Raw genomic sequence first — 49,995 nt, forward strand, 5'->3', positions numbered from 1 at the left:
CTCGCTTTTTACATCACGCCACGCTGTTCACAACCTCCATGGGAATTACAACTAGGCCAGGGCACCGGACGCCGCCGGAGGGAATGGCAGGGGCACGATGGTCCACACGATGGGACGCTCCCGCATGGGAGCACACCCCCACCCTCACAGCGTCTCCTGGGTCGTCGGATGTCAGCGAAGCCGGGAGTCTTCGACCATCCGGGCGACGTGAAGGGTCAGGTATGTCACTTCTTCTTCGGTCAGGGGGGTGCCCAGCCGCAGCTCGAGTACTGCCTGCAGCTTGAGGGCGGTCGCGTACGCCTCCGGGTAGGCCTCGCGGATTGCTTGCTGAGAGTGCTGGCCCCGTCGTCCAACTGTTGGCCTGTCTGTGCGCGCACGAAGAAGTAGCGCAGGTGGGTGATGAACCGGGCCGCGTTGACCGTGTCCCGTTCAAAGGGGCGCTCATAGGCCTGTTCGAGCCCCCTGCAAACACAGGGAACCCGCGAAAACATGCGGAATCCGCGTCCTTCGGAGATAGTACGGGCTAATCCGAAGCCAGGAGTGTGGACATTGTCCACACTCCTTTTTGGGGATTTCTTTGCTTGGTTTTCCTTACTTTGTGTAGGCGGCCGGGACCTCGTAGTTCGCGGCCAGCGGGAGGAGCTTCGGGGCAGGGTGCGGGCCGCTGGAAAGCCAATCGTTGCTGATCTCGGTGGCTTTAGCGGCTTGGAGGACGAGCTGTGCAGCGAGGGCCGAACCCGTGATTTTGGCGTAGGCTACGGCGGTCTCACCGACGGCCTCTATGTGTTCGAGGAGCGGGAGCAGGTGTGCTGAAGTGACGTTGCTGAGTTCCCCCACCCGTTTGCCGTCGAGTCGTACCTCGACGAACGGGCGCTGCGTGCCGTTCTTCAACGTGTTGATCTCTTTGTGCAGGCTGACCAGCAAAAGGCCTCGACCGTCAGTTGGGACGTGGTGGGACAGTATGTCGAAGTGGTTCTCTTCCTTCAGGACCTGAATTCCTGATCCCCACGGCAAGAGCGTGCTCAAGCCCGCGGGGGGCCTCGTTGAGCGGAACGATCAGTTCCGGTTCTGGCAGCGCAACGGTGACGCGTGCACGAAGCTGGGCGCCGTCGTCGTAGCCCCAAATACGAGCGGTGGTTGCAGCCAGGAGTCCGCTTGCGATGATTCTCCTGATGGGTTGCGCGTAGCGAAGCGCGTCCTCACGACTGAGATAGCCAAGCACCCGGCCTCTCCACCGAACACTGATGGCATTGGAGTCGTATGGGTTGTCCGGCTCGGCAACCAACTCAACCTGAACGCCTTCAGCTTCGCCTTCGGTCCTGCGAGCGGATAAGGCCCCGCTGGCGCGGAGCGCCGCCTTGATTGCTTTGCCGTAGGCGTGCTCACCAACGACTTCCACGTTCGGCCATTCCGTGCGACCAAGGGAAACAGGATACGAGCTCTTAGGGGAGGAGGCAGGCTGATTGACCGCTGCAATTGGTTCCAGCGGCACCGCGTATGACGAATCCTGGGGCGAAGCGTCAGCAGCCAAATTTTCGATACCGTCACCAGGGACCCTCAGAGATTCTTCGGTTGTGGCTGACCAGGTGGCGTCCTCCCAAGCCTGGCGGTCACGACGGCGCTTTCGCAGCACGAACATCAACCCGACAATGCCCGCTGCCAGCACAAACCCTGCAGGCGAAGAGACTGTGACAATAAGCAGCAGCAAGCCGAGCATCGTCCACTGGGCAACTGTCCCGGCCTTCTCAAGCTGTGGCACACCGCGGCCGCCCGCGTTCAGCCTCGACGGGCTTTCACCGACGAAGGTAAGGACGTTTGCTGCCTGCCCCTGGGTCAGGTGCATGAGGCTGGGGCGCGTTCCGGTTGCCCGGGCGACGACTGCACGCACGAAGTTCCGTTGGAACTTCGATGCTGCCGGCGTTCCATCCGGCGCCAGGAGCTGCCGCCACGTTTCGTCGCTGACGATTCGACGATCGATGCGGCCACGCGAAGGATCGGATCGCCGAACGGCAGCGTTCCGGGTGGAACGGCGGGTGGAGTTACTGGTCGAATAGGAGATGCCAGTCTTGGGGACCCTCACCGTAGTTGTTTTGCGACCCGTTGCCGACTTCGTGACCCGCAAGGGGCCTGTTCCAACGCTTGCGCTCAATCCTCGCTTCGATGCGGTGATGTGCACCGGCCCAAAACTCTTTGACTTGCGGTAACGAAACCCCAAACCTGTACCCCCAATAAATTTGGCATACGCGAAGCCAGTTCTCCTCGTAAGAGAGATTGTATGCATCAGTAATCGGTGCAGAAACAAACGGCCACCAAGTGAAATTTCCACGCCGCCGAAAAGCCGTCTCAGCGCCCCTCATAACCGCAGAAGTCATGCAGTCCCATTCTTCAAAACCCATGGAAAAGCAAAACTCATCGCTGCTTGTCATTCTGATACTCCCCATGACCGCTGGGCGGGTCCTCCGCGCAACCAGGGCGCTACCGCGCCGACCCCGAAACCGAAAACTTTGCGGAACAAGGCACATGCGCTCCGCATGGAAGTTTCCAGTCCCGGGGCCGGTCCCCCAAGTTGCACTTCGGCCCCTCGACCCAGCGGGTGGTCCCCTACCAGAACGACGCCCATAACCAACAACCGCAGAAGAAACAGCAATCGCAGGGTGAAGGAATCACGGGATCATGGAAAAACTTACGATCAAAACACCATCGGATGTCCTCAGCTTCATTGGGCACACCCTCGGCTTCTGGCCCCAGGAAAGCCTGGTGTGCATCACAATGAAAGACAACAGCATCGGAGCCACTCTCCGCATCGACCTCCCCTACCAACCGGGCCAGGAACTCTCCTACGCACAAACCGTCGCTCACTACCTCACCAGCGACGCCACCGCCACGTCCATCCTCTTCGCCGTCTACACCAGCGAAACCAGCCAACCCGGGCAGGCCAGGCCGCAGGCCGGCACCATCGCGGCGCTCACCGGAGTCCTCGCAGAACAAGGCATCACCATCCGAGACGGCCTCATCGTCGGCGACGAAACCTTCTCCCCCTACGACGGCGAACCAGGCACCAACCTCGCCCTGCCCGTCAGCTCCACCGAAACCAGCTGAATATGTCAGTTTGATTCAGGACCGGTGTGACGGTTTGAATCAGGACCACCCCACGACTCGCCGGTTGGTTGTGACGGTCTGAACCAGGACCACCCTCAGTGTTGCTTCATCTGATGAAAGCAACACTTGGAGGTCCGGATGAGAGTGCGCTTGGAGCTGTTTGCCTGTATTCGCAGAGATGCCCGCGTTGAGGGCTTATCGATCCGCGGTCTGGCAAAGCGGTATCAAGTCGGTAGGGACACGGTCCGGCAGGCATTGTCGGATCCCGTCCCTCCAGCACGGAAGACTCCGGTGAGGTCCTCGCCTCGGCTTGATCCCTTTAGACCGGCCATTGACGCCATGCTGGTTGAGGACACGACGGCTCCGCGGAAGCAACGCCATACGGCCCGTAGGATTCTTGCCCGGCTCACCGAGGAGCATGATGCGGAAGAGCTGTCGTATTCGACGGTGCGAGACTACGTCCGGGTCCGCCGGGCGCAGATCGATGTGGAGGCCGGCCGCAGGGTTGAGGTGTTTGTTCCTCAAGAACATGCCCCGGGCGCGGAGGCCGAAGTGGACTTCGGCGAGGTCTGGATCGTGTTGGACGGGGTGAAGACGAAGTGCCACATGTTCATATTCCGTCTCTCCCACTCCGGCAAAGCGATCCACCGGATTTACCCCACCCAGGCCCAAGAAGCATTTCTGGAAGGCCACGTCGAGGCGTTCAACGAGATCGGCGGCGTGCCGGTCAAACACATCCGCTATGACAACCTCACCAGTGCCGTCAGGACTGTGGTGTTCGGGCAGGGCCGGAACCGTGTGGAGAACGATCGGTGGGTGTTGTTCCGCTCGTTCTACGGTTTTGATCCTTTTTATTGCCAGCCAGGTATTGCCGGGGCTCACGAGAAAGGCGGCGTCGAGGGCGAGGTGGGCTGGTTCCGCCGCAACCGCCTTACCCCGATGCCTGTCGCGAAGTCCCTTGAGGAGCTCAACGACCGGATCCGGGACCGGGAGGCGCAGGACGATCAGCGGCGGATCGATGGCAGGATCCGCACCATCGGCCACGACTTCGCCGCCGAGCGCCCGTTCCTGGCCCCGCTGCCGGCCGAAGAGTTCGACCCCGGTCTCGTGCTGAACCCAAGAGTGGACAGATCCTCAATGATCACGGTGCGGATGGTGAAGTACTCCGTACCGGCACGGTTCATCGGCCGAAGGGTCCGGGTGTCCTTGCGGGCGTCAGAGCTTGTGGTATTCGACGGCCGCGCGGTGGCGGCCCGGCATCAGAGAGTCATCGTCAAGGGCGGCCAGTCGGTCCAACTGGACCATTACCTGGAGGTCCTCAAGACCAAACCCGGCGCTTTGCCTGGTTCCACGGCCTTGGCACGGGCTCGGGCATCAGGTTCTTTCACCAGCGCCCATGAGGCCTTCTGGGCCGCCTCGCGCCGGGTCAACGGCGACGCCGAAGGGACTCGTGAACTGATCGATGTCTTGCTGCTCCATCGTTCGATGGATGGAGCAGAAATCGAAGCAGGAATTACTGCCGCGCTGCGAGTTGGTGCGGTCAGCGCCGATGTCGTCGCGGTCGAAGCCCGCAGACACGCAACGACCTCCGCCGCCGAGGGTGGGCCCGGGTCGGACCGTCATCGCGGTGACCACGCTCAGGCGAAAGTGCAACGCGTTGTCAGCCTGACCCAACGTCGACTCATGGACCCGGCTGCCGTCATCGCCGGGCTGCCTTCTGATAGCCGGCCCCTGCCCTCAGTCCGTGCCTATGACGAGCTGCTGGCCAAACGCGCCGAACACCCTGCAGAAACCGCGTCGAAGGAGAACATCTCATGAGCCCCACAGCCCCTGCCACAACCGTCACCCCGGTCCTGCCCCGGCGACGCGGTCTGACCGAACAGGCCGCGGTCGCAGCCGTGGACCAGGCCTGCCGCCGGCTGCGCCTGCCCACCGTCCGTGGCGTCCTGGATGAAGCACTGAGCGTTGCCGGGAAAGAGCAACTGTCCTACCAGGGGTTCCTGGCCGAGCTGCTGCTGGCCGAATGCGACGATAGGGACCGGCGCTCCTCGATCCGCCGCGTTAAGGCCGCGAACTTCCCTAGGGACAAATGGCTCGGAGACTTCGATTTCGATGCGAACCAGAACATTAACCCCGCAACGATCCACACCCTTGCGACCGGTGACTGGATCCGCAAAGGCGCACCCCTGTGCCTCATAGGAGACTCAGGGACCGGCAAATCACACCTGCTCATCGGACTCGGCACCGCCGCCGCCGAGAAGGGCTACCGAGTCAAATACACCCTCGCCACCCGGCTCGTAAACGAACTCGTCGAAGCCGCCGACGATAAAGTGCTGGCCAAAACCATCGCCCGCTACGGCCGTGTCGACCTGCTTTGCATCGACGAACTGGGCTACATGGAACTGGACCGTCGAGGCGCCGAACTCCTCTTCCAAGTCCTAACAGAACGGGAGGAGAAGAATTCCATCGCGATCGCGTCCAACGAGTCATTCTCCGGCTGGACAAAGACGTTCACTGACCCGCGCCTATGCGCCGCCATCGTGGACCGCCTCACCTTCAACAGCACCATCATCGAAACCGGCACAGACTCCTACCGCCTCGCCCACACCATCGCCCAAAAGAACGCTTAGCCCTCCAGCGCAGCGTCCCTCCGGACTTCTGCATGAATCCCTCACTGCGACGCGAATCGAGTCAGACGGGGGTGACGGTCACTGCTTGGCAGCCGATCATAGAAGGTCCTGGAGCCACTTGGTCTGACGCAGCAGCATGCCTCCAAACGGATCGAAACCGGCTCCGTGTTTCAGAAGCCGGTTCCGTTCCGTATTTCGCTAGGGATCAGGTTCTCCGGGAGGAGACGTCACTACCCCAGGTGTGGAAGCCGCCCCATCCGGAATTCCAGCCCGTGTTGTAGTTCACCGATACCCAGGTTGGTGCGTAGACGTAGCCTGCTCTGACCTGGCTGTACTCGTCATGGATAGCGACATCGACAGGTGATTGCCAAACCAGCAGAAGTTGCCCGATTCGTAGGTCTCAGCGTGCGCGAGACTGTTGGATGTTTGCCAAAAACTCGTCCCGCTGAATGTCCCGGGGTTGCAACCGTAGGGTTGAACCGTCCAACTACCCGATCCGTAGGCGCTAGCTGGTGACGTGCCCAGGCCAACAATGAGTGTTGCCGCCGCTGCACCCACGGCTAATGCGGAAAAGCGCTTCTTCATTTTATTACCACCGTAAACGCTGAGTAATGCGCCGGCTGTTTTATGGCGCAATGAAATGGATTAATGCAAAGCAGGATAATTTGCATGGAAGACGATCAATGCAAATGGGAGCCGTCCCCGTGTGGAAATTCGGGAAATTATCTGCTTGAGCGCAGGAGGAAGTTAGGAGCCTGGGCGGTCCAGCCGGCTTCATTCTTGGCGGCATCCAACGACTGTTTGGCTGCCTCCGGGACTACAAGCCAGGCAGACTCCGTTCGGTCTGCCGTTTCCAACCTCAGGCCATAGGATTCAAAGCCCGTTAGGAGCGTGCATCCCGACCATTCGCTTTGCCCCTGAGCGTCTACGGGGAACATACAGATGGTCCCGCTGCTCGTTGGAGCTGCGTAGTATGTGTACGCCTTTCCGTGGCCCAAGAGCCGAAGCTGGGAAGGGTCCACATCCGGGGTTTTGCGGATGAACTCCATGGCCGGGGCGGGGGGCTTGTCTACTTCTCGTTGTGGGCTAGCTAAAGAATCGATGATCCTGGAGGCGTCCAAGGACCTATCTGGTGGCGTGGGTGCGAGGGCGAGGAGGCCTGCCGCAGTTCCTGCAAGTCCATGGGGGGATCGTAAAACATGAAAGATAAAGTAAAACTTGCTATTGCTGGAACAGTGGACGTAAACCTTGTATTTATTTGAAAGAAGGAACAGTCTAGGCCTCGACTGAGGCCAGTCTATTTTTGGGGTGCTGATATTACAAGAGGCAATTTTTGAAATTTGATGCAGTCCATGGATCTATTGAGCGAGAGCGAAGTTCTTCAGCTATTTGTTGTTGCGCACCAAGAAATTTGGGGCTTGTAGGGTCCAGCCGACTTCGTCCTTCACCGACTCGAGGCTGGCTGCTGCGCCTGCTGGTACGACAAGCCAGCCTGCCTCGGACCGGTCCGGCGTCTCGATTTTGAGGCCGTAGGCTTCGAAATTTTTCAAGAGGGTGCATCCTGTGGTTTTGCTGGTTCCGTCGGCCGCTACAGGAATGATGCAAATGGATGTGCCGGAGGGTGCCCCGGGGGTGCTGTTCTGCGCAGTGGCCGGCGCTCCAAAGTAGCGAATGGTGGCACTGTGGCCGAGGAGTCTGGTCTGCGAAGGGTCGATGGCCTCGTTTTTTAGCACGGGATGAGCCGTGGCGGGCAGTCGATCAGTTGCCTGTTGAGGCCGGTTGAGCGAGTCGATAATCCTTGAGGGATCATCGGATCTGTCCTCAGGAGTTATGGCTAGGGCTAGCGCGCTGAGGATAGTTGCGCCAACTAGTGTGGCAGCAGCAGTTCGCATTCCGAGTCGTCTCTGGTTGCCTAGCCACGGGTACTTAGTCTGATCGATAGTGGCTGGTAGCCGTACAAGCTGCTCACGCAGAGCGTCGCTTCTGTCCCTTTGAAATTGCTGGCTCATTGGGTCCTGCCTTCGGAGAGTCTCGGTTCGATGATGCGGGGCTGCCAGTCCGGTCCCTTGTAGTGTCTGCCAAGCCGTGTCTTGGCTCGATGTAGTCGGGATTTCACAGTTCCTTCCGCGACGGCCAAGGCCTCAGCAGCTTGCTTCAGGCTCAGCCCCTGTATGACACATAGCGTGAGCACATCACGGTCCTGAGGCTTGAGTTGAAAGAACGCGGTGCGCAAGGCGCGAGCCTCCGCATCGCGTTCTACCGATTCGACGAAATCTTCCGCTACATCCCTCACCGAGGCCGGCGGCGGGAGTTGGTCCAGGAAGGCTCTGTAGCGGCGGCGTTGTCGGTTGTGGTTGCGAATCGTATTGTTGGCTGTCACGAGCAGCCAGGCGATTATGGAGCCATTGACCATACGGACTTTGTCCCGACGGCGCCACGCCTCAAGGAAAACGATGGCAGTGATGTCCTCCGCCTGGTGAGATGATCCGACAATTCCTATTGCGTGACCATGGACACGATCTCTGTAGCGGTCGAAGAGCGTTCCGAATGCGTCCCCATCACCGTTGACTGCAAGCAGCCATAGGGCCTCGTCTGTACTCTCTGATCCCCCGCTCATACTTCATAGTGTCCGCAGCGTCAGATTGGTTCCATCATTTTTTGAACTTTCTCACGAAACCCTCCACTGTCTCCTGCGGGTGGGTGAGCTGGGGCCCGGATGTCGCCCCCGCCTTAGTTCGGTGCAGCTTGGTGGTCCTGAATCAAGCCGTCTTGGTGGTCCTGAGTCACGTTGACATATTCACGGGCGGAGTACGGGTCAGAATTTGGCGGCTATGCCGACTACTAGGCGGTCGGCCCGTGTCCTGGCGAATGCTCATCAACTAAACGGGGCAGTGATGGAATCCGGATTCGACGCCGGGGACATGACTGCGAAGGAGGCTGCGGCCTAGCTGAGCGGCCCGGTCGGGTTCGAGATCAGCGTGAAATTCCTCTACGGTCTCCGCTCACTCAGCCGCGGCCCGGTTGTTGAAAAGCACCCTTCATCTCCTGTGGCTTCAACTATGGCACGCAGCTGGCCGGCCACCTCCCGCCACATGCCCCTGTGCTAGTTCTTACAGATCACATGGTTGATCTGCACTTGGTCGGGATTGAGTCCTGAGCGGGCTTCAATGTGCACTCGCTTAGGACTGTCTTTCGTCAGATTGCTCACCGTGCCGCTGGCGGTGCCTATGGTCTTTCCTTTCTGGAGCAGATCCACCATGGCTTCAGCCGACTTGCAGCCAGCATAAAGTGGCGTCCATAGCCATACTTCGGTGCACGCTGCCCCTGTAGTGCAGGTGTACTGGTCGTGCGCGACCCACTTTAGGTAAAAGGAGCCGTTCTGAGCCCAGTCTCCTTGCCGTTCCAGCTCCTTGACGACAGCCGGGTCGGCGCCGGGTGCCACTGTCGCTGCAGCGTCGGATGCTGAGGTTAACGACCCGGGCTGTGATACTCCGATGGCGAATATGCCGACACCAATGACCACCAATGCGGCGATGACGGCAATGAGACCGCCGTATCCTTCTTTTTTGCGTGGAGGGTTGTACGCCGTAGCGGGCTGCGTTGGCTGTCTTGTAGGAGACGGCGCCGGCGGCCGTAGTGGCGGGGAAACTGCTGCGGAGATGACGGTGTTGATCCTCTTGTGGGCGCGCACATCAAAGACCTCGCGCTTCTCCATAATCATCCGTGTGTGCTGAAGGGCTGCCTCCCACTGATGGAGGCTCCCCTGCGATTCCTGGACCCAGGAGTTGGCGTCAGCCAGGAGCTTCGCGAAGATTCGTTCCTTGGCCTTTTCAACGGCTGTCCGCACGTGCTCTCGGGCATGCCCCAACGTGGTCAGCGGGTTCTCGTTCCTCGCGGCTGCGATTGTGCAGACGTGCCAGGCGATGGCGTCGGCAGCACCTTCACAGACTTCGTTGAGCCGCTTTTTGGATACTGCGGCAGGTGGTCCCAGATGCAGCTCCCCGCTGAGGTCCACAGGCGTCATGATCAACTCCGGGTCCACCAGTAGATTCCAACCCTGCGGACGCGCCGGCCAAGAGGGGTCCGGTCTCCAGTCCGGGCCGGGCCTCCACCCCTCTGCCGGCCGCGGCCAGCCGGGTGGAGGATTGAAGACTTGGAGACGCTGCTGCGAGCCCGCAGCAGCAGGACGTGCCGTTGCCTGTGTTGACACGCCGTGAGCAGCGGTACTGGATGACCAGGCTGCCGTCTTGAACGCATCGATCTTGGAACGCGTCCGGAAGTACCTGACGGCGTTGATGATGGCGAAGATTGGGCCAAGGACAATCGCACCTTTGAAGGCCACATATGAGCCCCCAGCCGAGGCCGCGTTGTAAGAGGTGAGAGTCACGAGACCACCCACGACGGCAATGCCGACGTGGATCCATGCCCAGACCGCAAACCGCCGCGCGGCTCGCTCCAGCTCGGCAACATTGCCCAAATCCCCCACTTTTTACGTCCTTCTAAGCAGCGCGGCGTGATCCGCTTGCGCTAAGCGTAGTGGGCCACCGCCTTCCCCGTTATAGCGTCCCGAATATGTCGCAGGGATGGACTGGGAAAGGGCCAAGGATCTGTTCATCGGTGGGCCGTGCTTAGCCCTGCTTGAAGATCAGCTGCTCTATCTGTTCGGGTTCGATGCCAAGCTCTTCCGCCCATTCGGCCATACAGCTGGTGTACCGACGGTAGCTGTCGGCGCTGTTCCAGTTGAGCCAGAGCGGGCCGATTTCGTTGCAGTTCTTCCTGAACCAGCGTGCCACAATGCTGTCCAGGATCGGGGTCGTGGCTACTTGCTCGGAGGCCTTGGTGGAAAAGCTGATGTATTTAGTGACCAACGCCGGCCCCCACCAGGCGAGAACTTCCTGTCACTCCGCCGCCGGTCAACGACGTGCTCGAACGCGGCGTTCCCGCCGCTGGTCATAGCGATCTGCGCGAGCGTGAACAGCTCGGCGTTGAAGTGCTTGCTGTTTGCCGGGTCCGTGTGACCCTGATGACCCGCTCAGCCCGGTATGGACCGAAACCCGTCCCTGCATAGCCCCAGACATAGCTGGCGATGTAAGCATCCAGAGCAGAGTTAGGGTCCCGGATGAGCTTGAACGAGTCCAGGACGCCTGCGCGGCCTATACGATTCGGCAGTGATTCGAGAACGCTGTAGTCGCCGAGGTACTTTGCCCAGCTCTTCTTCTTCCATTCAAAGGGACCTTCGACGGCCGGCCCTCTGCATTCCAGTTCTTGAATCTTCTTTGCAGGTCGTCGGGCACAGCCGGCATCGTCATATCTCCCTTAGGTGATCGTCCACTACTCTCGCATATGCCGTCAGGGTTTCTCCTTAGGCCGGGTCCGGGACTGATGCGAAATTGAAGACTTTCCGACCGTGAATAGTATGCAGCATGGGGAACAGTGAAAGCCGAGCCACGTCCTTCAAGAAGTCCTTGGAGGCCGCCGGATACAGCGTGGTGTGGAAGCCAAAGAAGGCCTGGTTCCCTGGGCGACTATCGAGGCGCTTCCCGCCACGGCTGCGGACACACTGTTGGTCATTTTCCGGGAACTGGGCGGCGTGCCGGCCCACCACGCAGCCCTGGCACCCGGCGGATGGGACATGCAGGCTGACCAGGTCCTCATTGAGTTTGACGAGGACCTGCATTTCAACAGGTACCGGGCCTTTTCACTCGCCACACCATGGTCTGCTGAGCTTCCCTGGTCCGCGACGTACCGTGCCTACTCCACGGGGATGGAAGGGATGTGCCTGAATGCCGGCGGACACGGCGGAAAGTGGGCCAATTCCTCCTCAGACCGCTTGTTCGGAGGCTCCGATGAGAAAGAGGTTCTCGGACCTCTGGGCCCTTCCCGGTGGAAGCAGCGCGCCCTTTATGACGCAATCAATGATGCTTACGCGCTGTGCTCCACGCAGGTGTCCCTGGCCAGGGTTTCGATCCATGACCAGATCGGTGGTTTGAACGTAAACCAGGCGACGAAGAAAGACCTTCTTCTGGAGCCGGAGGCACTCAGGCCCTTCCTTTTGGCCAGGACGGTGCCCGTGGAGGGGCTGAGCACCTCGCCATGACCCTGTCGCTGCAAGGAAGCCTTGGCTGGCGCAGCCATTAGCGCAAATGGAGTCATAGGAGTGCAGGTGCCGCCACTGGAACAGGGCCCGGGATGGTCACCGTAGTGCGCGGCGCGGCGTCACAGCCGCAAGGTCCTCACAGCTGACTGCCTGAAGCGACGTACTTGGTCCGTGAAACACCAGGAGGGCTTCACCGGTCATATCTTTCACGGCCTCTGGGGCCTGAGGAGGGACTGAGGTGAGGCCATAGATGTCCTCCGGGCGATCAGAATTACCCAAAACGGTGCTCTCGTCGGGGACGACAATCCGGTAGTTGTTGGTGTTTCCCATATTTGAGAAACGGAAAATCAGGCCTAGGGCGGGGCAATCCGTTGTGAAGGCCTCAACGGTATTAATGGGGCTTTGGTAGACGGTATCGGCGCCATACCTGGCGAGCTTGGCTTCCCACAGTCCGTCTTTTGCCACCCCTGAAAGGCCGGGGTCCCTGCAACCCTTTACGAGGAAGATGTCGGCGTCAGCCTTCCGTTCCTGCAGGACCGGTTTGCCGTCCGCATCAGGATGGTTCTTGCGGCACTCGGCAAGCACGTCGGGCGCGGCCCGCGGGAAGGCCCATTAGCCAGCGGCGACCAAAAGAGCGAGAACGGTACAGAGGCCGGCGATCGTGCCTAACGACCACCATTTGCTGCGGGCCGAGCCGCCGCTCTGAGCGGAACCGCTTCCCGTGTCGCTCATACGGGGAGTATCTGCTCATGCTCCGGGATCGTCAATGGCCAGAGACGGGTTGGGGTAGAAGGAGGGGGCACACGGAGAGTCCCTAAGGAGTGGCCATTTACAGGCCCAAACAAGCGGATAGACCAAAAGACTGGCAACGTCCTAAGCGCCGTCGGCCAGCTCTTGCATCCGCAGACGCCGCTCTTCCCACTGCTCGGGCGTGAGGTCTGGAATGTTCGGCGCGGATGGGCGCAGACCGATGAAACCGTCCAACTGCTCGCGCACGATGTCCAGGTGTCCGGCATGTCGGTGGGACTCGGCGATCATGTGCACCAGAAGGCGTTCCACCGTAGTGTGGCGGTGTCTTGTCCACCATGGCACCACGGCGGGTGCATCAAGCTCCAGTTCGTCGAGCACGGCATCGGCTGCCACCGTTGTCTGCCGGTACATCATGACCGCCTCAGCCAGCGTCATAGTCGGCGGCGCGAGGAAGTCTGCCTGGGGGTCCCCGGATGCGATGACGCCCCGGACAACGGGGTTCTCAATGTCCCGTCCAAGACATGAAATGAAGTACTGGGACTCGGTGACGGCCAGGTGGAGCAGCAAGCCCATGACATGCGTGCCCGTCCGAGTCAGTGGAGTACGTGCCTGGGCATCACTCAAGCCCTCACACTTCCACAGGATTGCTTCGCGGGCATCGCTTAAATATTCACGAAGCTGGGCTGCTCTGGCTTCTGTATCGAATGGCATGAACTGAGTCTAGGAGCGCGGCTCGATCGCCGAGGGGCGCGTGAAGTCACGCCGCGTCAGGAACTCCTGACTCAGGCGCTTTCCCGACCCCAAGGAGAGCGACGGCGAGTAGAACCACCTTGCCACCCTGAATCAAGGGAGCCACCAAACGCAGGTACTCCTGCCGCATTGCCGACTGCATTTCCGGCGTTTGGCTGGTGACGATCATGCCGATTCCGCCGACGCCGCCTGCCGGGCCTGCCCACAGATCTTCAGCATCGATGGTGAAGTCCCAGTCGAGGGTGTCTGTCTGCACTGAATCGAGGCCGGCCCGCACCAACAGTTCATGGAGCCCAGCCTCCGTGCGGTCAAAGTCCTTATCGGCTGGAAGCCTCTGTTGGTCCGGCACCACTGCCCCGCTGGCTTCCACCACGTCGGCCCACAGCTTGTTGATGGCGGAGAGTTCAGATGGCCAGATCGTCACGGAGACAGCTCCGTCCGGCCGGCAGACGCGCATCAGCTCAGTCACCGCTGCGCGGGGATCCCCGACATGGTTCACAACGAAGGTGACACGACTGCGTCAAAAGTATCCGCTGCGAACGGTAGCTCCGGAAGTCGGCCGACCAGGAGTTCAGCCTGCGGCGCCGCCGCAAGGGCCAGCGAGAGCATCCTGGCGTCCGGATCCACGCCCGTCACCTCTGCTCCGCGGCTTAGGGCCAGGGCTGTGACGTTGCCGGTGCCGCATCCAATGTCAGCCACACGGCGCCCGGTGAAGCTGCCGACCACTGCTTCTGCCGCGTCCAACAACGGCTCAACGGCCCCGGCGCACAGGTGGGGGAAACTGCGGGCGTACGGGCCGCCCAAGCCGGCCCAATTATTGAGGGAGTCCTTTGCCATGGGTCGACAGTATCTCCCCGGTCGGGCCGGCAAGCCCCAACAACAGATGTCGCGCAGCCCGGGCTAAGCTCCTGGGATGGCGGGTGATATTCGGAGTCTGTTCCTCAACGGCACAGTCGGGTCCGGAAAGACGACGACGGCCGAAGCCCTGCACCGGATTCTGATCGACGACGGAATCAGCAGCGCCGTCGTGGACCTGGACCAACTCCGGCGCGCATGGCCGGCTCCCCCGAACGACCGGTTCAACCAGGAGCTTGTACTACGAAACCTCCAGGCGGTCGCCGGAAATTACCGCCATGCAGGGGTGGGAAGGATTATTGTGGCCGGCGTCATCGAACACGCAGCCGATGTTGAGCGCTACCGTCAGTCTCTCGGCGGCCGTGAGCTGTCCCTGGTCCGCCTGAAACCAACCATCGGCACCGTTCAGAAGAGGCTGCGGCACCGACACGAGGCTGGGAGTCCTGATTTGTCCTGGCATCAGGACCGCAGCGTGGAGCTGGAGGGGATCCTAGACAAGGTCCGGCTCGATACTCATGTCGTCGAACTGTGGCTCAGGGTGGGTGTCCCATCCCCGGTGCGCGATGGCTGCAGCATTCTCATCATGCTGCTGGTCAGGGCTCTTACCCCTGCCGGAACGGTCCTTTGATACGCGAAGATATTCACGAACCAGGAGATTCTTTGGGTCCATAGACCCACCCCAGTCCAAATAGTTGTCCCCACTCACCGCGGGGAAGTGGGTCTCCCAACAGGACGTCACTTATGCGCTGACGCGCCATGGCCGAGATGCCTACAGCCCGCGACACGAGCCCTCAGCGCGGAAGCAGATCAAAGTAGACGGTGCCGGAATTCCAGCTAATTGGATGCAGTAATGTACCCACGGCGGGGTTCAAGGCGCTCCACATCATGCCGTTGCCCGCGTAGATGCCAACGTGCCCCCAGTTATCCGGTCCTTGGGGATTCTGAACCACCAGGTCCCCCGGCTGCGGGTCGTCGGTCCGAACCCCAACACGCCACTGCTCCACCCGCGGCAGTTCGATTCCAGCCTGCCGATAGATCCATTGCACGTAGCCGGAACAGTCCCAGGCTTTGAATGCAGTGCCACCCCACACATACCGTCCACCTAGACCTTCCTGCGTGAACCGCAGAATGTCCTGGCGGAGCTTACTCAGGTTTTTCCAAGATGCCGCAGGCCCCACTTTGGGCGGCGAAAATGAGCAAGGAGCTGGCGACGTGTCCGGTTCCAACGCAGCAACGACTGCTGTCGCTGCACGCTCCCAACGCGCGTAAAGCTCGGGAAAAGCAGATACCTGGACTGCCTGAGCAGCCAAGTCTTTGTCCATCGCCTGCCACCCCGGTACGTCGAGCAGCCCTCGAGGACTTCCTCGGTTGGGACCCAAAGGGCCGCCGTAGAAGGCGCGGGCGTTGTAGAAAACGTCCATAAGCTGCTCAACGCTCCCCCACCCCGCCGTGGGACGTTGTTGAGCCGAGCCTATCGAGTCATGGTCGCTCCCAACGCCATCATTTGGAAAACCCATGGAAGCCGGAACCCTGGGATTTGCGAGAACGCGCAAACTCGACTCCTGCATCGCCATCATGATGGCAAAGATCTGTCCCGAACGTGGTACACCAAGCTGTTTTCCGACCCCAATGTACGCGCGAGCCACGCTTTCCTGTCGCGAGTTCAGCTCGTATAGCACCTGGCTACCATCGCGGACCTCCAGGCCATCGCCAGTCCCCGTACCTGTGCTGATAGATGCAGCATCAGCCGGAGCACAAGCGACAGTTAGCTCGCCTCTCAGACCGGCAAGTAGAGCCACACCCGCGACGAACGCCATCAGGCCGAGAAGCACGAGGACAGTCACAGCGGCAGCGACACCTTTAAGCAGTGCCCGCCTTCTAACCAGACCGGCCACGGCCATAGGACCGACCATCAGTAGACGATCCGGTCCGCGGTCGCATAGAAGGCAACCATGGCGCAGCGGTCAGCCGGAGCTGTAGCCGCAGGCGGGCAGTTCAGCATCACCGTGATAGGTGCCGAATAAGTGTTTCGGTCCCTGCTCGTCTCATCGAGCACTTGCACGATCACAGTGCACACGTGAAGGCCAGCCCACGGCGGAGGGAATTCTTGAACTTTGGCTAGCTCGAGATCGCAGCGAACAGATTGGGCTTTGGCGCTCCGGCGCGCCGACTGCTGTCCAAGACTCGCAAAGGAAGTGGGAGTCACACCAGTGGCCTCGAACTCTTTGACCAATACCGACAAGGGGTTGGATCCATCGGGAAGCAACTCCCACCACGAACGCACCCGTGCATACACATCCGAGTATGACGACGAGCGACTGTCCCAGGTGTAGATTCCCCTTGCTGCCTCTACAGCGAGCGCACGGAAGTCGCGCGTTGGCGAAAGATCAACAGGCGAGGCCAGTGCGGCCACATTGGTTTCGCTAGGGAGAGCAGAGGGCGCGCCCGATGCCGAGGGCGTCCCGGAAGATGCTGACGCCAGAGGCGTGCTTGGTGTCGGGCCAGTGACCGACGACGTACCCGGCCTATCGCCCCGCCAGAGCATTACAACAAGGCCGCCTATCAGCAACACAACGAAGAGTCCGGCAACGAACGAGCGCTGACGGCCCACCGCAAGGAGTGCACGCGGTCCCCGGCTCCCCGTCCCCCAGCCAACCATGACTTATGCAGTCTGCCTGTTGGCCTCGTGCTGGAGCACGCGCCAAGCTGTCCGGTACAACTGCCGCGCGAAACCGATATTCACGGCGACATACCGCTCAGTGACACCAAGCTCCGTCGCCAGCGCCGCCATCTGCACAGACCTAGGCAGGCCGCGCAACCCTGGACGGACTATGGTCTCCGCGACTCTTCTCAGAACAGCCGTGGGAAGGCAATCCGCAGCGCACCGGCAAAGACCTTCCATGCTGACCCCCGGCTCGGGGTGGCAGTTCAAAGCAGCATTGATAGTCATGGCGGTCTGCCGCACGACGGTAACGGCATGCCAGCGCCTCCTGTCCCTTGGCGAGGGCGGCCCGTAATGCCTTGGCCCGACTAAGCTTGAGACAGCCAATTGCCAGGTATCCTCCCTCACGTTTTTTTGCACCAGGCCAAGCATGGCCTGAGCCCAGGCGTGATCGACATACTTCTCCGTGCTGTCCCAACCCAACCCGGCGCTGACGACAGCAAGCACTTCAGGTGAGGGCTCCGCCGTCGTGAAATCCATGAGCAGCGGCAAAGTCTGATGACTAAGTTCGCGCCGGACGTGTGCCGCGCAGATCTTGTTGCAGACACCTTGGACCCAGGCTTCGAACGGAATGCCGGGCAACTCCCGGTAGCGCCCCTTCGTCACGCCGTCCCATACGGCGACCCGGATATCCTGCATGAGGTCGTCCACATCGCACATGCGCCCAATCCGCGTGAGACGGGAAACCACGTAACCCTGAACACTGTTGACCGCGCTCATGATGCGGTCGATCGGGATATTGCACTCCCCTGCCGCAGGAGGGTTTAGCAATGAGACGTCGACAGTGATGGTCTTAACTGGTTCCCGGATGGGTTTATTTGCTTTGGCGTCGAGTTCCACGACTTCACCGCTTTTGTTCAGATCGAGTAGTAAGCAGAGTCGCGGGTAGAGCAACTCGCGGATGTGGATGCGCAGATCCACCAACGACCAGTAGTAGCTATAGGAGTTATTGTCGAAGATACTTAAAGTATCGTCAAGGGTGCCGTTCTTACTTTTTGGTCAACCTTCGGGAAGAATGTGGCTATGCCGCGGATTACCCAGCCACACGACGCCGCCTGGTCGGCTGACGTTGAGGCTGCCGTCGCCACGTTTGGCAACCGGTCTCGGAACGAGATTCTCCGATTCCTCACGGCGAATGGACCGGCGACGCGAGGCGACATTGTCGCAGCCGTCAGCGCCGGCGAACCGAGCGTAGCTAAGCACCTCACCGCCCTGGAGGACGCGGGCGTGGTGATAGTCGACGTCGAACCTGGGCGCCGGCACGGGCGCTCGCCCCGGTACTCTGCCAACGCAGCCCGAATAAAGGAACTGCTCGACGCGCACCTAGGCTACCTGCTCGAGAAGTAGTGGCAACGTTTGCGACGGCGGTAGCGCCTGTTCGATCTATTCCGCTGCTTCACCCGCGTCTGACGATGAACCCGCCGCTGCTTGCTCACCTTCCGGCCGCCGGCTGATGTCCCTGTTCAAATACTCTGTGATGACACGAAGCGTCTCCGGGGACACATCACCAAGAGTCCTGGCCGCAAACGTCTTCACACGAGCTGCGCGCAGAGACTTCACAAACTCAAGCTGTGAATCAATGCGCTCGGGCAGGTCAGCGGCCTCGCCTCCCTGCAGATACCCAGGGTCGACATTGAAGATTTCACACAGAGCTCCCAGCAACGCCGGGTCACTGACGAGTCTCCCCGTGCCGTCCTTCATGTAGAACCAGCGGGCTCTGGAAAGTTTGATTCCCCTGCTCTGCAGCTTCTGCTGAACCTCACGGAACGTGACCGGCTGACCTCGCTCGGCAACCACAACATCAAGCAGAAGGTTCAGGCGTCGCGCCAACTCTGCCTGTGGAGACGAGCCAGCACTGAATGCCTCTTGGTCAGAAGACAAGACCCGCCTCCCTTCTGGTGCGATGGTTCACGCCGACCCTGGTGCCGTTATTCTTCTGCGGAAGGCCGCCTGCAATAAGGCTTGCGGGTTGCTTCCATCCCCTTACGGATGAGCGTATCGTTCTCCTGTAGACCCGTCTACAGATGGTTCAGCCCTTCCCAAAAAGTCATTCCGCGGTGGTCTCCATGGCAGAAGATATCTTGATGAACCGGACGCGAAGCCGTCTCCTTCGTTTCCTGATCGCACACGGCCCAGCGACTTGTGGGGATACCGCTCTTGCCGTGGGACTGTCGCAGTCGACCGTTCGTCGCCAAATGGCGTTGCTGCGCGGCGCAGGCGCTGTCACGTCGTCGGCAGGAACATTCACCGCGCAGCTGGACCAGATTGAGCAGCCGCTACGGGAGCTGTCGGCCGGGTTCCAATCTTCTGTTACCGACTTTTGATACCCAGCCAATGAAGCCTCAGACATATCGATATAGCGGTTCCACTCAAGCGTGTGGCCTACTCGTGAAGTAACCGGCTGGACCATGTCCGGCCTGCTTTTTGCAAATTGTGTTGTAACTTCAGATGGATCGACGCGTCCGCACGGCGGTGGAATATGAGAATTGGAGTCGCAAGCACCTCCTACCTTGGGGCCCAGCGTGAGCAGCCCCACTGCGTTCAGCAGTTCCGGAACCCGATTCCGCCCCTTCGTACTACCGACAGTAAACGCGACCTTCAGCCCCAGAAATTAGCCGGGGGTATCCCGCACGCTCTATACAATTCCCGCCTCTGGACGAGACGACGGGCATCATGGCCGACGCCGGGAACGTTATGTACTACCGACGGTCTGGGTACCGATACGTCGGGAGATGGATCCTTGCTTGAAGTTCAAGAAACTGATGCCGTTGGTCATTGCATAGGCCTTTCGACCTCAGAACCTTGCCTTAGCAGACGCCGGAAACGCGCTGATTGACGGCGGCGGCACTTCACAAAGGGCCAGATGCTGTCCGTGAAGCTGGGCCGCCGCGCAGCAGCATCCGACACCCTAGGAAACGCGGGCCTAATCTCTCTCGTCTTCACCGAAGCGTAAGGGCTAGTTTCGACCGGTTAGCCGTCGTGGCCGCTTAGGCCACGACGGCTAGAGCGTCATCGACCAGGCGTGACTGCTGGCTTTCTGGGTATGCGACCAATCCGGGAACCTCGGCCCATACCTCTTTCGCAATTTCCAACGCAGGCCTTGCAACTTCGCTTCTTGGCTCTTCATAGACCACTCGCAACTGCACGTTTTCGGGGATAACAAGTGGGGGGCGTCCCTTGGACTCGAGCAGTCCGCCCCGTTGTCTGAGGCGGCTCATGTGCGCGGACCAGGCTTGGATCTCGGTGGAGACTTTCTCCACATCCGAAAGGTTGAACGACCAGGTATTCGTTATCTGCTCAACGCGGGAGTCCGTGATTGCAAAGTTCGCCGTGCGAGGAACAGCGCCGACCTTGATCTGCGGTCGGTTCCTGATTACGGCGTGGCTTTCCCGTGGGAGCGCTAGTCGAAACTGCTGGGAAACATAGTTGGTGACCCTGGCGCCGAACAGTTCACGTGTCTTGACCTGTGGGTCGGCGACAAGGTGGTCGAACAGCATGTCAATGCCGGCCTGTGCCGAATCGGACACGATTGGGTAGGGCGCTGATATCTGAACGGCGTTGTTCAGCCGGGCCGCCAGTCGTGCGACAGTGGCGGCGCTGATGTTTTCGCCAGAGTCGGCTATGGCAGTCAAGATGGCCTCAGGCCCCGAAGCACGACCGCTCACAAGGTTGATTACCATGCGCTGCAGTTCTCGCAGCCAATAGTTGGCAATCATCGGGTCGCCACCGAGGCGTGAGGCTCGGGTAAGGTGCCTGACCTGGCGGAATGCCCAGTCGTGTCCGTCAGCACCAACGAGCAGGGCGATGTTGACGAATTCTCCGCGGATTGGGTCCGGCACGTCGGACCAGCAGGTCGATGTGTTCCTGGATGACTTCAGCCACAGTGGGCGGACGTTTCTCATTCGTCAGGATGGCGTGCTGGGCGATCTCAAAGGACTGGCCGTTGGCGTCCAGCAACCTCTTTAGGGTTACAGCCTCGGTGAGACTAGCGACTGTGAGGCCCTGTTGCTCGCGGCTCTTCGGGTCCCGCCACAGCACCATGTAGGACGCTGAACCGTCCTTTTTGGAGCGTTTTCGAATGCTGGCCACACAAAAAAGGTACGCCGCTATTAACACTTTGGGCGGATTGTCAACACCAAAAAGACAAAAAGGCTTTGACCTGCGAAAACACTGTGCCCGAGGTGGGACTCGAACCCACACACCTTTCGATACCGCATTTTGAGTGCGGCGCGTCTGCCAATTCCGCCACTCGGGCGCGGATTACGCGGAGCGGGGTACGCCCACAGCTGACTGTGAGCAACGCGATCGCTTCACGTACGCGGAATTACTCTACATGCAGATAGGCTGAATTCCAGAATCGCGCCGCCGTCGCCGCAAACGAACCCCTGCAAGCCATGTACAGCCGCGGTGGCACCTAAGATAGTGATGTCCCGCCGTACCTTTTCAAGGAGATCCCGTGACTGAACAGACGGAGTCCAAGCCCACGTCCCAGCCGGCGCGCCGCGTCATTGTGGCAGAGGATGAAACCCTCATCCGCCTCGACATCATCGAGATCCTGCGCGGTGAGGGCTATGACGTCGTGGGTGAGGCGGACAACGGCGAGAAGGCCGTCCAGCTCGCCGAGGAATTGAAGCCCGACCTGGTCCTCATGGACGTGAAGATGCCCGTCATGGACGGCATTTCCGCGGCCGAGAAGATCGTCAAGGCCCGCATTGCCCCCGTGGTGCTGCTGACCGCGTTCAGCCAGAAGGAACTGGTGGAGCGTGCCCGCGACGCCGGCGCCATGGCCTACGTGGTCAAGCCCTTCACGCCTGCCGACCTCATCCCTGCCCTGGAGATCGCGCTCTCCCGCCACGAGGAGATCAAGGCCCTCGAAAGTGAAGTGTCGGACCTCCAGGAGCAGTTCGCCACCCGCAAGCTCGTCGAGCGCGCCAAGAGCCTGCTGACCACCAAGATGGGCCTGACGGAGCCGGAAGCTTTCCGCTGGATCCAGAAGACCTCCATGGACCGCCGCCTCAGCATGCGCGAGGTCGCCGAAACCATCATCAACCAGGTCAACTAACGCGCGGGCCGGCCCCGGAGAAATTACGACGGCGGCCCGGCCACAAGCCGCAAACGGTCACCAAAAAGACCGCCACAACGCAAAGGACCCCTGCCGGCCGGCAGGGGTCCTTTGCGTTGAAGGCTAGGCCTGGGGGGCCTGGTTCTTCTTCTTCTTTTCCGGCCAGGGGCCGAGCTTTTCACGGTTGCTGCCGGGCTCGCCGCCCTGGCTGCCCGCATCGGCGAGGTCGCCCACCTTGTGGACCTTCAGCATGTTCGTGGAACCGGCTTTTCCGGGAGGGGAACCGGCGGCAATGACTACAAGGTCGCCGTCGTCCACCAGGTCCATTTCCAGCAGGCTGCGGTCAACCTGGGAGGTCATCTCATCGGTGTGGCCCACCATGGGGACCAGTACCGGCTGGATGCCCCAGGTCAGTGCGAGCTGGTTCCAGACGTGCTCCACCGGGGTGAAGGCGAATACGGCCTTGATGGGCCGCAGGCGGGACAGGCGCCGGGCGGAGTCGCCGGACTGGGTGAAGGTACAGATGTACTTCGCGTCCAGCTGGTCGGCGATTTCGACGGCGGCACGCGTGATGGCGCCGCCACGGGTCTTGGGCTTGGTCCCCAGCGGGGGAACGCGCTCCAGGCCGTGGACTTCGGTGGACTCGATGATCCGGGCCATGGTCTTGACCGTCTCGATCGGGTACTTGCCTACGCTGGTCTCGCCCGAGAGCATGACGGCGTCCGCACCGTCGAGGACGGCGTTGGCGCAGTCGGAGGCCTCTGCACGGGTGGGGCGCGGGTTGTCGATCATGGACTCGAGGACCTGGGTGGCCACGATGACCGGCTTGGCCCAGCGGCGGGCCAGTTCCACGGCGCGCTTCTGGACGATCGGCACTTCCTCCAGCGGCAGTTCCACGCCGAGGTCGCCACGGGCCACCATGATGGCGTCGAAGGCGTCGATGATCTCGGGCAGCTGCTCGACGGCCTGCGGCTTTTCGATCTTGGCGATGACGGGCACGCGGCGGCCTTCTTCATCCATGATCTCGTGCACGCGGGTGATGTCCGATGCGTCCCGGACGAAGGACAGTGCTACCAGGTCCACGCCGCGGCGCATTGCCCAGCGGAGGTCGTCCTCATCCTTTTCGCTCAACGCGGGAACGTTGACGGCCACGCCGGGAAGGTTGATGCCCTTGTTGTTGGACACCATGCCGCCGACGGTCACCTCGGCAACCACCTTGACGTCGTCGACCTCGATGGCGCGCAGGGCCACCTTGCCATCGTCGATCAGCAGGGCATCGCCCACCTTGACGTCCTCGGTGAGGCTCTTCAGCGTGGTGGAGCAGATCTCCTGCGTTCCGGGGACGTCCTCGGTGGTGATGGTGAAGATGTCACCGACGGCCAGCGCGTGCGGGCCGTCGACGAAGCGGCCCAGGCGGATCTTGGGACCCTGCAGGTCGGCCATGATGGCCACGGCCTTGCCAAGGTCGGACGCTGCCTTGCGCACGTTTTCGTAGGTGTTGTCATGCACGGTGTAGTCACCGTGGCTCATGTTCATGCGGGCGACGTCAACGCCGGCCTCCAGCACCGCGAGGGTGTTTTCGTAGCTGGCAATTGCCGGGCCAAACGTAGCCACAATTTTTGCGCGTCTCATATACCTACCCTATTGGTCTCTTGCATTGGTTAAGTTGTCTGCGAGGTGAATCCTCGATGCATCCCCCGGGTCAGCGGTCAGAGGACTGCGATGGCGCGGTCCGACGGCGCGACAGGCGCGGGGAGGATGGTGCTTCCCATCAGGTACTTGTCCACCGCCGCGGCGGCGGCCCGGCCTTCGGCGATGGCCCACACGATCAGGGACTGTCCGCGGCCGGCGTCACCGGCTACGAACACGCCTTCGGTGTTGGTCATGTAGTACCCGTCGCGGGCCACGTTGCCGCGGCCGTCGAAGTCGGCGTGCACCTGCTCGGTAATGCCGGCAGGTTCGGCGCCGGTGAAGCCGAGGGACAGGAATACCAGATCGGCGGGGATGATCCGCTCGGTCCCGGCCTTGGGCAGGCGCTTGCCGTCCACGAACTCGGTTTCGGCCACCTTCACGCCGGTGAGCTGGCCGTTCTCTCCAACGAACTCCACCGTGGAGGCGAGGTAGGTGCGTTCACCGCCCTCCTCGTGGGCGCTGGCCATCTCAAAGAGGGTGGGGAATGTAGGCCACGGCTGGTGGGTGGCGCGCTCGGCCGGCGGCTGCTTGCCGATGGCCAGTGTGGTGACGGACGCGGCGCCGTGCCGGTGCGCAGTGCCCAGGCAGTCGGCACCGGTATCACCGCCGCCAAGGATCACCACGTGCTTGCCGTGGGCGTTGATCTGGTTCTCGATGGTTTCCCCGGCCACCGCACGGTTGGCGGGCACCAGGTAATCCATGGCGAAGTGCACGCCGTCAAGGTCGCGGCCCGGGATGGGCAGGTCGCGCGGGACGGTGGCCCCGGTGCACACCACGACGGCGTCATAGCGCCTGCGCAGCTGTTCCCAGGTAACGTCGGTACCCACAGACACGCCGGTCCGGAACCGGGTGCCTTCCGCCTTCATCTGCTCGACGCGGCGGTCCACCTGCTCTTTTTCCATCTTGAAGTCGGGGATGCCGTAGCGCAGCAGTCCGCCGATCTTGTCGTCACGCTCGTACACGGCAACGGTGTGGCCCACGCGGGTGAGCTGCTGGGCTACCGCCAGGCCGGCCGGGCCGGAGCCCACCACAGCGACGGTCTTGCCGGTAAGGCGCGCCGGCGGCAGCGGGCTGACCCAGCCGTTGTCCCAGGCCTCGTCGATGATGGAAACTTCCACCTGCTTGATGGTCACGGCGGGCTGGTTGATGCCCAGCACGCAGGACGCCTCGCACGGCGCCGGGCAGAGCCGGCCCGTGAACTCGGGGAAGTTGTTCGTGGCGTGCAGGCGCTCGATGGCTTCATCGGCCTTGTCCCGCCACATGAGGTCGTTCCACTCGGGGATGAGGTTGCCCAGCGGGCAGCCCTGGTGGCAGAACGGCACGCCACAGTCCATGCAGCGTCCGGCCTGCGCCTTCAGCGTCCCCTTTTTCTGCGCCTCGTAGACCTCTTTCCAGTCCATGATGCGGACGGGAACAGGGCGGCGTGGCTGGGTTTCACGCTGGCGTACTTTCAGAAATCCGCGTGGATCAGCCACCGGTAACCTCCAGGATTCGAGACCATACTTCTTCGCCGTCGGGGTCAAGGCCCTCTTCGATGGCGTCGAGACGGGTTTGCAGCACGGCCGCGTAGTCGCGCGGCAGCACCTTGGTGATGCGGGCAGCTGTTTCATCGAAGTTCTCGAGGAGGCGTGCGGCCAGCTGGGAGTCAGTTTCTTCCACGTGCTTGACCAGCAGGCCGTGGACAATGTCCCGGTCCTCGGAGTCCAGCTCGCGCAGCTGCAGTTCGCCGGATTCCAGCGCCTGCTTGTTGACGCGGGTGGTCCGCAGGTCCAGGACGTAGGCGGTGCCGCCGGACATGCCGGCACCGAAGTTGCGGCCGGTGCGTCCGATGATCAGCGTCTGGCCGCCGGTCATGTACTCGCAGCCGTGGTCGCCAATGCCTTCGACGACGGCGGTGGCACCGGAGTTGCGGACCAGGAAGCGTTCGCCCACCTGGCCGCGCAGGAACATCTCGCCGCTGGTGGCGCCATAGCCGATCACGTTGCCGGCGATCACGTTGGTTTCAGCCTTGAAGACGTTGGTCCGGTCCGGGCGGACGATGATCCGGCCGCCGGACAGGCCCTTGCCCACGTAGTCGTTCGAGTCGCCGTACAGCCGCAGGGTGATGCCCGCCGGCAGGAACGCGCCCAGGGACTGGCCCGCGGTGCCATTCAGCGTGACGTCGATGGTGTCCGTGGCCAGGATGTCGGTGCCAAAGGTCTTGGTCACGACGTGGCCCAGCATGGTGCCCACCGACCGGTCCGTGTTGATGACGTCCACGGTGATCTTGACCGGGCTGCGGTCCGTCAGGGCCTCGGTGGCCATGGTGATCAGGCGCTGGTCGAAGTGCTTGTCCAGCTCGTGGTTCTGGCCGGTCATGTTCCGCAGCGGGGCGTCGTCGTCGAACTCCAGCCCGTGCAGGATCGGATCCAGGTCCAGGCCGTCGGCCTTCCAGTGGTTGACGGCCTCGCGGGTGTCCAGCACCTCGGCGTGGCCGATGGCCTCTTCGAGGCTGCGGAAGCCCAGCTCGGCAAGGATCTCGCGGACTTCCTCAGCAAGGAACTCGAAGAAGTTGACCACGAACTCCGGCTTGCCGCTGAAGCGGGCACGCAGTTCGGGGTTCTGCGTGGCAACGCCCACCGGGCAGGTGTCCAGGTGGCAGACGCGCATCATGATGCAGCCCTCCACCACCAGCGGAGCGGTGGCGAAACCGAACTCCTCGCCGCCCAGCAGGGCGGCGATGACCACGTCACGGCCGGTCTTGAGCTGTCCGTCCACCTGCACCACCACGCGGTCGCGCAGGCCGTTGAGCATGAGCGTCTGCTGGGTTTCGGCCAGGCCGAGCTCCCACGGAACACCGGCATGCTTGAGCGAGTTCAGCGGCGAGGCGCCGGTGCCGCCGTCGTGTCCGGAAACAAGGACGACGTCGGCCTTCGCCTTGGTCACGCCGGACGCCACGGTGCCGATCCCCACTTCGGAGACAAGCTTCACGTGCACACGGGCCGAGGGGTTGGCGCGCTTGGCATCGTAGATGAGCTGCGCCAGGTCCTCGATCGAGTAGATGTCGTGGTGCGGGGGCGGTGAGATCAACCCGACGCCGGGGGTCGAGTGCCGCGTACGGGCCACCCACGGGTAGACCTTCTGCGCCATCAGCTGGCCGCCTTCGCCGGGCTTGGCACCCTGCGCCATCTTGATCTGGATGTCGTCGGCGTTGGTCAGGTAGAGGCTGGTCACGCCGAAGCGGCCGGAGGCGATCTGCTTGACCGCGGAGCGGCGCTTCGGATCGAGCAGGCGGTCCACGTCCTCGCCGCCTTCACCGGTGTTGGACTTGCCACCCAGCTGGTTCATGGCGATGGCCAGTGTCTCGTGGGCCTCCTGGGAGATGGAGCCGTAGCTCATCGCACCGGTGGAGAACCGCTTGACGATGCTGGAGACCGGCTCCACTTCTTCAAGGGGAACGGACGGGCGCTCATTCTTGAACTTGAGCAGGCCTCGGAGCGTCATGAGGTTGGTGGACTGGTCATCCACGCCCTTGGTGTACGCCTTGAAGATGTCGTAGCGGCGCTCACGCGTGGCGTGCTGCAGCCGGAAGACGGTCTCCGGGTTGAACAGGTGCGGTTCGCCGTCGCGGCGCCACTGGTACTCGCCGCCGCCCAGCAGCGGGCGGTGCGGCTGTTCGATGCCGCCCTCCGGGTAGGCCATCTGGTGGCGGGCGGAGACCTCGGCGGCGATGACGTCCAGGCCCACGCCGCCCAGCTGGGAGTGCGTGCCGGCGAAGAATTCATCCACCAGTTCCTGGCCCAGGCCCAGTGCCTCGAAGGTCTGCGCACCGGTGTAGGAGGCCACGGTGGAGATGCCCATCTTGGACATGATCTTCAGGACGCCCTTGCCCAGGCCCTTGATGAGGTTGTAGACGCCGTCCTGCGGGGTGACCCCGGTGACGTCGCCGGCGGCGATGAGCTGCTCCACGGATTCCATGGCCAGGTACGGGTTGACGGCGGAGGCGCCGTAGCCGATGAGTACAGCCACGTGGTGCGTCTCGCGGACGTCGCCGGCCTCGACCACCAGGGCGGTCTTGGTGCGGTTGGCGCTGCGCAGCAGGTGGTGGTGCACGGCGCTGACCAGCAGCAGCGACGGGATGGGCGCCCACTGGGCGTTGGAGTCACGGTCCGAGAGGACGATGTACTGCACGCCGCGGTTGATGGCGCCGGAAACCTGTTCGCAGATTTCGGTGAGCCGGGCGCGGAGCGCGTTCTCGCCGCCTTCGGGACGGTACAGGCCGCGGACCTTCATGGCCACGCGGTTGCCTTCGGCGTCCTCAATGTTGGCGATCTTGGCCAGCTGGTCGTTGTTGATCACCGGGAACGGCAGCTGGACCTGCGGCTGGCGGACCTGTTTGGTGTCCAGGAGATTGCCGTTGGGGCCGATGGCGCAGGTCAGGGACGTGACCAGCTCTTCGCGGATGGCGTCCAGAGGCGGGTTGGTAACCTGCGCGAAGGACTGCACGAAGTAGTCGAAGAGCAGGCGCGGGCGCTTGGACAGCACGGCCACCGGGGTGTCCGAACCCATGGCGCCCAGGGGCTCGGCGCCGGTGCGGGCCATCGGGCCCAGCAGGATCTTCAGTTCCTCGGTGGTGTAGCCGAAGGTGCGCTGGCGGATGTTGACCGACGCCGCGGTGTGCACCACGTGCTCACGCTCGGGCAGGTCATTGAGGTCGATCAGGTTGTCCTTGACCCACTCGGCCCACGGGTTGGCCGCGGCCACCTCGGCCTTGACCTCTTCGTCGTCGATGATGCGGCCGGCTTCGGTGTCCACCAGGAACATCTTGCCCGGGGACACGCGGCCCTTCTTGACCACCTTGGAGGGCTCGACGTCGATCACGCCCACCTCGGAGGCGAAAACGATCAGCCCGTCTTCGGTGATCCAGAAGCGGCCCGGACGCAGGCCGTTGCGGTCCAGCGTGGCGCCAACGAGGTTGCCGTCAGTGAAGGAGACGGCGGCGGGGCCGTCCCAGGGTTCCATCAGGAGGGAGTGGTACTCGTAGAACGCACGCCGGGCCGGGTCCATGGTGGCGTGGTTCTCCCAGGCCTCCGGGATCATCATCATGATCGAGTGCGTGATGGGCCGGCCGGAGAGCCACAGCAGTTCCGCTACCTCGTCGAAGGACGCGGAGTCCGAGGCGCCGGGGGTGCAGATGGGGTACAGCTCTTCGGGCGAGTCGCCCAGCAGCGGGTTGGCGAGCTGGGACTGGCGTGCGCGCATCCAGTTGCGGTTGCCCTTGACGGTGTTGATTTCACCGTTGTGGGCGATGGTCCGGAACGGCTGCGCGAGTGGCCACGACGGGAAGGTGTTGGTGGAGAAGCGCGAGTGCACGATCGCGAGCTTGGTCTTGAACCGCTTGTCCGACAGATCCGGGTAGAACGGCTCCAGCTGGGCGGTGGTGAGCATGCCCTTGTAGACGATGGTGCGCGAGGACAGCGACGGGAAATACACGCCGAACTTGTTCTGCGCACGCTTGCGGATCCGCCAGGCGCGGGAATCCAGTTCATTGCGGTCCAGTTCTTCGCCGTTGGCGGATGCCAGGAAGGGCTGGGAGAAGTACGGCATGCAGGCACGGGCCATGGCCCCCACCAGGTCGGCGACAACCGGCACCTCGCGCCAGCCGAGGACCTTCAGGCCTTCATCTGCCGCCAGGCCTTCGATGCCTGCCTTGGCGGCATCGGCTTCCCGCTGCTCGGCCGGAAGGAAGGCGGTACCGGCAACGTACTGGCCGGGTGCCGGCAGCTCGAATTCGGTGACGGCCCGGAAGAACTCGTCAGGGATCTGCATGAGCAGGCCCGCGCCATCGCCCGTTCCCTCGTCGGCCCCGACGGCTCCGCGGTGCTCAAGGTTGCGCAGCGCGGTCAAGGCGGCATCGACGATGTCGTACCCGGGTTCGCCGCGCAGCGTCGCGATGATCGCGAGGCCGCAGGCGTCCTTCTCCTGGTCCGGGTTGTACAGCCCGGCAGCCTCCGGCATGGCGGCGAAGCGCTTGAACGGCGACAGTGCAGTCCCGGACTGGTCCGGTTCGGACCAGCTGGGAGTGTTAAGAGTTTGGGTCATGGGAGACGTCCTTCCTCCTGATCGTGCGTATGGAAGGGACACCGTTGGCCCCACTCGTCGGCGCCGTTGCAAGGGCACAACAAAGTGTTGATTACTGGAAATTGTAGGTCAGCGCAGCCTGCTGTACTAACGGTTACGCAGGCCCCTGTCCGGGGCAACACCGGACAGCAGCTTCAGGCTGTACGGACGGTACCCCATGCCACGACATTGTGGTTTCGGGCTCTTCGAGCGGTGGCTCTACTGCCCTGCGCGGCCGGCGCCCTACTTGCCGGTGCCGGCCTCCGGTGCGGGTTCCGTGGCTGTGCTGCCGGAGTGTCCGGCAGCCGTTGCATCCGCTCCGGGCTTTGAGCCCGAGGGTGCCGCCGCGGCTTCTTCCGTGGGGTCGGAAGCATGCCTGGAACCGCTGTGGTTACCTGGGAGATTACCACGCGAATCACTATCTGAGACAACATGGTCCGGATCACGGACGTCTGTGACTGTCCCGTCATCTGGACCGGACACCTTCTCCGGTTCACGTCCAGCCAGGTAGACAGTGTCCGGATCCGGCCGGCCCTTGAGCCCGAGGAGGATGAACGCGGCCAGCGCGGCAAGGAACACGAAGATGCTGGTCCAGACGTTGAGCCTGGTAGTAATGCCCAGGATGTTGATCTGTTCGGCATCATCAATACGCATGGCTTCAATCCAGACGCGGCCCAGGGTGTAGTACATGGCATACAGCCAGAAAAGCCTGCTCCGGCGGAAGTTGAACCGGCGGTCCATGGCCAGCAGGATCAGGACGCCGGCCAGGTTCCACAGGGACTCGTAGAGGAAGGTGGGGTGGAACAGCGTGTCCGCAGGCATGCCGGCGGGAAAGTTGGGGTTGTTGGCATCGATCTGCAGGCCCCACGGAAGGGTGGTGGGACCGCCGAAGAGTTCCTGGTTGAAGTAGTTGCCCCACCGGCCGATGGCCTGTGCCAGAAGCAGGCCCGGCGCTGCGGCATCGACGAAGGCACTGAGCTTGACGCCGCTGCGGCGGCAGCCGATCCATGCGCCAACGGCACCGAGGACGACGGCGCCCCAGATTCCCAGCCCGCCCCGCTGGATCTGCGGGATCAGGGAAAGGTCTCCCGTGCCGTCGAAGCCCGGGCCGAAATAGGCGTCCGGTGATGACACCACGTGGTAGAGCCGGCCGCCGATGATGCCAAAGGGAATGGCCCAGATGACGATGTCCCAGACGCTGCCTTCAGGGGCTCCCCGCTTCGCCCAGCGGACCGACGTCAGCCACAGGCCCACGACGATGCCGGCCAGGATGCACAGCGCGTAAGCGTGGATCCGCAGGCTTCCCCAGGGCAGGGGGATGTCGAAGCCGGACCAGTCCGGGCTGGGGATGCTGGCGGACACCAGCGTGGGTGCCAAGGCGGCTGCGTCAAGGAGCGGCTGCATGTTCTAGGCCCCGGCTTCCTGTGCCAGGCCCGATTCACGGGCCAGGCCGGTGCTGAGGTCCTTGGTGAGGGCGCCGACGGCGTCCACTCCCCCGTCGCGGAGGGCTGCCACCAGGGCAGTACCGACGATGACGCCTTCGGCGTAGGCGGCGATTTCGCGGACCTGGTCCGCAGTGGAGACACCAAGGCCCACGCAGACGCGTTCGGCGCCGGCGCCGTGCGCGGCTGCCACGACATCCTTGGCCGCCGAGCTGACCGATGTCCGGGCGCCGGTAACACCCATGATGGAAACGGCGTAGACAAAGCCGCGGCTGGCGTCCACGGTCCGCTGCATGCGCTCCGGCGTGGAGGACGGTGCCACCAGGAACACCCGGTCCAGGCCGTACTTGTCGGAGGCTGCCATCCATTCTGCGGCCTCGTCGGGGATCAGGTCCGGGGTGATGAGCCCGGCTCCCCCGGCTTCGGCGAGCCGGCGCGAGAACTCATCCACGCCCATCCGGACCACGGGGTTCCAGTAGGTCATGACCAGCACGGCGGCGTCGGTCTTGCTGGTGATGCCGGCAACGACGTCGAAGACCTGGCTGACGTGGAAGCCCTTGGCCAGTGCCTCGGTGGTGGCAGTCTGGATGACCTGGCCGTCCATGACGGGATCGGAATACGGGATGCCGATCTCAATCAGGTCGGCGCCGTTTTCGGCCAGGGCAATGCCGGCGGCGATGGTCTCCGGCACGCTGGGGTAGCCGGCCGGGAGGTAGCCGATGAGCGCCGAGCGCCCCTGCGAACGGGCCCTGTCAATGGCTGCTGCCGATTTGCTGGTGGTCCCTGCCTGGCTGGCGATGTCTGCGCTGCTCACAGCTGCTCCCCCTCTTTGCCGATTTCGGATTCGGCGGAATTCTTGTCCAGCAGGTCAAACCATTCGGCTGCTGTTGCTACGTCCTTGTCACCGCGGCCCGACAGGTTGACGATGATGATCTTCCCGCCTGCGGAGGCCGGGTCTTCGGCGGCCATCCGCTGCCCCACCTTGATGGCTCCTGCCAGCGCGTGGGAGGACTCAATGGCGGGGATGATGCCTTCGGTGCGGCAGAGGAGGCGGAAGGCGTCCATCGCTTCGCCGTCGGTGATGGGCTCGTAGCTGACCCGTCCGATGTCGGCCAGGTAGGAGTGCTCCGGGCCGACGCCCGGGTAGTCCAGTCCGGCGGAGATGGAGTGCGACTCGATGGTCTGCCCGTCGTCGTCCTGCATCAGGTAGGAACGTGCACCGTGGAGCACGCCCGGCTTGCCCAGGGTGATGGTGGCGGCGTGACGGCCGGTCTCCACTCCGTCGCCCCCGGCTTCGAACCCGTAGATCTTCACGCTGGGATCGTCCAGGAATCCGTGGAAGATGCCGATGGCGTTGGAGCCGCCACCGATGCAGGCGCAGACAGCGTCCGGGAGCCGGCCTTCCTGCTCAAGGATCTGGGCACGGGCTTCCTCCCCGATGACTTCATGGAAGTAGCGCACCATGGCGGGGAACGGGTGGGCGCCGGCAGCGGTGCCCAGCAGGTAGTGGGTGGTGGACACGTTGGCCACCCAGTCGCGGAGGGCGTCGTTGATGGCGTCCTTGAGGGTCTGGGATCCGCTGGTCACGGGGATGACCTTGGCGCCCAGGAGTTCCATCCTGGCAACATTCAGCGCCTGGCGGCGGCAATCCTCGGCACCCATGTAGACGACGCATTCCAGGCCCATGAGGGCGGCGGCGGTGGCGCTGGCCACACCGTGCTGGCCCGCACCGGTCTCGGCAATGATGCGGGTTTTGCCCATGCGTTTGGCCAGCAGTGCCTGGCCCAGGACGTTGTTGATCTTGTGGGACCCGGTGTGGTTAAGGTCCTCGCGCTTGAGGAACACCCGGACGCCCCCGGCGTGCTGGGAGAACCGCTTGGCTTCCGTGAGCAGGGATGGCCGGCCGGAGTAGTTCTTGTTCAGGTCCGCGATCTGCGCCCGGAAATCGGGATCGTCCTTGGCCTTGTTGAAGGTCTCCTCAAGTTCGTCCAGGGCGGCGATCAGGGACTCGGGCATCCATCGGCCGCCGTAATTGCCGAAGTACGGCCCCGGGGCGTGGCGGAGGGATCCGCCCTGCAGGAATGCTTCCGCGGTGGTGTTGTCAGCGTTTCCTGAAGGTGCTTGAGCCATCAGTCCTGTCCTGTTCGAAGTTGGAGGTCAAAAATCTGCTGTCCCGGCACAGTGCCGGAGGGTAAGCCTGTCCTGCGGGCCAGCGTCGCGCTGTCCCGCAGGTGGCCGGGTGGTGCGTGCCTTAGCTGCGGGCAGCAATGGCGGCGGCACCTGCGGCAGTGAACTCGGCGATGCGTTCCCGCGGCGTGGCATGGCTCACCAAGGCTTCGCCCACCAGTATCGCGTTGGCGCCGCTGGCGGCGTAATGCGTCACGTCATCCGCGTCGCGGACGCCTGATTCGGCAACCACGACGGCCTCGGCGGGAATCATTCCTGCCAGTGCGGCAAAGACGGAACGGTCGACGTCGAGCGTCTTCAGGTTGCGCACGTTGACGCCAATGATCCGGGCGTTGGCCGCGATGGCCCGCTCGATCTCTTCCTCCGTGTGCGTCTCCACCAGCACGTTCATGCCCAGTTCCCGGCTGAGGGCGCTGAACTCGGTGAGCTGGGCGTCGGAGAGCGCGGCCACGATGAGGAGGATGAGGTCGGCGCCGTGGGCACGGGCTTCCCAGATCTGGTACTCGTCGAGGGTGAAGTCCTTGCGCAGCAGGGGAACGTCGACGGCGGCGCGCACGGCGTCGAGGTCGGCGAGGGAGCCGTTGAAGCGGCGCTGTTCGGTGAGGACGCTGATGACGGAGGCACCGCCGTCGGCGTACTGCCGGGCGAGCGACGCCGGATCCCCGATGCTGGCGAGATCGCCTTTGGAGGGGCTGCGGCGCTTGATTTCGGCGATGACTTTCAGCTGTTCCCGGGTTGGGGAGGTTCCGCCGAGGGCAGCCCAGGCATCGCGGGCAGGTGCCGCCGCCTGGGCCAGGTCCTTCAGCTCAGCCAAGGAAACGAGCCGCTTCCTGGCGTCCATATCCTCCCTGACACCGGCGTTGATGTCGTCGAGAACAGTCGCCATCAGTGGCCGGAGTTCTTCAGCTTGCTGCCTTCGACGCCGTAGCCTGCCTTGCGCATGACGTAACCGAGGATCAGGCCGATGACCATGACAACGGCGCCACCGATGAAGATGGGGGTGCTGGCGATGACGAAGGCGATGGCTGCGATGAGCGCGCCAACGAGCATGACGATCACGCAGGTCCACGCGGCCGGGCTGTTGCCGTGGCCCAGTTCCTGGCTGTGGTCGATGACGCCCGGGGCCACCGTGCGGGTGCCTGACTTCGAAACGGACGCAGGTGCTTTGCTCATGGAAAATCTCCTCAGGGTGGATACTGCTTACATTCTGCCATTTTTTGGCCGCCGCCCGCGTACCGCCGGGCCCGGCGCCCGGACCGGCGGCGGTGGCCGCAGGACTTAGGTGGGGTCTTCGCCGCGGGAAAGCCGGTCCCAGCTGTCGATCTCGTCCACGGGCCCTGCCGCTGCAGCGGTTCCCGCAGCGCCGGGCGCGTCGTACTTGGTGCGTGTCTTCCAGTAGCGGGACGCCGGGAGGATCAGCAGGGCTGCCAAAGCCAGCAGGCAGCCGGCGACGACGGCGAGCAGCGGGAAGGGGGTGAGCTCAACGTGCGCCTGGCTGCCGGAGATCCCGGTAGCCCCGGCAATGGTTCCCTGTGCGGCCGCGAGCGGATCCGCCAGGACCGTTGCCGCCGCGGTGACCACACCGGCGGAGGCCAGGACGATGATGGCGGTAATGATCCAGCGGGCGATCCTGCCGGCGATGGCCGCTGCCAGTCCCCCGGCAAGGGCCACCAGGGCCAGGGCCGTGACGGTGGTGGCGGCTTTGCTGCCCTGCACCTGGATGGCGCTTTGGGCGGCGGCGGCCTGGCCCACCTGGTTGGGGTCCAGGGTGGCGGTCATCCAGGTCTGCGTGGTGGTACCGAAGGCTGCCAGCGCGAGGAGGGCGATCAGCATCACCAGCGTGGACTTGCGCGCCCACACCGGCGCACCCCGTTTGGTCCGCGGCTTGCGCGGTGTGCCGGTGTTGCCCGCCGTCAGCCCGGAACCGGACATCAGGACTCCGTCCCGCCGGGAAGGGATTCCGCCGAAATGTTCTGCAACGATCCGGCAGTGTGGACCGCGCGCAGCGGGGCTGCCGCCTTGTTGACGGTTTCCAGGGCCTCAGTGGGGTTTACCGAGTCCGCCACGATGCCGCCGCCGGCCTGGACATACGCGCGTCCCTCCCGGATCAGCGCGGACCTGATGGCAATCGCCATGTCCATGTCCCCGGCGAAGTCGAGGTAGCCCACCACGCCGCCGTAGATGCCGCGGCGGTGCGGTTCCAGTTCGTCGAGGAGGCGCAGGGCCCGGGGCTTGGGGGCTCCGGACAAGGTGCCCGCGGGGAAGGTGGCTTTCAGGACGTCGTAGGCCTTGGCCTGCGGCGAAAGCTGCCCCACCACGGTGGATACCAGGTGCATGATGTGGCTGAAGCGCTCCACCTCCATGAACTGGGTGACATCCACCGTGCCGGCAACGCAGACCTTGGAGAGGTCGTTGCGGGACAGGTCCACCAGCATCAGGTGCTCGGCGCGTTCCTTCTGGTCCGCCAGCAGTTCCTCGGCCAGGGCCTTGTCCGCTTCGACCGTCTTGCCGCGGGGGCGGGAGCCGGCGATGGGGTGGGTGATGACTTCCTCGCCCGTGACCGTCACCAGCGCCTCCGGGGAGGACCCGACGATGGAATATTGGCGGCCGTCGGCGTCTTCGAGGCTGAAGATGTACATGTACGGGCTGGGGTTGGTGTTCCGCAGGACCCGGTAGACATCCAGCGCGGACGCCTTGCACTCCATCTCGAAGCGCCGCGAGATCACCACCTGGAAGACCTCGCCGTCAACGATGGCTTCCTTGCCGCGGTCCAGGGCGGCTAGGTATTCAGCCTCGTCCCAGCGCTCCTGGACACTGGAGGCGAAGTCCAGGGCTGCCGGCGCCAGCACGGACACGGGCTGGACCACGGGGGTGCTGACCTTCGCCAGCAGGGCCTTCACCCGCGCCACGGCGTCGTGCCAGGCCTCGTCCACCCGTTCAGAGCTGTTGTCGAAATTGATGGCGTTGGCGATGAGCAGGACCGTGCCGTCCACATTGTCGTGCACCGCCATGTCCGTGACCAGGTTCAGGGCCATCTCCGGCAGGTTCAGGTCGTCCTCGGGCGGACTGACCAGCCGTTCCCAGTGCCGGACGGTTTCCCAGCCGAGGAAGCCCACCAGGCCGGAGGTAAACGGCGGCAGCCCCTCGAAGCGGTCAGTACGCAAGGCATCGATGGTGTCGCGGATGGCGTCCACCGGGCTGCCGCTGACGGGCACCCCGGCAGGCGGTTCACCCAGCCAGTGCGCCTGGCCGTCCTTGGTGGTCAGGGTGGCCCGGGACCTGGCGCCAATGAAGGAATAGCGGGACCAGGCTCCGCCCACAGCGGCCGATTCCATGAGGAAGGTGCCGGGCTGTCCCTGGGCGAGCTTCCGGTACAGGCCAATGGGGGTTTCGGCGTCCGCGAGGACCTTGAGCCGGACGGGAATGACGCGGCTGTGGCCGGCGAGTTCCCGGAACTCCTCAAGGCTTGGGCTGATGGTTCCGAGGTCCTGCATGGCTGTGCTTGTCCGCCTGTTCTTCGAATGGCCCGGCCGTACCGGCACCGTGGATGTGCTTGCTGGTTGTGCCCCGGCCGGGTGCAGTCCGGCCTGTGCTGTGTTCTCCGCCTAGCCTGCGTGGCCGGGCACGACGTCCAGGCCCCTGCCGTCGAAGCAGGTCCGGGTGCCGGTGTGGCAGGCGGCTCCCACCTGGTCCACGCGCACCAGCAGTGCGTCGCCGTCGCAGTCCATGGCAACGGATTTGACCCACTGGACGTGTCCCGAGGTGTCACCTTTGCGCCAATATTCCTGGCGGGAACGGGAGTAGAACGTCACGCGGCCGGTGGTCATGGTGCGGTGCAGGGCTTCGTCGTCCATCCAGCCCAGCATGAGCACTTCGTTCGTGTCGTACTGCTGCACCACGGCGGCCACGAGGCCCGCAGCGTCGCGCTTGAGCGCGGCGGCCAGCTCCCGGGGAAGCGGGCTTGCCGGCAGGGTGGATCCAGCGGACGACGCCGGCGCGTGCGGCGCGGCGGATCCTGCGGTGTGGACGGGGGTTGGCTGCTCAGACATCGGGTCAAGTCTAGTGCCTTCGCAGGCCCGCCCTCCTTTGTGAACAACGGCACGCCACCGGCCGCCGCCGTGCTGCCCATCTCCACACCACTCGTGCTAGTTTCACAAGTGATGCATTTCGTCGAACCGTCCCGAGAAGTCCTGGCCGAAACCCTGCTTGCGGCCGGCCCTGACGCGCCCACTCTGTGCAAGGGCTGGCGTACCAGGGACCTTGCCGCGCACCTTTACCTGCGCGAGCGGAAGGCCGCCGTCGGGCTGGGTTTGATCATCAAGCGCCTGGCCAAGGCATCGGACCAGGCCACCGCGAAGCTGGCAGCCAAGCTGGCCAGACCCGAGGACTATGCCCGCCTGGTCAACACGTTCCGCGGCGGGCCGCCGGCCCTCTCCCCCATGAGCATCCCGGCGCTGGATGAGAGCGCCAACCTGATCGAATACTTTGTGCACACGGAGGACGTCCGGCGTGCCGTGGACCGGTGGGCGCCCAGGGCGCTGGACGAGGCATACTCGGATGCCCTCTGGGATGAACTCGTCAAACGCGCCGCCATCCTGTACCGCGGCGTGGACCTGGGCATTGTCCTGGTCCACCCCTCCGGACCCCGCCACGTCGCCAAGCGCGCACCGGTTTCCGTCGCCATCGTCGGCGAGCCGGGCGAACTGCTGATGCACGCCCATGGCCGCACCCGCCACGCCCTGGTCACCTTCGAAGGCCAGCCGGACGCCGTCGCCCTTCTGCAGTCAGCCGAAGTAGGACTCTAGTCCCCACCCGCCCCCTAACCTCGCAAGTCCGCGCCGGCTCCCTGCCCTCGCAAGCTCGGTCCGGGGCCCTCGCCGGAGCGGCTCCACGGCCAGGGAACCATGCGGGCGTGGGCCCATGCACCGGTCCTAGCGGACTTCAAACCCGGCGGCGCGGATGGCGTCCTTGACCTGGGACATCATGTTGTCCGGTCCCCAGTGGAAAATCGAAGCGGCCAGGACGGCGTCCGCGCCAGCGGCAACGGCGGGCGGGAAGTGGGCGGGCTCCCCTGCTCCGCCGGAGGCAATGATGGGCACCCTGACGGCGGCCCGGACCAGCTTGATGAGCTCGAGGTCGAACCCGTCCTTGGTGCCGTCGGCATCGATGGAATTGAGCAGGATCTCCCCGACGCCGCGGTCGGCTGCTTCCTTTGCCCATTCAATGGCGTCGATCCCGGTGCCGGTGCGGCCGCCGTGGGTGGTCACTTCGAAGCCCGACGGCGTGGGCTGGGAACCCGGGCGCGTCCGGCGCGCGTCGACGGACAGGACCAGCACCTGCGAACCAAAGTGCCGGGTGATCTCATCGATGACGTCCGGGCGGGCTACGGCCGCGGTGTTGATCGAAGCCTTGTCCGCTCCATAGCGCAGGAGCTTGTCCACCTCGGCCACGCCCCGGACGCCGCCGCCAACGGTGAGCGGGATGAAGACTTCCTCGGCGGTGCGCCGGACGACGTCGAACGTGGTCTCCCGGTTGCCGGAGGATGCGGTGACGTCGAGGAACGTCAGTTCGTCGGCGCCGGCGTTGTCGTAGCGGTGGGCGAGTTCCACGGGGTCCCCGGCATCGCGGAGGCCCTCGAAGTTGACGCCCTTGACGACGCGCCCGGCGTCGACATCAAGGCAGGGAATGACCCGTACTGCTACTGCCATGGGAACTCCTGGTATTCAGTGGTGCTGGGAAGCCGGTGATCAGATGCGGCAGGCGTGGATGCTGCTGACCAGGATGGCGCGGGCGCCCAGGTCGTAGAGTTCATCCATGATCCGGTTGGTTTCCTTTTTGGGCACCATGGACCGGACGGCTACCCAGTCGGAGTCCCGCAGCGGGGAGACGGTGGGCGATTCGAGGCCCGGAGTCAGGCTGGCGGCCTTCTCCACGAGCTCCTTGCGGATGTCGTAGTCCATCAGGACGTACTGGCGCGCCACGAGGACGCCCTGGAGGCGGCGGATGAGGACCTCGATCTCCTTCGCCGTGCCGTTTGCGGCGTCTCCTGCACCGGCGCGCCGGATCAGCACAGCCTCGGACTTGAGGATGGGCTCACCGAAAATCTCCATGCCGGCGGCCTTGAGGGTGTTGCCGGTCTCCACGACGTCGGCGATGGCGTCGGCAACGCCGAGGCGCACGGAGGATTCGACCGCACCGTCGAGCCGGACCACCTTGGCGTTGATACCGCGTTCTGCCAGGTAGTTGCGCAGCAGGCCGTCGTAGCTGGTGGCGAGGCGCTTGCCTTCAAGTTCGGCGGCGGAGCTGAAATCGCCCACGGGGCCGGCAAATCGGAAGGTGGAGGCGGCGAATCCCAGTGGAAGCAGTTCCTCGGCTTCCACCTCTGCATCCAGCAGCAGGTCGCGGCCGGTGATGCCGACGTCGAGGGTGCCCCGGCCCACGTAGACCGCGATATCGCGGGGGCGGAGGAAGAAGAACTCGATGTCGTTGTCAGGGTCCACCATGACCAGCTCGCGGCTGTCGCGCCGCTGCCGGTATCCGGCCTCGGAGAGCATGGCGGAGGCGGCTTCGGACAGGGAGCCCTTGTTGGGGACGGCTACTCGCAGCATGTCAAATTCTTTCTGGGGTGGAAGGTTTGGCTTTCAGGCAGTGCAGGCCACAGCTGGCCCGGCGGCAGGGCGCCGGACCGGTGGCTACAGATGCTTGTAGACGTCTTCCAGAGTCAGGCCTTTGGCGAGCATCAGGACCTGCAGGTGGTACAACAGCTGGGAGATTTCCTCGGCCGCAGCTTCATCGGATTCATATTCGGCAGCCATCCAGACCTCGGCTGCTTCCTCAACGACTTTTTTGCCGATGCCGTGAACACCGGACTCCAATTCAGCGACGGTGCGGGAGCCTTCCGGGCGGGTGGCTGCCTTCTCGCTGAGTTCAGCGAACAGCGTCTCGAAATTCTTCACGCCCTCCAGCCTACTTGGTGCGGCCGGGGCAGCGCTTCCCGGGCTGTTGCATGACGGGCGCGATGTGATGGATTACACACCGCGCCCGTCCAGCATGCGGCCGCTTAGCGCTGGTACTGCTTGAGCACGACGGCGGTGGCCAGCGCCGCCGTGACGGCCTCGTGGCCCTTGTCTTCCTTGGAGCCGGGCAGGCCTGCGCGGTCCAGGCCCTGCTGTTCGTTGTCACAGGTGAGGACGCCGAAGCCGACCGGTACGCCCGTGGACACGCTGACGTCGGTGAGGCCAGACGTCGCGGCCTGGCAGACGTAGTCGAAGTGCGGGGTGCCGCCGCGGATCACGACGCCGAGGGCAACCACGGCGTCAAAGTGCGGCGCCAGGCGTGCGGCCGCCACGGGAAGTTCGAAGCTGCCGGGAACGCGCAGCACGGTGGGTTCGGCGATGCCGGCATCCTTTGCGGCACGGAGTGCACCGTCCAGGAGGCCGTCCATGATCTGCGTGTGCCAGCTGGCTGCGACGATTGCGAGCTTCAGCTGGGAAGTCTCGGCGGGGTTGAGGGTGCTGAGGTCGATATCGGGGGCGCCGTGTCCGCTCATGGGTTTCTTGTGTTCCGTTCGTTCGTGAAGACGTCAGTCTTGTTCGTGGTCATAGGAGGTTTCGGAGGCCGTTGCAGGAACGGGGACCACCTGCGTGTCCAGCAGCAGCCGGTGCTCCATGCGGTCCTTCTTGGTGCGCAGGTACCGGATGTTCTGCTCGCGGGACGGGACCTCGGTGGGAACCATTTCCACCACCGTCACGCCGGCGTTGGCAAGCCTGTTCTGCTTGTCCGGGTTGTTGCTCAGCAGCCGCACCTCGTGCAGGCCCATTTCGGCGAGGATCTGTGCCGCGGCCTTGTAGCAGCGGGCATCCACCGGCAGGCCCAGCTGTTCATTGGCCTCCACAGTGTCGAAGCCGGCTTCCTGGAGCGCGTAGGCCTTGATCTTGTTGGCCAGGCCAATGCCGCGGCCTTCCTGGCCGCGGAGGTAGAGCAGGGTTCCGCCGTTGTCCCGGATCAGCTCCAGAGCGAAGGCGAGCTGCTCGCCGCAGTCGCAACGGTAGGAACCAAAGACATCCCCGGTGAGGCACTCGGAGTGCAGCCGGACAAGGGGAGCTTTTCCGTCGGTGGGAGCGTTGGGTGAACTGACGGCCAGATGCTCCACGCCGGTGACGAGGTCCGTCCACGCCTGTGCCACGAAGTCGCCAAAGGCTGTGGGCAGTTGCACCACGGGCCCTCCGCTGACGGGGTGGGGCGCTTCACCGGACACCGTGTGGGGCTTCCGGTGGCCGTTGTGCTGGCTGTCGTCGCTGGCTGCCGCTGCCGTCATCGTTTCTCCTTCTCTCCACCCGGGACCGCCCGGGCATCCTCATCCGGTGCTCCCCCGGTCCCGGCTTCAAGATACGCCACCAGGTCCTCGATGGAGATGAGGGGACACCCATGTTCAGCTGCGAACGAACGAAGCCCGTCAAGGCGCATCATTTCGCCGTCGTCGTACACCACTTCCGCGATCACACCCACAGGCTCGAGGCCGGCAAGGCGGCACAGGTCCACTGCGGCCTCGGTGTGCCCCTGGCGTTCCCGCACACCTCCATCAACTGCCCGGAGCGGAAAAATATGCCCCGGCCGGGTCACGGATGCGGGGCCGGCCTGCGGATCCGCCAGAATCAGGGCGGTCAGGGCGCGGTCGGTGGCGGAGATTCCCGTGCTGACACCAATGGCCGCATCACAGGAGACGGTGTAGGCGGTGCCTTTTGCGTCCTCGTTGACGGCGGTCATGGGAGGCAGGGCCAGCGCATCGGCGCGGTCCCCTGTCAGCGGCACGCAGATCACGCCGGAGCTGTACCTGATGGTCCAGCCCATCAGCGCGGGTGTGGCGTGCTGGGCGGCGAAGATGATGTCACCTTCGTTTTCGCGGTCCTCGTTATCGACCACCAACACCGGGCGGCCGGCGGCCATGGCCCGCACCGCGTCCGCGATGGAGTCCAGTCCCCGGACGGGCGCGGGAGCCGCATTGGCTGCGGCGTCGGTGGAAACAGCGTGTTCCAGGCGTACGGCCGCGTTCACCGAGCACCTCCTGCAATGGCGGTGTCGCCGCTGCCCGCAGTTGCCCCGGCGCCGCTGAAGGCAAGCAGCCGTTCGGTGTATTTGGCCAGGACGTCGACTTCCAGGTTCACGCGGCTGCCGGTGGTTTTGGTGCCCAGTCCGGTTTCGGCGAGGGTGGTGGGGATCAGGCCCACTTCGAACCATGGTTCCGGCTCTGGCGCGGGGCTGACGGCCGTCACGGTGAGGGAGACGCCGTCGATGGCGATGGAGCCTTTCTCGGTAATGTAGCGGGCCAGGTTGGCGGGGACGCCGAAGCGCAGCCGCTCCCAGTTGCCTTGCGGTTCCCGTTCCAGCAGCACGCCCACCCCGTCCACATGGCCCTGCACCACGTGGCCGTCCAGGCGGCCGCCCGCGGGAACGCAGCGTTCCAGGTTGACGGAGTCCCCTGCGGCGAGCTCGCCGATGGTGCTCCGGACCAGGGTCTCCCCCATGACGTCGACGCTGAAGTCCTTGCCGTCGATCGCTGTAGCGGTGAGGCAGACCCCGTTGACGGCGATGGAGCCGCCAAGTGGCAGCCCCTCGGTGGAGGCTGGCGCGTGCAGCCGGACGGTGGCGCTGGTGTTGCCGTCGCGCTCCACGGACAGCACCTGCCCCTGCTCGGCAATAATTCCGGTAAACATCAGTAGCCTCCCTGGGCTGGCTCCGCGGCTGTGCGGGTTGGTGGGTGGTCAAGTGCAACGTGCCGTTGCGGTCTGAGGTGGAGCCTGAGGTCCCGGCCCAGCGCCCGGACCGCGCCGCCGTCGGACGCGTCCCATTCCCACTGTTGGGCGTCGGGAAGGCTGGTGATGCCGAGCCCGTTCAGCGCCGGGGTGCCGGATCCCAGCAGCGTGGGCGCCAGGTACACGATGAGTTCGTCCACCAGGCCGGCCGCCAGGAAGGAACTGAGGATGCTGGAGCCGCCTTCCACCATGACGTGGCGGACGCCGGACGCGTACAACATGGACAGTGCCTCACGGGGATCCCGGGTGGGGAGGTGGACAGCCAGGCCGTCGTCCCCGTGGATTGCAGCGTCCTCCGGGATGGCACGCAGGCCCATGACGGCGCGTACGGGCTGCTTGGGCGCCGGTTTGCCGTCGCCGTCCCGGGCGGTCAGCCGGGGGTCGTCCACCAGCACGGTCTGGGTGCCCACCAGGATGGCATCGATGCGGCTGCGGATCCCGTGGTTGTCCGCCAGGGACTCCGGGCTGGAGATCCATTGGCTGGTGCCGTCCTCGGCGGCGATGCGGGCGTCAAGGGTCTGCGCAATGTGGAGTGTGACGAAGGGCCGCCTGGCCGCTACTGCCTCGAACCACTGCCGGTTCAGGTCCAGGGCTTCGTCGGCGCCCAGTCCGCTGCGGACCCGGACGCCGGCTGCCCGCAGTGTTGCCGCGCCGCCGGCAGCGGGGTCGTGGGGATCGTCCACGGCGTAGACCACGTCGGTGATCCCGGCGGCGATGATCGCTTCGGTGCAGGGCCCGGTGCGGCCCACGTGGTTGCAGGGTTCCAGGGTGACCACCATGGTGCAGCCGGAAAGATCCAGCCCGACGGCGGCGGCCTGGGCAATGGCGTCGGCTTCGGCGTGTGCGGTGCCGGCACCGCGGTGGTGGCCTGCCACAAGCTGCTTGCCGTCAGCACTTACGACGACGGCGCCCACCAGCGGGTTCGCCCCGCGGGGGCCTTCGAGGGCAGCCTGCAGGGCCCGTTCCATGGCGTGTGTTTCGGCGGCGGTGAAGGCAGAAACCATCCCGGCGGCCGGCTTGAGCTTGACGGCGCCCGTCATGCGGCTGCCGTGGTGGAGATGTTGCCAGCTTGTAGAGTTGCTGGGCTTGCGGCGTCTAAGAGCCATCGCTGCGGGTTCATTGTGCGTCGTTCCTTCCCTGTCGAACCGCGATGGCTCCGGGGATACGACAGCAGAACGCTGCGAAGCCTCAAGGCTGCGCAGATACAGCTGTACGTGCTTCTCTCATCCAGACTTTAACTGTCGGTACCGGAATTCCACCGGTTCAACCGTCTGCCGGAGCCCTCCTGGGAGGACACCTGCGCGCGGGTCGCGGACTGTCACCGCCGGTTCGGACTTACACCGACCCCGGAGCACGTATGTGTGTTGTTATTGTGCCACAACCGGAATGGGCTCCCGGTTATTCCGTCGCCGCACGTAACGCGCTGCTGCCCCGGGCGCGAAGCAGGTCGATGGCTTTGGCCGGATCGTCGGCACCATAGACGGCTGAACCGGCTACGAAGACGTTGGCGCCGGCTTCGGCAGCACGGACGATGGTCTCTTCCGTGATGCCGCCGTCCACCTGGATGGCCACGCCCAGCCCTGAACCCTCCACAGCCGCACGGGCCCTGCGGATCTTGGGCAGGGTGATGTCCAGGAAGGCCTGCCCGCCGAAGCCGGGTTCAACGGTCATGATGAGCAGCATGTCCAGTTCCGGCAGCATGTCCAGGTAGGGCTCCACCGGGGTTGCGGGGCGCAGCGCCATGCCCGCTTTGGAACCCCTGCTCCGCAGTTCCCGCGCCAGCTTGATGGGCGCAATGGAAGCCTCCGCGTGGAAGGTCACGGAGGCCAGGCCTGCGTCCGCGAAACCGGGAGCCCAGCGGTCGGCGTCGGCAATCATCAGGTGGGCGTCGAGCGGAACGGGGCTGACGGCCTGGATCCGCTCCACCACGGGCAGCCCGATGGTCAGGTTGGGGACGAAGTGGTTGTCCATCACGTCCACGTGCACGGCGTCGGCATTGCTGATCCGCCGCAATTCGGCTTCGAGGTTGACGAAGTCGGCGGAGAGGATGCTCGGGTTAATGCAGCACTGCGTCACGGGGGTGCCTTTCGCTGGTTGTTCTGGTCCCACGGCACAGTTGGCGTGGTGGTTTCCGGGTGTCGCGCCGTCCCTGCTGGTCAGGCTTTCTTCCTGATCAAGGCCAGGAACATCGCATCGGTGTGATGGATGTGCGGCCAGAGCTGCGCCGTCAGTTCATGGCCGGCAGCCAGGCTGCCGGTCAGGCTGACCGCGTCCAGGGCCGCGCCGGCGTCGAGGAGTTCCAGGTCGGGACGCTTGCGCAGCACATCGCTGACCACGGCTGTGGTCTCGGCGGGATGCGGCGAACACGTCACATAGGCCACTACTCCCCCGGGACGGACGGCTTCCAGGGCCGAGGCCAGCAGCCCGCGCTGCAGCGGGCCAAGGTCTGCAATGTCCTTCGGTGAACGCCGCCAGCGGGACTCCGGCCTGCGGCGGAGCGCACCCAGGCCGGTGCAGGGAACGTCCACCAGGACACGGTCATACCGCTCCGGCTGTTCGGCGCCGACGTCCCTGCCGTCGCCGGTGCGGACCTGCCAGCTGCCATGCGGCACGGCGGACAACGCCTGGCTGACCAGCTTGGCCCGGTGCGGGGCGGGTTCGTTCGCCAGCAGGGTGGCGCCACGCTGGTGGGCCAGCGCGCCGAGGAGCGCCGCCTTCCCGCCGGGACCGGCGCAAAGATCGAGCCATGCTTCAGCGTCTGCGGAAGTTGGTGGGCTTTCGCCGCCATCCGTTTGGCCGGAGGAGCCAAGGTCCGCTGCGGCCAGTGCCCTGGCCACCAGCTGGGATCCGACGTCCTGTACGCGGAGGGTGCCGGCGCGGACGGAGGACAGCCGGCCGAGGTCTCCGCCGCTGGAGAGCGCTGAGCCCTCGACAAGTTCCCCGGGGGTGGCGCCGCTTTCCAGTGCCTCGTCCAGGCTGCCGAGCCCGGGCAGGGCCACGAGGTTGACGACGGGTGCATCGTTGTCGGCTTCCAGCAGTTGGTCGATGTCGTCTGCGGGACGGCCGTGCGCCACGAGCGACTGGCGCATGGCGCGGACGATCCACTCGGGGTGGGCGTACCTGACGGCCGCTATTTTGACGGCGTCGGTTTCGCCCTCCACCAGCAGGTCCAGCCATTCCGCCAGGGTGCGGGCAGCAACCTTGCGAAGGACGGCGTTGATCAGCGTCGACGGTCCGGCGCCGATCACGGCACGGGCAAGTCCGACGGTCTGGTCAAGTGCCGCGTGGGCGGGAACCCTCATGGCCAGCAGCTGGTGGGCTCCGATGCGGAGGGCGTCCAGGATGGCTGGGTCAAGCTGGTCCAGGGGACGGTCCACGCACCGCGCCAGGATGGCGTCGTAGGTGCCCTGGTTGCGGAGCGCTCCATAGCTCAGCTCGGTGGCGAAGCCGGCATCCCGCTTGTCCAGGTGATGGTGCCGGATCCGGGCAGGAAGGACCAGGTTGGCGTAGGCGTCCTCTGCGGCTACGGCGCGGAGGACTTCAAAAGCCACCAGGCGGGATGGATCTGCGCGCCTGGTGCGCTGGGACGGCGCCTGGTCGGTAAAGCCCCGCTGCGGACCGCGGTTGCGTTCCCGGCCCTTGGCGTTGCGCCGGCTGGCGTCGCGGGGTCCGCCGTTGCCACGGCCGCCGCCGCCCTGGCCGCCTTTCCCGCCGCCGCTGCGTGCTCCGGCACCGTCCCGTCCGCCTGTATTGCCTCCGGACCCGGTCATTCAAACACCACGCTCTCCAGTGTTGCCAAACCGCGCGCCCAGTCGGCGGCGGCCATCATCTTTTTCCCGGCCGGCTGGATACGGGTCAGTTCCACCGCGTGCGACCCCGTACCCACCAGCACGTCTTTGCCCTGCAAGGCCACGGCTCCGGGCGGAAGGCCCGGGACGTCCGGCCGGAGCCGGACCGGTTCGAGCTTGACGCGCTGGCCCTCCAGCATGGTCCACGCGCCGGGCTCGGGGGTGGCACCACGCGCCTGCCTGCTGATGGCAAGGGCCGGGTGCGCCCAGTTCAGGTGGCCATCCTCGAGGGTCAGTTTGGGCGCCAGCGTGACATCGCCGGCCTGTGGCTGCGGCGCTGCCTTGCCGGCACCGATGGCGGACAGCGTCTGGGCCAGAAGGACTGCGCCGCTGTGGGACAGCCGCTCCAGCAGGTCACCTGCAGTGTCCTGGGGCTTGACGGTCTCCGTCAGGGTTCCGAAGACGGGGCCGGTGTCCAGGCCTTCCTCAAGCTGGAAGGTCACGGCACCGGTGACATCGTCTCCGGCCATGATGGACCGCTGGACAGGAGCCGCCCCGCGCCATGCGGGCAGGAGCGAGAAGTGCAGGTTGACCCAACCATGGCGCGGGATGCCCAGGGCGTCGCGGGGAACCAGTCCGCCGTAGGCCACAATGGCGGCGACGTCCGGCTGGACCCTGGTGATGGCCGCGATGGCCTCGGCATCGACGCGGGCGGCGCGGATGACCTCGATGCCCAGTTCGGCGGCGCGTTGCGCAACGGGGGACGGCGTCAGTACCCGTTTGCGGCCCAGCGGCGCGTCCGGCCGGGTCAGGACGGCAACGACGTCAAAGCCGGCGTTGACCAGCGCGTCCAGGGAGGGAATTGCGACGGCGGGCGTCCCCGCGAAGAGTACCCTCACCCGGCTGCGCCGAAGCTGGCACCGGGGGTGCTGGTTCCGCCAAAGCTGGCCCCGCCGAAGCTCGAGCCCACACTCTTGGCGCGTTTGGCCGTAGTACGTCCGGCGACGGCGTCGTAATTGGCGTTACGGATGGAGCGCAGCGCCGCCTTCCGGTCCTCGCCCTCAAGGCGGTCCGTGTAAAGGATGCCGTCCAGGTGGTCGTTTTCGTGCTGGAAGCAGCGCGCCAGCAGGCCTTCACCGTCGATGGAGACCGGGTTGCCATGCATGTCGACGCCGGTGACACGGGTGGCGCGGAAACGGCGGACCGGGAAGCCCAGGCCCGGGATGGACAGGCAGCCTTCCACGTGGTCCGGCTGGTAGTCCTCGCTGTTCTCCAGGGCCGGATTGATGATGTGGCCCTCAACCCCGTCAATGCGGTAGGTGAAGATGCGCTTGCTCACCCCGATTTGGGGCGCCGCCAGCCCGGCCCCCTCCACATCCTCCATGGTCTCGGTCATATCGGCGACCAGTTTGGCAAGGTCGGGTCCGAACTCCGTCACGGGATCGGCAACTGTGCGCAGCACAGGGTCGCCGATGATGCGGATATTCAGAATAGCCATGCGCTGGGTGTCCTCACGGTTGGCGGCAAAGGGAACCTATCCAGTTTAGGTGCAGTCCCGCGGCGTGCATCGTCGCCTCAGGCGGTGCGGGCCAGGGGCGGGGGTGCGATGGGCAACAGCGCCGTGCCCGCACTGCTGGTGTCCGCGGACAGTTCCCAGACACGGCGCAGCGCGCAGAACTTCCACCAATGGTGCTTCAGGACCTCGGGGTTGGCGCGCACGGGCCGGACTTCCGTCTCTCCGATGGCCACGGCCAGCAGGACGGGGTCCTCACCGTATTTCCAGGGTTCCCAGGTCCCCGCCTGCGGATCCACGAGGCTCTCTTCCGCCTTCATGCCGGCCACCAACTGCATGACCACCTTGTCATCCAGCGGCTTGACCTGTCCGTCCCGGGTGGTGCCCTTGGTCTTGTAGTCGATCAGGCAGATGCGTCCGTTAATCCGGGCCACCAGGTCCAAGGTTCCGGCGTAGCCCACCGAGTGGTTCCAGACAGTAATTTCGGGGGCGATGGGTTCCACACGGAAGAGTTCCCACCATTCGTCAAAGCGCACGGCGAAAGCTTCCTCGCCGTTGGCGGCCAAGGCTTCGCGGGCTTCTTTCATGGTGTGCGGACGCCCCAGCGCACGCAGGGCCACCTGCTCGCAGTAGTTGTGCACCCGGTCCCCGCGCCGTGCGGCGTCGTCCCGGTATGTTTCGGCGGCCTTGGCTGCGCGGTTGATGGCCTGCTTGATTTTGGCCGGACTTCCCAGGCAATCGGAGAGCAGTGGATCGTTGGCCAGGCTGCTGGCCCCCATGTAGCCGAACCACCCGTCGAGGCCGTGCGGCTGCTGGCTGATCACCGTGGTGATGGAAGGAACCGAAAACTGTTCGGACGTTGACCGTGCGTACATCCGGCCGTATTCAGTGGCGTGGGCGAGGAGCGGATCAGTCATACAAAAGACTCTTTCACAGGGGGCCGACAAAATCTCCGGCGGCAGGGGCCGCACGCAAAAAAGGCCCGTCTCCGCTGCTGATGAGCGGAAACGGGCCTCTGCGGTGGGCGATACTGGGTTCGAACCAGTGACCTCTTCGGTGTGAACGAAGCGCGCTACCACTGCGCCAATCGCCCCGATGCATTTGAATGCTAGCCCACGTCTGCCCCAAACCAAAAATCGGCCGAACCGCAGCCGGCAGCGGCCCCTCTAAGGATCCTTCGGCCCGCGTGAAGGACCCGGGCAAGCGCGGCGCCGTCCGCGCCCTGGCCCGGGAAGCCATCCCCCCGCCGTCGGGAATTACACGCCTGTAACTCGGAAAAATCCGCGCGGTTACTGGGAAGCGGGACGCACGGCCGTCGCATGGCCCTATCCGATTTGGAGTTTCCCCGAACCTCCTATATTGTTTTTACTCGTTGGAACGCGAGGAAATGCCGGAAACGGCAGCGAATCAAGCCTCCAAAATGCGGACGTAGCTCAGCTGGTAGAGCACCACCTTGCCAAGGTGGATGTCGCGAGTTCGAATCTCGTCGTCCGCTCT

Annotated in this window: 49 protein-coding genes, 3 tRNA genes, 1 pseudogene and 1 riboswitch; of the genes and pseudogenes, 10 read left to right on the forward strand and 43 right to left on the reverse strand. The window is 64.2% G+C overall.

The window, feature by feature from the left end; translation table 11 throughout:
• Positions 1–171: 171 nt before the first annotated feature.
• From HNO81_RS20415 to HNO81_RS19995, 3 genes are all read right to left on the reverse strand, one after another.
• Entirely contained in the window at positions 172–321 is a 150-nt protein-coding gene (locus tag HNO81_RS20415) for a PRD domain-containing protein (protein ID WP_371818253.1), read from the reverse strand.
• Between the two features lie 270 nt (positions 322–591).
• The gene (locus tag HNO81_RS12245; RefSeq protein WP_175318403.1) at positions 592–924 is read right to left on the reverse strand and encodes a hypothetical protein; all 333 of its coding nucleotides are present in this window, start codon (positions 922–924) and stop codon (positions 592–594) included.
• Between the two features lie 13 nt (positions 925–937).
• Entirely contained in the window at positions 938–2,326 is a 1,389-nt protein-coding gene (locus HNO81_RS19995; protein WP_217509369.1) for a DUF4236 domain-containing protein, read from the reverse strand.
• Positions 2,327–2,673: 347 nt separating this feature from the next.
• On the opposite strand from HNO81_RS19995, the gene HNO81_RS12260 reads away from it, so the two are divergent.
• The 3 genes from HNO81_RS12260 to istB all read left to right on the forward strand — a co-directional run bounded on the left by HNO81_RS12260 (position 2,674) and on the right by istB (position 5,729).
• Complete coding sequence (locus HNO81_RS12260; protein ID WP_175318404.1) at positions 2,674–3,099, forward strand: DUF4192 family protein; 426 nt, start codon at positions 2,674–2,676, stop codon at positions 3,097–3,099.
• Between the two features lie 138 nt (positions 3,100–3,237).
• Complete coding sequence (istA, locus tag HNO81_RS12265; RefSeq protein WP_026265212.1) at positions 3,238–4,917, forward strand: IS21 family transposase; 1,680 nt, start codon at positions 3,238–3,240, stop codon at positions 4,915–4,917.
• Entirely contained in the window at positions 4,914–5,729 is an 816-nt protein-coding gene (gene istB, locus HNO81_RS12270; protein WP_175318405.1) for an IS21-like element helper ATPase IstB, read from the forward strand. Before istA ends, istB begins: the two co-directional genes overlap by 4 nt.
• Before the next feature lie 1,385 nt (positions 5,730–7,114).
• Here istB and HNO81_RS12275 read toward each other — a convergent pair.
• From HNO81_RS12275 to HNO81_RS20420, 5 genes and pseudogenes are all read right to left on the reverse strand, one after another.
• Complete coding sequence (locus HNO81_RS12275; protein WP_018763980.1) at positions 7,115–7,462, reverse strand: hypothetical protein; 348 nt, start codon at positions 7,460–7,462, stop codon at positions 7,115–7,117.
• Positions 7,463–7,734: 272 nt separating this feature from the next.
• A complete protein-coding gene (locus HNO81_RS12280; protein ID WP_175318406.1) occupies positions 7,735–8,346 on the reverse strand; it encodes an RNA polymerase sigma factor in 612 nt (203 codons plus the stop codon).
• 486 nt (positions 8,347–8,832) lie between these two features.
• A complete protein-coding gene (locus HNO81_RS12285) occupies positions 8,833–9,771 on the reverse strand; it encodes a hypothetical protein (protein WP_175318407.1) in 939 nt (312 codons plus the stop codon).
• 586 nt (positions 9,772–10,357) lie between these two features.
• Positions 10,358–10,606, reverse strand: a pseudogene (locus HNO81_RS12290) (hypothetical protein); the annotation flags it as partial.
• A 73-nt stretch (positions 10,607–10,679) separates the two neighbouring features.
• Complete coding sequence (locus HNO81_RS20420; protein ID WP_371818254.1) at positions 10,680–11,000, reverse strand: hypothetical protein; 321 nt, start codon at positions 10,998–11,000, stop codon at positions 10,680–10,682.
• Positions 11,001–11,220: 220 nt separating this feature from the next.
• Between HNO81_RS20420 and HNO81_RS12295 the strand changes: the two genes are divergently transcribed.
• The gene (locus tag HNO81_RS12295) at positions 11,221–11,826 is read left to right on the forward strand and encodes a hypothetical protein (protein ID WP_254703443.1); all 606 of its coding nucleotides are present in this window, start codon (positions 11,221–11,223) and stop codon (positions 11,824–11,826) included.
• 96 nt (positions 11,827–11,922) lie between these two features.
• Here HNO81_RS12295 and HNO81_RS12300 read toward each other — a convergent pair whose 3' ends face one another.
• The 4 genes from HNO81_RS12300 to HNO81_RS12315 all read right to left on the reverse strand — a co-directional run bounded on the left by HNO81_RS12300 (position 11,923) and on the right by HNO81_RS12315 (position 14,163).
• Positions 11,923–12,411: a hypothetical protein gene (locus HNO81_RS12300; RefSeq protein ID WP_175318409.1), complete on the reverse strand. Its 489-nt coding sequence runs from the start codon at positions 12,409–12,411 to the stop codon at positions 11,923–11,925.
• 288 nt (positions 12,412–12,699) lie between these two features.
• Positions 12,700–13,287, reverse strand: a complete 588-nt coding sequence (locus HNO81_RS12305) for a DinB family protein (protein ID WP_175318410.1) — start codon at positions 13,285–13,287, stop codon at positions 12,700–12,702.
• 46 nt (positions 13,288–13,333) lie between these two features.
• On the reverse strand, positions 13,334–13,750 hold the full coding sequence (locus HNO81_RS12310; RefSeq protein ID WP_175318411.1) for a hypothetical protein: 417 nt from the start codon (positions 13,748–13,750) through the stop codon (positions 13,334–13,336).
• A gap of 71 nt (positions 13,751–13,821) precedes the next feature.
• Entirely contained in the window at positions 13,822–14,163 is a 342-nt protein-coding gene (locus tag HNO81_RS12315; protein WP_175318412.1) for a class I SAM-dependent methyltransferase, read from the reverse strand.
• Between the two features lie 76 nt (positions 14,164–14,239).
• Between HNO81_RS12315 and HNO81_RS12320 the strand changes: the two genes are divergently transcribed.
• Positions 14,240–14,809, forward strand: a complete 570-nt coding sequence (locus HNO81_RS12320) for an AAA family ATPase (protein ID WP_217509370.1) — start codon at positions 14,240–14,242, stop codon at positions 14,807–14,809.
• Between the two features lie 163 nt (positions 14,810–14,972).
• Here HNO81_RS12320 and HNO81_RS20135 read toward each other — a convergent pair whose 3' ends face one another.
• Positions 14,973–16,025 (reverse strand): C40 family peptidase, encoded by a 1,053-nt coding sequence (locus HNO81_RS20135; protein WP_175318413.1) that lies wholly within the window; start codon positions 16,023–16,025, stop codon positions 14,973–14,975.
• Between the two features lie 818 nt (positions 16,026–16,843).
• Positions 16,844–17,824 carry a hypothetical protein gene (locus tag HNO81_RS12330; RefSeq protein WP_134164336.1) on the reverse strand — a complete coding sequence of 327 codons (981 nt, stop codon included), beginning with the start codon at positions 17,822–17,824 and terminating at the stop codon, positions 16,844–16,846.
• A gap of 102 nt (positions 17,825–17,926) precedes the next feature.
• On the opposite strand from HNO81_RS12330, the gene HNO81_RS12335 reads away from it, so the two are divergent.
• Complete coding sequence (locus tag HNO81_RS12335) at positions 17,927–18,250, forward strand: helix-turn-helix transcriptional regulator (RefSeq protein WP_109864167.1); 324 nt, start codon at positions 17,927–17,929, stop codon at positions 18,248–18,250.
• Between the two features lie 36 nt (positions 18,251–18,286).
• Here the strand turns inward: HNO81_RS12335 and HNO81_RS12340 are convergent, their stop codons facing one another.
• Entirely contained in the window at positions 18,287–18,784 is a 498-nt protein-coding gene (locus HNO81_RS12340; protein WP_109864168.1) for a hypothetical protein, read from the reverse strand.
• A gap of 185 nt (positions 18,785–18,969) precedes the next feature.
• Here HNO81_RS12340 and HNO81_RS12345 point away from each other — a divergent pair, with 185 nt between their 5' ends.
• On the forward strand, positions 18,970–19,227 hold the full coding sequence (locus tag HNO81_RS12345) for a helix-turn-helix transcriptional regulator (protein ID WP_175318414.1): 258 nt from the start codon (positions 18,970–18,972) through the stop codon (positions 19,225–19,227).
• A gap of 663 nt (positions 19,228–19,890) precedes the next feature.
• Here HNO81_RS12345 and HNO81_RS12350 read toward each other — a convergent pair.
• The 3 genes from HNO81_RS12350 to HNO81_RS12360 all read right to left on the reverse strand — a co-directional run bounded on the left by HNO81_RS12350 (position 19,891) and on the right by HNO81_RS12360 (position 21,158).
• Positions 19,891–20,619 carry a hypothetical protein gene (locus HNO81_RS12350; protein WP_371818248.1) on the reverse strand — a complete coding sequence of 243 codons (729 nt, stop codon included), beginning with the start codon at positions 20,617–20,619 and terminating at the stop codon, positions 19,891–19,893.
• 67 nt (positions 20,620–20,686) lie between these two features.
• Positions 20,687–20,992: a hypothetical protein gene (locus HNO81_RS12355; protein WP_175318401.1), complete on the reverse strand. Its 306-nt coding sequence runs from the start codon at positions 20,990–20,992 to the stop codon at positions 20,687–20,689.
• An 84-nt stretch (positions 20,993–21,076) separates the two neighbouring features.
• A tRNA-Leu gene (locus HNO81_RS12360) sits at positions 21,077–21,158 on the reverse strand.
• Positions 21,159–21,359: 201 nt separating this feature from the next.
• Here HNO81_RS12360 and HNO81_RS12365 point away from each other — a divergent pair.
• Positions 21,360–21,965 carry an ANTAR domain-containing response regulator gene (locus HNO81_RS12365; RefSeq protein WP_009358190.1) on the forward strand — a complete coding sequence of 202 codons (606 nt, stop codon included), beginning with the start codon at positions 21,360–21,362 and terminating at the stop codon, positions 21,963–21,965.
• Positions 21,966–22,088: 123 nt separating this feature from the next.
• Here the strand turns inward: HNO81_RS12365 and pyk are convergent, their stop codons facing one another.
• From pyk to hisI, 11 genes are all read right to left on the reverse strand, one after another.
• Positions 22,089–23,597 carry a pyruvate kinase gene (gene pyk, locus HNO81_RS12370; RefSeq protein ID WP_175318416.1) on the reverse strand — a complete coding sequence of 503 codons (1,509 nt, stop codon included), beginning with the start codon at positions 23,595–23,597 and terminating at the stop codon, positions 22,089–22,091.
• A gap of 77 nt (positions 23,598–23,674) precedes the next feature.
• On the reverse strand, positions 23,675–25,132 hold the full coding sequence (locus HNO81_RS12375; RefSeq protein WP_175318417.1) for a glutamate synthase subunit beta: 1,458 nt from the start codon (positions 25,130–25,132) through the stop codon (positions 23,675–23,677).
• Entirely contained in the window at positions 25,125–29,738 is a 4,614-nt protein-coding gene (gltB, locus tag HNO81_RS12380; protein WP_175318418.1) for a glutamate synthase large subunit, read from the reverse strand. Before gltB ends, HNO81_RS12375 begins: the two co-directional genes overlap by 8 nt.
• Before the next feature lie 261 nt (positions 29,739–29,999).
• Positions 30,000–31,160, reverse strand: a complete 1,161-nt coding sequence (gene lgt, locus HNO81_RS12385; RefSeq protein WP_175318419.1) for a prolipoprotein diacylglyceryl transferase — start codon at positions 31,158–31,160, stop codon at positions 30,000–30,002.
• Positions 31,161–31,163: 3 nt separating this feature from the next.
• On the reverse strand, positions 31,164–32,012 hold the full coding sequence (trpA, locus tag HNO81_RS12390) for a tryptophan synthase subunit alpha (RefSeq protein WP_371818249.1): 849 nt from the start codon (positions 32,010–32,012) through the stop codon (positions 31,164–31,166).
• Positions 32,009–33,328, reverse strand: coding sequence for a tryptophan synthase subunit beta (trpB, locus tag HNO81_RS12395; protein WP_175318420.1), 1,320 nt, complete (start codon positions 33,326–33,328; stop codon positions 32,009–32,011). The genes trpA and trpB overlap by 4 nt, the downstream gene beginning before the upstream one ends.
• Before the next feature lie 121 nt (positions 33,329–33,449).
• The gene (gene trpC / locus HNO81_RS12400; protein WP_175318421.1) at positions 33,450–34,271 is read right to left on the reverse strand and encodes an indole-3-glycerol phosphate synthase TrpC; all 822 of its coding nucleotides are present in this window, start codon (positions 34,269–34,271) and stop codon (positions 33,450–33,452) included.
• Positions 34,271–34,558 carry an HGxxPAAW family protein gene (locus tag HNO81_RS12405; protein ID WP_043449549.1) on the reverse strand — a complete coding sequence of 96 codons (288 nt, stop codon included), beginning with the start codon at positions 34,556–34,558 and terminating at the stop codon, positions 34,271–34,273. Before HNO81_RS12405 ends, trpC begins: the two co-directional genes overlap by 1 nt.
• A gap of 105 nt (positions 34,559–34,663) precedes the next feature.
• Positions 34,664–35,317: a Trp biosynthesis-associated membrane protein gene (locus HNO81_RS12410; RefSeq protein ID WP_175318422.1), complete on the reverse strand. Its 654-nt coding sequence runs from the start codon at positions 35,315–35,317 to the stop codon at positions 34,664–34,666.
• A complete protein-coding gene (locus tag HNO81_RS12415; RefSeq protein ID WP_175318423.1) occupies positions 35,317–36,879 on the reverse strand; it encodes an anthranilate synthase component I in 1,563 nt (520 codons plus the stop codon). Before HNO81_RS12415 ends, HNO81_RS12410 begins: the two co-directional genes overlap by 1 nt.
• Before the next feature lie 111 nt (positions 36,880–36,990).
• Positions 36,991–37,434: a phosphoribosyl-AMP cyclohydrolase gene (hisI, locus tag HNO81_RS12420; protein WP_175318424.1), complete on the reverse strand. Its 444-nt coding sequence runs from the start codon at positions 37,432–37,434 to the stop codon at positions 36,991–36,993.
• Between the two features lie 111 nt (positions 37,435–37,545).
• Here hisI and HNO81_RS12425 point away from each other — a divergent pair, with 111 nt between their 5' ends.
• Positions 37,546–38,190 (forward strand): TIGR03085 family metal-binding protein, encoded by a 645-nt coding sequence (locus HNO81_RS12425; RefSeq protein ID WP_175318425.1) that lies wholly within the window; start codon positions 37,546–37,548, stop codon positions 38,188–38,190.
• Between the two features lie 126 nt (positions 38,191–38,316).
• Here HNO81_RS12425 and hisF read toward each other — a convergent pair whose 3' ends face one another.
• From hisF to HNO81_RS12495, 14 genes are all read right to left on the reverse strand, one after another.
• Complete coding sequence (gene hisF / locus HNO81_RS12430; protein WP_175318426.1) at positions 38,317–39,093, reverse strand: imidazole glycerol phosphate synthase subunit HisF; 777 nt, start codon at positions 39,091–39,093, stop codon at positions 38,317–38,319.
• Between the two features lie 39 nt (positions 39,094–39,132).
• Positions 39,133–39,993 carry an ATP phosphoribosyltransferase gene (hisG, locus tag HNO81_RS12435; RefSeq protein WP_175318427.1) on the reverse strand — a complete coding sequence of 287 codons (861 nt, stop codon included), beginning with the start codon at positions 39,991–39,993 and terminating at the stop codon, positions 39,133–39,135.
• 84 nt (positions 39,994–40,077) lie between these two features.
• The gene (locus tag HNO81_RS12440) at positions 40,078–40,341 is read right to left on the reverse strand and encodes a phosphoribosyl-ATP diphosphatase (protein ID WP_009358176.1); all 264 of its coding nucleotides are present in this window, start codon (positions 40,339–40,341) and stop codon (positions 40,078–40,080) included.
• Positions 40,342–40,445: 104 nt separating this feature from the next.
• A complete protein-coding gene (gene ribH, locus HNO81_RS12445; protein ID WP_175318428.1) occupies positions 40,446–40,934 on the reverse strand; it encodes a 6,7-dimethyl-8-ribityllumazine synthase in 489 nt (162 codons plus the stop codon).
• Positions 40,935–40,967: 33 nt separating this feature from the next.
• A complete protein-coding gene (gene ribA, locus HNO81_RS12450; protein WP_175318429.1) occupies positions 40,968–41,702 on the reverse strand; it encodes a GTP cyclohydrolase II in 735 nt (244 codons plus the stop codon).
• Entirely contained in the window at positions 41,699–42,439 is a 741-nt protein-coding gene (gene ribB / locus HNO81_RS12455) for a 3,4-dihydroxy-2-butanone-4-phosphate synthase (RefSeq protein WP_371818250.1), read from the reverse strand. The genes ribA and ribB overlap by 4 nt, the downstream gene beginning before the upstream one ends.
• Entirely contained in the window at positions 42,436–43,098 is a 663-nt protein-coding gene (locus HNO81_RS12460; protein ID WP_175318430.1) for a riboflavin synthase, read from the reverse strand. Before HNO81_RS12460 ends, ribB begins: the two co-directional genes overlap by 4 nt.
• The gene (gene ribD / locus HNO81_RS12465; RefSeq protein ID WP_175318431.1) at positions 43,098–44,237 is read right to left on the reverse strand and encodes a bifunctional diaminohydroxyphosphoribosylaminopyrimidine deaminase/5-amino-6-(5-phosphoribosylamino)uracil reductase RibD; all 1,140 of its coding nucleotides are present in this window, start codon (positions 44,235–44,237) and stop codon (positions 43,098–43,100) included. The genes HNO81_RS12460 and ribD overlap by 1 nt, the downstream gene beginning before the upstream one ends.
• 170 nt (positions 44,238–44,407) lie before the next feature.
• A riboswitch (FMN riboswitch) is annotated at positions 44,408–44,556 on the reverse strand.
• A gap of 39 nt (positions 44,557–44,595) precedes the next feature.
• Positions 44,596–45,273, reverse strand: a complete 678-nt coding sequence (gene rpe, locus HNO81_RS12470) for a ribulose-phosphate 3-epimerase (protein ID WP_175318432.1) — start codon at positions 45,271–45,273, stop codon at positions 44,596–44,598.
• An 80-nt stretch (positions 45,274–45,353) separates the two neighbouring features.
• Positions 45,354–46,967 carry an RsmB/NOP family class I SAM-dependent RNA methyltransferase gene (locus tag HNO81_RS12475; RefSeq protein ID WP_175318433.1) on the reverse strand — a complete coding sequence of 538 codons (1,614 nt, stop codon included), beginning with the start codon at positions 46,965–46,967 and terminating at the stop codon, positions 45,354–45,356.
• Complete coding sequence (gene fmt / locus HNO81_RS12480) at positions 46,964–47,884, reverse strand: methionyl-tRNA formyltransferase (protein WP_175318434.1); 921 nt, start codon at positions 47,882–47,884, stop codon at positions 46,964–46,966. Before fmt ends, HNO81_RS12475 begins: the two co-directional genes overlap by 4 nt.
• Entirely contained in the window at positions 47,881–48,483 is a 603-nt protein-coding gene (gene def / locus HNO81_RS12485; protein ID WP_175318435.1) for a peptide deformylase, read from the reverse strand. Before def ends, fmt begins: the two co-directional genes overlap by 4 nt.
• A gap of 77 nt (positions 48,484–48,560) precedes the next feature.
• Positions 48,561–49,415 (reverse strand): cytochrome, encoded by an 855-nt coding sequence (locus HNO81_RS12490; protein WP_175318436.1) that lies wholly within the window; start codon positions 49,413–49,415, stop codon positions 48,561–48,563.
• Positions 49,416–49,519: 104 nt separating this feature from the next.
• Positions 49,520–49,591 (reverse strand) — tRNA-Val (locus tag HNO81_RS12495).
• Positions 49,592–49,920: 329 nt separating this feature from the next.
• On the opposite strand from HNO81_RS12495, the gene HNO81_RS12500 reads away from it, so the two are divergent.
• A tRNA-Gly gene (locus tag HNO81_RS12500) sits at positions 49,921–49,993 on the forward strand.
• The last annotated feature ends 2 nt before the right edge of the window (positions 49,994–49,995 follow it).

This window comes from Pseudarthrobacter sp. C4D7 (assembly GCF_013359725.1).
GTDB lineage: Bacteria > Actinomycetota > Actinomycetes > Actinomycetales > Micrococcaceae > Arthrobacter.

Bases quoted from the DNA above. Each gene is read 5' to 3' on its own strand.
- HNO81_RS12320 (WP_217509370.1), top strand. From the start codon at position 14,240: ATGGCGGGTGATATTCGGAGTCTGTTCCTCAACGGCACAGTCGGGTCC.
- ribD (WP_175318431.1), bottom strand. From the start codon at position 44,237: ATGACGGGCGCCGTCAAGCTCAAGCCGGCCGCCGGGATGGTTTCTGCC.
- istB (WP_175318405.1), top strand. From the start codon at position 4,914: ATGAGCCCCACAGCCCCTGCCACAACCGTCACCCCGGTCCTGCCCCGG.
- trpC (WP_175318421.1), bottom strand. From the start codon at position 34,271: ATGGCGACTGTTCTCGACGACATCAACGCCGGTGTCAGGGAGGATATG.
- hisI (WP_175318424.1), bottom strand. From the start codon at position 37,434: ATGTCTGAGCAGCCAACCCCCGTCCACACCGCAGGATCCGCCGCGCCG.
- HNO81_RS12405 (WP_043449549.1), bottom strand. From the start codon at position 34,558: ATGAGCAAAGCACCTGCGTCCGTTTCGAAGTCAGGCACCCGCACGGTG.
- ribH (WP_175318428.1), bottom strand. From the start codon at position 40,934: ATGAGCGGACACGGCGCCCCCGATATCGACCTCAGCACCCTCAACCCC.
- HNO81_RS12460 (WP_175318430.1), bottom strand. From the start codon at position 43,098: ATGTTTACCGGAATTATTGCCGAGCAGGGGCAGGTGCTGTCCGTGGAG.
- pyk (WP_175318416.1), bottom strand. From the start codon at position 23,597: ATGAGACGCGCAAAAATTGTGGCTACGTTTGGCCCGGCAATTGCCAGC.
- hisF (WP_175318426.1), bottom strand. From the start codon at position 39,093: ATGGCAGTAGCAGTACGGGTCATTCCCTGCCTTGATGTCGACGCCGGG.
- hisG (WP_175318427.1), bottom strand. From the start codon at position 39,993: ATGCTGCGAGTAGCCGTCCCCAACAAGGGCTCCCTGTCCGAAGCCGCC.
- HNO81_RS12415 (WP_175318423.1), bottom strand. From the start codon at position 36,879: ATGCAGGACCTCGGAACCATCAGCCCAAGCCTTGAGGAGTTCCGGGAA.
- ribA (WP_175318429.1), bottom strand. From the start codon at position 41,702: ATGACGGCAGCGGCAGCCAGCGACGACAGCCAGCACAACGGCCACCGG.
- def (WP_175318435.1), bottom strand. From the start codon at position 48,483: ATGGCTATTCTGAATATCCGCATCATCGGCGACCCTGTGCTGCGCACA.
- HNO81_RS12260 (WP_175318404.1), top strand. From the start codon at position 2,674: ATGGAAAAACTTACGATCAAAACACCATCGGATGTCCTCAGCTTCATT.
- HNO81_RS12410 (WP_175318422.1), bottom strand. From the start codon at position 35,317: ATGTCCGGTTCCGGGCTGACGGCGGGCAACACCGGCACACCGCGCAAG.
- lgt (WP_175318419.1), bottom strand. From the start codon at position 31,160: ATGCAGCCGCTCCTTGACGCAGCCGCCTTGGCACCCACGCTGGTGTCC.
- HNO81_RS12475 (WP_175318433.1), bottom strand. From the start codon at position 46,967: ATGACCGGGTCCGGAGGCAATACAGGCGGACGGGACGGTGCCGGAGCA.
- HNO81_RS12280 (WP_175318406.1), bottom strand. From the start codon at position 8,346: ATGAGCGGGGGATCAGAGAGTACAGACGAGGCCCTATGGCTGCTTGCA.
- istA (WP_026265212.1), top strand. From the start codon at position 3,238: ATGAGAGTGCGCTTGGAGCTGTTTGCCTGTATTCGCAGAGATGCCCGC.
- gltB (WP_175318418.1), bottom strand. From the start codon at position 29,738: ATGACCCAAACTCTTAACACTCCCAGCTGGTCCGAACCGGACCAGTCC.
- HNO81_RS12315 (WP_175318412.1), bottom strand. From the start codon at position 14,163: ATGGCAAAGGACTCCCTCAATAATTGGGCCGGCTTGGGCGGCCCGTAC.
- trpB (WP_175318420.1), bottom strand. From the start codon at position 33,328: ATGGCTCAAGCACCTTCAGGAAACGCTGACAACACCACCGCGGAAGCA.
- HNO81_RS12490 (WP_175318436.1), bottom strand. From the start codon at position 49,415: ATGACTGATCCGCTCCTCGCCCACGCCACTGAATACGGCCGGATGTAC.
- HNO81_RS12345 (WP_175318414.1), top strand. From the start codon at position 18,970: ATGGCAGAAGATATCTTGATGAACCGGACGCGAAGCCGTCTCCTTCGT.
- HNO81_RS12335 (WP_109864167.1), top strand. From the start codon at position 17,927: ATGCCGCGGATTACCCAGCCACACGACGCCGCCTGGTCGGCTGACGTT.
- HNO81_RS12425 (WP_175318425.1), top strand. From the start codon at position 37,546: ATGCATTTCGTCGAACCGTCCCGAGAAGTCCTGGCCGAAACCCTGCTT.
- HNO81_RS12350 (WP_371818248.1), bottom strand. From the start codon at position 20,619: ATGATTGCCAACTATTGGCTGCGAGAACTGCAGCGCATGGTAATCAAC.
- HNO81_RS12305 (WP_175318410.1), bottom strand. From the start codon at position 13,287: ATGCCATTCGATACAGAAGCCAGAGCAGCCCAGCTTCGTGAATATTTA.